55 protein-coding genes (2 of these 55 running past the window's edge) are annotated in these 57,671 nt (G+C 44.9%); 28 read left to right on the top strand and 27 right to left on the bottom strand.

The genetic code is table 11. The features are described from left to right. Nucleotides 1-1,042: the 5' portion of an ATP-dependent zinc metalloprotease FtsH gene (gene ftsH, locus HNP76_RS07405; protein ID WP_184659064.1), read on the bottom strand. It extends 1,031 nt beyond the left edge of the window; only the first 1,042 of its 2,073 coding nucleotides appear in the window; the start codon lies at nt 1,040-1,042; its stop codon lies off the left edge, out of view. A gap of 133 nt (nt 1,043-1,175) precedes the next feature. On the opposite strand from ftsH, the gene fliS reads away from it, so the two are divergent. Then, nucleotides 1,176-1,616, top strand: coding sequence for a flagellar export chaperone FliS (gene fliS, locus HNP76_RS07400; protein ID WP_184659062.1), 441 nt, complete (start codon nt 1,176-1,178; stop codon nt 1,614-1,616). Between the two features lie 21 nt (nt 1,617-1,637). Next, nucleotides 1,638-2,126, top strand: a complete 489-nt coding sequence (locus tag HNP76_RS07395; protein WP_184659061.1) for a flagellar biosynthesis protein FlgN — start codon at nt 1,638-1,640, stop codon at nt 2,124-2,126. Here HNP76_RS07395 and HNP76_RS07390 read toward each other — a convergent pair. Genes HNP76_RS07390 through HNP76_RS07380 form a run of 3 tightly spaced genes read right to left on the bottom strand, consistent with a single transcriptional unit; the run spans nt 2,123 to nt 7,110 of the window. Then, on the bottom strand, nt 2,123-2,905 hold the full coding sequence (locus tag HNP76_RS07390) for a TIGR02757 family protein (protein WP_184659059.1): 783 nt from the start codon (nt 2,903-2,905) through the stop codon (nt 2,123-2,125). The genes HNP76_RS07395 and HNP76_RS07390 overlap by 4 nt on opposite strands. Further along, complete coding sequence (locus HNP76_RS07385) at nt 2,862-6,002, bottom strand: FlgD immunoglobulin-like domain containing protein (RefSeq protein WP_184659057.1); 3,141 nt, start codon at nt 6,000-6,002, stop codon at nt 2,862-2,864. The genes HNP76_RS07390 and HNP76_RS07385 overlap by 44 nt, the downstream gene beginning before the upstream one ends. Before the next feature lies 1 nt (nt 6,003). Further along, complete coding sequence (locus HNP76_RS07380; RefSeq protein ID WP_184659055.1) at nt 6,004-7,110, bottom strand: hypothetical protein; 1,107 nt, start codon at nt 7,108-7,110, stop codon at nt 6,004-6,006. A gap of 168 nt (nt 7,111-7,278) precedes the next feature. Between HNP76_RS07380 and HNP76_RS07375 the strand changes: the two genes are divergently transcribed. After that, entirely contained in the window at nt 7,279-8,814 is a 1,536-nt protein-coding gene (locus HNP76_RS07375; RefSeq protein ID WP_184659053.1) for a DUF5312 family protein, read from the top strand. A 2-nt stretch (nt 8,815-8,816) separates the two neighbouring features. Here HNP76_RS07375 and HNP76_RS07370 read toward each other — a convergent pair whose 3' ends face one another. Further along, a complete protein-coding gene (locus HNP76_RS07370; protein WP_184659051.1) occupies nt 8,817-9,299 on the bottom strand; it encodes an A24 family peptidase in 483 nt (160 codons plus the stop codon). Nucleotides 9,300-9,308: 9 nt separating this feature from the next. Then, a complete protein-coding gene (locus tag HNP76_RS07365) occupies nt 9,309-12,836 on the bottom strand; it encodes a hypothetical protein (protein ID WP_184659049.1) in 3,528 nt (1,175 codons plus the stop codon). Between the two features lie 120 nt (nt 12,837-12,956). Here HNP76_RS07365 and hflX point away from each other — a divergent pair, with 120 nt between their 5' ends. The 5 genes from hflX to HNP76_RS07340 are packed head-to-tail and all read left to right on the top strand — an operon-like array spanning nt 12,957 to nt 16,208. Beyond that, nucleotides 12,957-14,330 (top strand): GTPase HflX, encoded by a 1,374-nt coding sequence (gene hflX, locus HNP76_RS07360; RefSeq protein WP_246462633.1) that lies wholly within the window; start codon nt 12,957-12,959, stop codon nt 14,328-14,330. Nucleotides 14,331-14,389: 59 nt separating this feature from the next. Continuing rightward, nucleotides 14,390-14,857 (top strand): flagellar basal body-associated FliL family protein, encoded by a 468-nt coding sequence (locus tag HNP76_RS07355; RefSeq protein WP_184659047.1) that lies wholly within the window; start codon nt 14,390-14,392, stop codon nt 14,855-14,857. 50 nt (nt 14,858-14,907) lie between these two features. Continuing rightward, on the top strand, nt 14,908-15,264 hold the full coding sequence (locus tag HNP76_RS07350) for a hypothetical protein (RefSeq protein WP_184659045.1): 357 nt from the start codon (nt 14,908-14,910) through the stop codon (nt 15,262-15,264). Beyond that, a complete protein-coding gene (locus tag HNP76_RS07345; RefSeq protein WP_184659043.1) occupies nt 15,239-15,802 on the top strand; it encodes an RNA polymerase sigma factor in 564 nt (187 codons plus the stop codon). The genes HNP76_RS07350 and HNP76_RS07345 overlap by 26 nt, the downstream gene beginning before the upstream one ends. Next, nucleotides 15,792-16,208, top strand: a complete 417-nt coding sequence (locus tag HNP76_RS07340; RefSeq protein ID WP_184659041.1) for a hypothetical protein — start codon at nt 15,792-15,794, stop codon at nt 16,206-16,208. Before HNP76_RS07345 ends, HNP76_RS07340 begins: the two co-directional genes overlap by 11 nt. A 134-nt stretch (nt 16,209-16,342) precedes the next feature. On the opposite strand, the gene HNP76_RS07335 is transcribed toward HNP76_RS07340, so the two are convergent. Together HNP76_RS07335 and HNP76_RS07330 are read right to left on the bottom strand one after the other, a co-directional pair. Next, entirely contained in the window at nt 16,343-17,353 is a 1,011-nt protein-coding gene (locus tag HNP76_RS07335; protein ID WP_246462634.1) for a M23 family metallopeptidase, read from the bottom strand. Beyond that, a complete protein-coding gene (locus HNP76_RS07330) occupies nt 17,350-17,943 on the bottom strand; it encodes an SAM-dependent methyltransferase (protein ID WP_184659039.1) in 594 nt (197 codons plus the stop codon). Before HNP76_RS07330 ends, HNP76_RS07335 begins: the two co-directional genes overlap by 4 nt. A 251-nt stretch (nt 17,944-18,194) precedes the next feature. Between HNP76_RS07330 and rny the strand changes: the two genes are divergently transcribed. Then, nucleotides 18,195-19,730, top strand: coding sequence for a ribonuclease Y (gene rny / locus HNP76_RS07325; protein WP_184659037.1), 1,536 nt, complete (start codon nt 18,195-18,197; stop codon nt 19,728-19,730). Nucleotides 19,731-19,872: 142 nt separating this feature from the next. Here the strand turns inward: rny and lptB are convergent, their stop codons facing one another. The 3 genes from lptB to lptC all read right to left on the bottom strand — a co-directional run bounded on the left by lptB (nt 19,873) and on the right by lptC (nt 22,182). After that, on the bottom strand, nt 19,873-20,748 hold the full coding sequence (gene lptB / locus HNP76_RS07320; RefSeq protein WP_184659035.1) for an LPS export ABC transporter ATP-binding protein: 876 nt from the start codon (nt 20,746-20,748) through the stop codon (nt 19,873-19,875). Further along, a complete protein-coding gene (locus tag HNP76_RS07315; RefSeq protein ID WP_184659034.1) occupies nt 20,745-21,491 on the bottom strand; it encodes an LptA/OstA family protein in 747 nt (248 codons plus the stop codon). The genes lptB and HNP76_RS07315 overlap by 4 nt, the downstream gene beginning before the upstream one ends. 91 nt (nt 21,492-21,582) lie before the next feature. Next, nucleotides 21,583-22,182, bottom strand: coding sequence for an LPS export ABC transporter periplasmic protein LptC (gene lptC / locus HNP76_RS07310; RefSeq protein WP_184659032.1), 600 nt, complete (start codon nt 22,180-22,182; stop codon nt 21,583-21,585). 124 nt (nt 22,183-22,306) lie between these two features. Between lptC and HNP76_RS07305 the strand changes: the two genes are divergently transcribed. Together HNP76_RS07305 and HNP76_RS07300 are read left to right on the top strand one after the other, a co-directional pair. After that, nucleotides 22,307-23,122 (top strand): CheR family methyltransferase, encoded by an 816-nt coding sequence (locus HNP76_RS07305; protein WP_184659030.1) that lies wholly within the window; start codon nt 22,307-22,309, stop codon nt 23,120-23,122. Between the two features lie 75 nt (nt 23,123-23,197). Further along, entirely contained in the window at nt 23,198-24,406 is a 1,209-nt protein-coding gene (locus tag HNP76_RS07300; RefSeq protein ID WP_184659028.1) for a protein-glutamate methylesterase/protein-glutamine glutaminase, read from the top strand. Nucleotides 24,407-24,460: 54 nt separating this feature from the next. Here HNP76_RS07300 and HNP76_RS07295 read toward each other — a convergent pair whose 3' ends face one another. The 5 genes from HNP76_RS07295 to HNP76_RS07275 all read right to left on the bottom strand — a co-directional run bounded on the left by HNP76_RS07295 (nt 24,461) and on the right by HNP76_RS07275 (nt 30,194). Beyond that, entirely contained in the window at nt 24,461-25,723 is a 1,263-nt protein-coding gene (locus tag HNP76_RS07295) for a CobW family GTP-binding protein (RefSeq protein ID WP_184659026.1), read from the bottom strand. 101 nt (nt 25,724-25,824) lie between these two features. Beyond that, entirely contained in the window at nt 25,825-26,409 is a 585-nt protein-coding gene (locus HNP76_RS07290) for a DUF4340 domain-containing protein (RefSeq protein ID WP_184659024.1), read from the bottom strand. Nucleotides 26,410-26,411: 2 nt separating this feature from the next. Beyond that, nucleotides 26,412-28,511, bottom strand: a complete 2,100-nt coding sequence (locus HNP76_RS07285) for a GldG family protein (protein WP_184659022.1) — start codon at nt 28,509-28,511, stop codon at nt 26,412-26,414. 5 nt (nt 28,512-28,516) lie between these two features. After that, nucleotides 28,517-29,242, bottom strand: a complete 726-nt coding sequence (locus HNP76_RS07280) for an ABC transporter permease subunit (protein WP_184659021.1) — start codon at nt 29,240-29,242, stop codon at nt 28,517-28,519. A 10-nt stretch (nt 29,243-29,252) separates the two neighbouring features. Then, the gene (locus tag HNP76_RS07275) at nt 29,253-30,194 is read right to left on the bottom strand and encodes an ABC transporter ATP-binding protein (RefSeq protein WP_184659020.1); all 942 of its coding nucleotides are present in this window, start codon (nt 30,192-30,194) and stop codon (nt 29,253-29,255) included. A 191-nt stretch (nt 30,195-30,385) separates the two neighbouring features. Between HNP76_RS07275 and HNP76_RS07270 the strand changes: the two genes are divergently transcribed. The 3 genes from HNP76_RS07270 to HNP76_RS07260 all read left to right on the top strand — a co-directional run bounded on the left by HNP76_RS07270 (nt 30,386) and on the right by HNP76_RS07260 (nt 31,907). After that, entirely contained in the window at nt 30,386-30,694 is a 309-nt protein-coding gene (locus HNP76_RS07270; protein ID WP_184659018.1) for a type II toxin-antitoxin system Phd/YefM family antitoxin, read from the top strand. Next, nucleotides 30,694-31,143, top strand: coding sequence for a type II toxin-antitoxin system VapC family toxin (locus HNP76_RS07265; RefSeq protein ID WP_184659016.1), 450 nt, complete (start codon nt 30,694-30,696; stop codon nt 31,141-31,143). The genes HNP76_RS07270 and HNP76_RS07265 overlap by 1 nt, the downstream gene beginning before the upstream one ends. 86 nt (nt 31,144-31,229) lie before the next feature. Continuing rightward, on the top strand, nt 31,230-31,907 hold the full coding sequence (locus HNP76_RS07260; RefSeq protein WP_184659014.1) for an HAD family hydrolase: 678 nt from the start codon (nt 31,230-31,232) through the stop codon (nt 31,905-31,907). A gap of 3 nt (nt 31,908-31,910) precedes the next feature. Here HNP76_RS07260 and HNP76_RS07255 read toward each other — a convergent pair whose 3' ends face one another. After that, nucleotides 31,911-32,501 (bottom strand): hypothetical protein, encoded by a 591-nt coding sequence (locus HNP76_RS07255; protein ID WP_184659012.1) that lies wholly within the window; start codon nt 32,499-32,501, stop codon nt 31,911-31,913. Between the two features lie 130 nt (nt 32,502-32,631). On the opposite strand from HNP76_RS07255, the gene HNP76_RS07250 reads away from it, so the two are divergent. Beyond that, entirely contained in the window at nt 32,632-33,027 is a 396-nt protein-coding gene (locus HNP76_RS07250) for a BRO-N domain-containing protein (RefSeq protein WP_184659010.1), read from the top strand. Continuing rightward, nucleotides 33,027-33,341 (top strand): helix-turn-helix domain-containing protein, encoded by a 315-nt coding sequence (locus HNP76_RS07245; protein WP_184659007.1) that lies wholly within the window; start codon nt 33,027-33,029, stop codon nt 33,339-33,341. Before HNP76_RS07250 ends, HNP76_RS07245 begins: the two co-directional genes overlap by 1 nt. Nucleotides 33,342-33,360: 19 nt before the next feature. Here HNP76_RS07245 and HNP76_RS07240 read toward each other — a convergent pair whose 3' ends face one another. Next, a complete protein-coding gene (locus tag HNP76_RS07240; protein ID WP_184659005.1) occupies nt 33,361-33,855 on the bottom strand; it encodes a COG2426 family protein in 495 nt (164 codons plus the stop codon). Between the two features lie 90 nt (nt 33,856-33,945). Between HNP76_RS07240 and HNP76_RS07235 the strand changes: the two genes are divergently transcribed. The 5 genes from HNP76_RS07235 (at nt 33,946) to HNP76_RS07215 (ending at nt 40,748) form a co-directional block, all read left to right on the top strand. Further along, nucleotides 33,946-36,225: a toprim domain-containing protein gene (locus HNP76_RS07235; RefSeq protein WP_246462636.1), complete on the top strand. Its 2,280-nt coding sequence runs from the start codon at nt 33,946-33,948 to the stop codon at nt 36,223-36,225. A gap of 16 nt (nt 36,226-36,241) precedes the next feature. Continuing rightward, entirely contained in the window at nt 36,242-38,212 is a 1,971-nt protein-coding gene (locus tag HNP76_RS07230; RefSeq protein ID WP_184659003.1) for a DNA topoisomerase IV subunit A, read from the top strand. Nucleotides 38,213-38,289: 77 nt separating this feature from the next. After that, nucleotides 38,290-39,552, top strand: a complete 1,263-nt coding sequence (locus HNP76_RS07225) for a GGDEF domain-containing protein (protein WP_184659001.1) — start codon at nt 38,290-38,292, stop codon at nt 39,550-39,552. Beyond that, nucleotides 39,462-39,839: a diguanylate cyclase domain-containing protein gene (locus tag HNP76_RS07220; RefSeq protein ID WP_184658999.1), complete on the top strand. Its 378-nt coding sequence runs from the start codon at nt 39,462-39,464 to the stop codon at nt 39,837-39,839. The genes HNP76_RS07225 and HNP76_RS07220 overlap by 91 nt, the downstream gene beginning before the upstream one ends. A 3-nt stretch (nt 39,840-39,842) precedes the next feature. Beyond that, on the top strand, nt 39,843-40,748 hold the full coding sequence (locus tag HNP76_RS07215; protein ID WP_184658997.1) for a hypothetical protein: 906 nt from the start codon (nt 39,843-39,845) through the stop codon (nt 40,746-40,748). A gap of 85 nt (nt 40,749-40,833) precedes the next feature. On the opposite strand, the gene HNP76_RS07210 is transcribed toward HNP76_RS07215, so the two are convergent. Continuing rightward, nucleotides 40,834-41,199, bottom strand: coding sequence for a hypothetical protein (locus tag HNP76_RS07210; protein ID WP_184658995.1), 366 nt, complete (start codon nt 41,197-41,199; stop codon nt 40,834-40,836). A gap of 126 nt (nt 41,200-41,325) precedes the next feature. Between HNP76_RS07210 and HNP76_RS07205 the strand changes: the two genes are divergently transcribed. From HNP76_RS07205 to HNP76_RS07195, 3 genes are all read left to right on the top strand, one after another. After that, a complete protein-coding gene (locus HNP76_RS07205; RefSeq protein WP_184658993.1) occupies nt 41,326-41,916 on the top strand; it encodes a YigZ family protein in 591 nt (196 codons plus the stop codon). 57 nt (nt 41,917-41,973) lie between these two features. After that, nucleotides 41,974-42,537 (top strand): hypothetical protein, encoded by a 564-nt coding sequence (locus HNP76_RS07200; RefSeq protein WP_184658991.1) that lies wholly within the window; start codon nt 41,974-41,976, stop codon nt 42,535-42,537. Nucleotides 42,538-42,626: 89 nt separating this feature from the next. Continuing rightward, nucleotides 42,627-44,066 (top strand): ASKHA domain-containing protein, encoded by a 1,440-nt coding sequence (locus tag HNP76_RS07195; protein ID WP_184658989.1) that lies wholly within the window; start codon nt 42,627-42,629, stop codon nt 44,064-44,066. Here HNP76_RS07195 and HNP76_RS07190 read toward each other — a convergent pair. Both HNP76_RS07190 and HNP76_RS07185 read right to left on the bottom strand, forming a co-directional pair. Then, nucleotides 44,063-45,730 carry an AMP-binding protein gene (locus HNP76_RS07190; protein ID WP_184658987.1) on the bottom strand — a complete coding sequence of 556 codons (1,668 nt, stop codon included), beginning with the start codon at nt 45,728-45,730 and terminating at the stop codon, nt 44,063-44,065. The two genes, HNP76_RS07195 and HNP76_RS07190, sit on opposite strands and share 4 nt — an antisense overlap. Nucleotides 45,731-45,875: 145 nt before the next feature. Beyond that, the gene (locus HNP76_RS07185; protein ID WP_184658986.1) at nt 45,876-47,045 is read right to left on the bottom strand and encodes a type III PLP-dependent enzyme; all 1,170 of its coding nucleotides are present in this window, start codon (nt 47,043-47,045) and stop codon (nt 45,876-45,878) included. Between the two features lie 171 nt (nt 47,046-47,216). On the opposite strand from HNP76_RS07185, the gene HNP76_RS07180 reads away from it, so the two are divergent. Beyond that, complete coding sequence (locus HNP76_RS07180) at nt 47,217-48,245, top strand: hypothetical protein (RefSeq protein ID WP_184658984.1); 1,029 nt, start codon at nt 47,217-47,219, stop codon at nt 48,243-48,245. A gap of 45 nt (nt 48,246-48,290) precedes the next feature. After that, entirely contained in the window at nt 48,291-49,712 is a 1,422-nt protein-coding gene (locus tag HNP76_RS07175) for a lyase family protein (RefSeq protein WP_184658982.1), read from the top strand. 40 nt (nt 49,713-49,752) lie between these two features. Here the strand turns inward: HNP76_RS07175 and HNP76_RS07170 are convergent, their stop codons facing one another. Then, nucleotides 49,753-50,679: a diacylglycerol/lipid kinase family protein gene (locus HNP76_RS07170; protein ID WP_184658980.1), complete on the bottom strand. Its 927-nt coding sequence runs from the start codon at nt 50,677-50,679 to the stop codon at nt 49,753-49,755. A 103-nt stretch (nt 50,680-50,782) separates the two neighbouring features. On the opposite strand from HNP76_RS07170, the gene HNP76_RS07165 reads away from it, so the two are divergent. Both HNP76_RS07165 and HNP76_RS07160 read left to right on the top strand, forming a co-directional pair. Next, a complete protein-coding gene (locus HNP76_RS07165; RefSeq protein WP_184658978.1) occupies nt 50,783-51,697 on the top strand; it encodes a prohibitin family protein in 915 nt (304 codons plus the stop codon). After that, nucleotides 51,694-52,362 (top strand): FAD-dependent thymidylate synthase, encoded by a 669-nt coding sequence (locus HNP76_RS07160; RefSeq protein ID WP_184658976.1) that lies wholly within the window; start codon nt 51,694-51,696, stop codon nt 52,360-52,362. The genes HNP76_RS07165 and HNP76_RS07160 overlap by 4 nt, the downstream gene beginning before the upstream one ends. A gap of 54 nt (nt 52,363-52,416) precedes the next feature. Here HNP76_RS07160 and HNP76_RS07155 read toward each other — a convergent pair whose 3' ends face one another. From HNP76_RS07155 to HNP76_RS14455, 5 genes are all read right to left on the bottom strand, one after another. Next, on the bottom strand, nt 52,417-53,253 hold the full coding sequence (locus HNP76_RS07155) for a D-alanyl-D-alanine carboxypeptidase family protein (protein WP_184658974.1): 837 nt from the start codon (nt 53,251-53,253) through the stop codon (nt 52,417-52,419). Between the two features lie 7 nt (nt 53,254-53,260). Continuing rightward, complete coding sequence (locus tag HNP76_RS07150) at nt 53,261-53,587, bottom strand: STAS domain-containing protein (protein ID WP_184658972.1); 327 nt, start codon at nt 53,585-53,587, stop codon at nt 53,261-53,263. Between the two features lie 12 nt (nt 53,588-53,599). Continuing rightward, a complete protein-coding gene (locus tag HNP76_RS07145) occupies nt 53,600-55,759 on the bottom strand; it encodes a PP2C family protein-serine/threonine phosphatase (protein WP_184658970.1) in 2,160 nt (719 codons plus the stop codon). An 8-nt stretch (nt 55,760-55,767) separates the two neighbouring features. Next, nucleotides 55,768-57,180, bottom strand: a complete 1,413-nt coding sequence (locus HNP76_RS07140; protein WP_184658968.1) for a PP2C family protein-serine/threonine phosphatase — start codon at nt 57,178-57,180, stop codon at nt 55,768-55,770. Between the two features lie 125 nt (nt 57,181-57,305). Then, on the bottom strand, nt 57,306-57,671 hold the 3' portion of the coding sequence (locus HNP76_RS14455) for an RNA recognition motif domain-containing protein (protein WP_184658966.1). It continues 36 nt past the right edge of the window; only the last 366 of its 402 coding nucleotides appear in the window; its start codon lies off the right edge, out of view; its stop codon occupies nt 57,306-57,308.

Here is a 57,671-nt window from a genome sequence, read left to right as displayed (position 1 = left end):
GCTGGTTGAGGGTCTGCTCACGCTCGTCATTGCTTGAAAATCCGTTCATTCGGCTCTTACCGATTGCATCGATTTCATCAATAAAAATGATACAAGGAGCCTTTTCGCGGGCCTGCTTGAACAAATCGCGGACACGGCTGGCACCAACGCCAACGAACATCTCGACAAAATCAGAACCGGAAATGCGGAAGAATGGAACTCCGGCCTCACCGGCTACAGCCCGGGCAAGCAAAGTCTTACCTGTTCCCGGTGGTCCTACGAGAAGGACGCCTTTTGGAATCTTACCACCGATGTCAGTGTATTTTTTGGGGGATTTAAGGAAATCAACGACCTCGACAAGTTCGTCTTTTGCCTCATCAACACCGGCGACGTCGGCAAAGCGGGTTTTAACCTTGCCCTCGTCAACTGCCTTGTTGCGGTTTCCGCCGCCAAAGACTGAGCCCAGTCCGCCCATTCCACCGGTCATCTTCCGGAACATAAAGAAATAGATTGCCAGCAAGATGAGGAAAGGCAAAATGTTAATGAGAATCTGGATTAAAATGTTGGTCTGCTTGCGGACAAATTTGTATGGAATTTCCCGCTCGTCAAGAAGGCTCAAAAGATTTTCGGAAAGACCAAGATAGCCCACAGTGCGGTAATGCTTTCGGTTTGAAAGCTGGGACTGAAGCTGCTTTCGCATAAAAGGAAGGCTTCGCAAAGCAGAAGATTCAGAATCATCCGAAGCAGAAGGATAAAGTTCCGGGCCGTAGCCGATAAAATCAGACTCCTGGAAATCAACCCTGACAATCTTGCCGTCTTTAATCAGCTGAACAAATTCTGAATAATCAATAGGCTCGTCGCTCGGCTTTTGCAAAAGGAACATGTTCACGAATGCAAGGGCGAGCACAACGGCCACCATCAGCGTGAAAAAGGGGAATTTGAAGGGCTTTTTATTGCGGTTCATATCATCATCCCCGTTTTCAGGATCTAATTTGAAAAAATTGTAAGGATCTTTATCAAATTTTTTCTCGTCGTCTTTTTTTGTTTCGTTATTATCTGCCATTATATTTCTCAATTATAAAAATTCTACTATTATTAATATAACGAAAAAAGCCTGTTTAGAGAAGAGAAAAATCTAAACTCTAGGCCTCAGCATCCGAAAATAATAAAGAATATCTGTTTTTCGGGAGGGAAACATGGCATTTGGAAATCCTTATGCAGCTTATCAAACAACCGCTGTCAAAACTGCAAGTCAGGGCAAACTCGTCGTAATGCTCTATCAGGGAGCAGAGCGGGAACTTACAGCGGCACAGGGCTGCTTTGGGTCAGACGGAAAACTTCCTGCCTCAAAAATCGAAGACTTCGGTAAACACATCATGAAGGCGCAGGAAATCATCAACGAACTTCAAGTTTCTCTGGATATGGACAAAGGCGGTCAGATTTCACAAAACCTTATGTCCCTCTACGTTTTTTTCAACAAGGAACTCATGAACGTCAACATCAATCAGGACAATGAAAAGCTCGGTCAAATTCTGACAATGATTAAACAGCTTGGTTCTGCATGGGAAGCTGCGGCAGCAAATACGGCGGCAGATTCAGTTCCACAGGCACAGAGAACGCTCAACATTACGGGCTAGTGCATTTTTAAGGAAAAAATTATGGCAAAAGAGCTTTCTAAAGAAGAATTGGACGAAAGAATTGCAATTCTCAAAAGATTCCGCAAACTTCTTGAACAGCAGAGAAACAAATTTCAGGAATATCTGGCAGTTCTTGAAAGTCAGGAAGGAAGAATCGAAATGGAAGACGGTGACTCGATTGCCGCCCACGCAGAGCTTGAGAATCAGATTGTCAAAAATCTTGCAAGCCTGCAGAAAGTCATTGTCCCTATGCAGGGAATGTATCAGGCAATCATGCCGGGCGTTCCGGTGGCAGACAATGCGAGCGTAGAGCAGCTGCAGCTTGACCTGGCAAATCTCCAGAAGCAGGTTCTGGCTCAAAACGAGCGCAACCGCAACCTTTTGCAGAACCAGATGGGCAAAATCAAAAATCAACTCAACAATATGAATCTGATGAACCCATACCGCGGAAGGTCTTCAATCTACGCAGAAAAAGCCGTAGTTGGAAGCACAATCGAATTCAATGTTTAGGAATTAACGCCTAAGCCAAAAAGAGCAAAATCTGCCTTTACAGGGTCGCTGGGAAAAATCTCGGCGACTTTTTTTGTCAGCTCAATGGCTGTTTTCAGGTTTGCGGACTTTGAATTGATTAAGCCCAGCTCGTTTGACTGCTGCATCACATGAGTGTCCAGGGGCATGAGAAGGTCTTTTTTGCTGAACCAGGTCCAGAATCCCAAATCCACAGGAGAATTATCCCTCACAAGCCAGCGGAGCAGCATGTTAACCTTTTTGGCAGCAGAATCTTTTGAATGAGGTAGCAGCTTACATTCAGCAGGAAAAGCCGAAGCAATCACCTGATGAAGGAAGACTCCCTCACCTGCCTCACTCCATTTTCTTTTGAAAAAAGATCCGATCGTGTCATTTTCCTCAAGAATCGAGCGCAAGCCGTCAAAGAAAAGGCGCATGTCAGTATTGGTATACATGCGGTAGAAGGAAATTTCGTTTTCCGGAAAAAAATCTTTGTATTTTTGGCAAAGAATCCAGTCGCAGGGAGAAGGACCGGCCTCATTCAGGATTTGCTCTACATGAGCAAGAATCTGTTCACGGCGGCCAAAAGCAAGATTCGCCGCTATAAAAGCGACCGCCTCAGACTCACGCAAATCCTTGTAGCGGTGCATGAACTGAGACGGGTCTTTTTTGAGAAAATCGGCTGACTCGTATTTGCAAGCCAGCCCGATTAATTTTTCTGCAAGTTCTGCAGGAAGATTATTTTTTGAGGATGAATTCAACTCGTCTGTTCTTCCATGCATTGTCTTTGTCACCGCGGGCAGCGACCGGCTGACGGCCACCGCGACCAACAGCGCTCAAGCGACCGCCGTCAACGCCGTATTTCTTGAGTTTTTCGCGAACGAATTCTGCTCGTTCTTTAGAAAGTGGCTCAAGTGCGAGACCGTGCTTGTTAGTTGTTTCCTCTTCTTCGGTTCCAGTAACAGAGTTTGCGTGACCTTCAACAGTGACAGTGTAGTTCTTGAACTTGTTAAGAATCTGAGCAATTCGTTTGAGGATTCGCTCGTTGTTCTTAGCCTGTGCCTCTGTGATTCCAGGTTTTGTAACCTTGCCGTTACCGTCAACAACCTGAACACCGAAGTCAGCTGCATCCTGACGGAAGATAATAGAAGGAACTGCCATTTTGAGTACGTCGCCGACACGGATAACAAGAATATCAATCTCGATTTTGCCCTCGACTGTGCTTGTCATGCCAAGTGTGTCAGTTACAGTGAATGTGTAAGGATAATCCATAGCAGACTGAACCAATTCACCGTTCTTACCGCGACCGTCCCAAATGATTCGTTCTGTAATAGAAGATTTTCCGCTTGTTGACCAGAACGGCTTGTTGTTCGGGTCCTTAATCTGGAATGACCAGCTCTTGAGAGGAACTACGTCATTGCCCTTAAGCTGAATGTAGAGGTCGTCGTTCTCACCATCGTTATCAGGAGAGAAGTACTGAGGAGCAGTTTTGACTGTGAGCTGAGGTGGAGTTACAGAGCAGATGAACAATGAAGAATTAACATCAACTTCGTTACCCTTTGCATAAGTCATCTTGAGGTTTGCTACAAATGCGCCCTCTACGACTTTTCCGTCTGAACCAAGTCCGTCCCATGTGATTTCAGCAGGCATGTCTTTCTGATCTTTGTCTGACCAAGATTTAACAGTCTTGCCTTCTGGAGTTACGATTGAAACGCTCCATGATTCAACACCGTCTTTGAGTGACGGGCGGAGGGAAAGTTTCTGAGTTTCGAGGAAGCCGTCTCCGTTCGGGCTGAATGCGTCATGCTCAACAGTGAGGTAAGCCTTTGCCTCGCGGTTATCAACTGTGATGTTTGCGATTTCTGCACTACCCTTGTTGCCGGCTGCATCCTCAGAAGCGAATACGATTTTGTATGTGCCGTCTGCAACCTTGTTGCCAGAAGCATCTGTACCGTTCCATTCTACGCTTGAAGGAACCTTGCCCTGCCATGTGTATGAGCGGACAACTTCGTTCTTTGAGTCGAGGATGTTTGCAGTCCATTTTTCTTCGCTTGAAGTTTCAGCTGCAATCTTAAGAATATCCTTTTTGCCGTCACCGTCAGGAGAGAACAATGTGTACGGGCTTGAAAGCTTGACGCTCGGAGCTACAGTATCAATGATGAATGCCTGTGTAGAAGTCTTTGCCTCGCTACCGTTTGTAGATTTTGTTGCAAGGCTTGCTACGTATTTGCCGTCATCACAGCGTGAGCCGCTTGAAGCAAGGCCGTTCCATGTGATTGATGCAGGAAGTGAAGAGCCGCTCTGAGTCCATACTGTTTCACCTGAAGCATTTTTGATTTCAACTGTGTACTCGTTGATTGAGCTTCCAGCCTTTACGACAGGTGTGAGCTTTACAGAAGACTTAGACTTGTCTGCGCCAGCCGGATTGAATGCTGTCGGAGCAACTGCAAGCAGGAGTTCAGTTTTGCTTGTATCAAGAGTGATTTCATTGATAAGGGTTTCAGAAGAGTTTCCGGCCAAATCAGTTGCAGAAAGCACGTATTTGTATTTTCCGTCTGCTGCAAGTGATGAAGAAGAATCGAGACCGTCCCAAACAACTGTGTCAGGAGCAAAAGCACCGAAATCAAACTCACGGATTGTCTTTCCTTCTGAATCGATGATTTTACCAGTCCAGTTTTCTACAGGTGAGCCAGAATCAGCAGCGATGTCCTGTGTGATGACCATTGTGTCCAGGTTGCCGTCGCCATCCGGTGAGAATGTCGGGCTAGACTGCTTGATTTTTGCAACCGGTGGAGTTTTATCCAAAGTGAATTCCGGAGATTTTACTACGTCAGGTTCGAAACCGTTTGAGTATTTTGCAGTTACGACAGCCTGATAAAGGCCTTCTGGAGCGTCTGATCCAGAATCTGTTTTGCCGTCGAATGTAATGCGGTCCGGAGGATTTGATTTTCCTGCGAATGTCTTAACGGTATTTCCTTTTGCATCAGTGATTTTTACAGCCCATTCGTTGAGCTTGTTGACTGATTTTGCATCTGGAACAGGAATCTTAACATTGAAAGAAATAGTGTCGTTGATTCCGTTGCCGTTTGGTGAGAAGAATTTGCTTCCTGCGATTGAAATGTTTGTTGCAGGTTTGTCAGCAGAATAGATGATGTTTGAAATTGCTGCAGGAGCCGAAACGTTGCCGGCACGGTCAGTTGCAGAAATTTTGTATGAGTATACGCCGTCTGGAAGAGGTGCGCCCTTGTCGTCGGCACCGTTCCATTCAAAGCTCAAAGGAGCGCTTGTAGTCCATTTGTATGAGCGGACGACCTTGCCTGTTGAATCAGCAAAAACAGCGTTCCATTCGTCTTCCTCAGAACCAGTCTGCTTAACAGCGAGAACAGGTTTTGCACCCTCGCCGAAGATTTTTTCGTTGTTTGAAGGCTGAGTCAAATCAATCTCTGGCGGAGTATTATCAACTACTACTGCAAGTTTTTTTGTTGTGGCAGAGTTGCCGTTGTCATCAGTAGCAGTCATATAATAGAAGTAATTTCCATCAGGAGCTACTTCACCGTCATCCATTACACCATTCCACATGATTGAAGATGGAATTGTAACGCCTGATTTTGGAGTGAAAAGTGCTTTCCAGAAAGTCTTGAAAGTGATTCGAGTCTCGCGCTTTTCCTTGTTTCCGATTGTGCGGACAACCTGACCTTTTTCATTTTCGATGATGAGGGACCAGTCCTTTACATATCGTCTGTCCTTAATTTTTACCGGAACGTCCAGAACATCCTGTTTACCATCGTTGTTTGGAGAGATGTAGACAGTTCCCTTTTCTGCGAATGCAAAAGCAGAAACGAGGGCAAGAGCCGCCAATGTAACTAAAGATTTTTTCATCTTACTGATCCCCCCACATTGTGATTTCCGGAGCCTTTGTATCTGCAAGACCGAGGTTCAATACAGCACCAGCGCTCACGGCATTAACGTTTTTGTACATCTGCTTCCATGCGCCTGAAACAGTCATGTCGCTCTGATCCCAGCCCTTGTTAGACAGGTAAGAGCCCTGTGAAGAATTGAAAATGAATTTGAAGCTTACGCCGACTGACGGCATGATGTTCTTTGAGCCGTTGGCAAATTCCTGGGCATCAAATTCCCATGAAGAAGAAACTTTGATTGAATCCCAGAACTGAAGCTGAAGACCTAAGTCAGCAACGAAATCCTGGAAGAATGGATAAGACAAATCCAAAGAAACTCCGAGGTCCATGATGTCAGTGCGGAGCATTGTAGCTGCGAAACCTGTGCGGATTGTACAGATTCCTGGCCATGGAGTTGATTCCTCAGAAGAACTCATGTCATTGTCTCTGATTGCCTTTGCAGTTTTAATTCCCAAAGTTTTATCGCTTTTTGAATAAACTTTACCGAGGTTTGTCATTGCCACACCAAAGCGGACGTTCTGCATGAAAGCAAGGTCGCCGTGATTGTAGTAAGCGCCAAAAGCGAGGTTTGCAGTCCAGTCAGAATCAACCCAGTCGCCATAAAGAAGACCGAAATTTGCGTTCATGCCAACTGAAACCTGATCAGTGATGTCTTTTGCAAGACCGCCTGTAAAGTTGAGGGAATCGCCGATCGGCATGTCGAAAGCCTGTGTCCAAACGCCCTGGAAAAGAAGTGTTGAAACACACCAGCGTGAAGGAATAAGGAGAGCTCCCTGAAAACCTTCACCGAGGGAATGGCCGCCGTAAGGATCATCTGTATTAGAATTGATGAACAAAGTTCCGGCTACATCCAGAGTGATTCGCTGCTCCCAGGCTGTGAGAGCAGGATTGTTGACGATAGAAGCGGGTGTGACACCAAAGATACCACCACCAGCAGCAGAATGCGCGCCTGTCAAAAGCTGAGGTTCTGTAAGACGAAGAACGTTCTGGCCTCCTGCAGGCGGGTTGTAAGCAAACAAATTCGAGCCGAGCAATAAAGCTGCGAATGCTGCACCCAAAATTTTTTTCATAAAAATCCTCCAAGCCCATGAAAGCATGGGCTCCCATTTTTTAAGAATATTAAAATCATAGCAAAAAAAAATATGTTTGTCATTAAAACAGTCAAGTATCTTCTATAAAGTTGCTGAAAATCACATAAAGCATTTGACTTTATAGCGTTTATTTAGCATATTTAAAGTATGTCAAATAAGGAATCTATATTTCATAAATTGCTCGATACGCTGATTGGCGGCAAAGACGTTGACGCGGCAAAAAAGAAGCAGCTCAAGAATATTGCTAAAACACTCTCAAAAACTCATTTCAAATTTTACAAGCCGGGTTCAGATCAGGCCCTTCCGGTCATGGGTAAATTCTTTTTTGATTTATACAAGGCCCTTTCAAGCTGTCAGGTTTTATTCAACAGCCAGCCCAATCCAAACTACTACAAGGATGTCTCAATAAACTTCGGTCTGTCAGAAGCACAAAAGGCTCTGGTGGAAGAACTTTCAGAAGAGGCAATCGTTGAAAATTCAAAGAAGATGCAGTTTGCCCAGCTCAAGGAAAAAGTAAAGGCAGACATTTCAGCTTTCACAGGCGAATTCGATCAGGCAAAGATTCAAATGATTGACGGTCTTTACCAGAAGATCCTTCTTTTCAAATCATTCTGTACTTTCGACTATTACTTTATCCTCAAAAAATTTGACTCAACAATCCGCGAAAACGAATTTACCAAAACACCAAAATTCAACCCGATTGATGCCTCATACATCGCAGAAGACCTCAAGGACTTCCTTACAGTCCTCTACACTCTTCCAATCGGCGAAGACTGGACCAGCGTCCTCCAGCTGTTAAAAGCAATGAGGGGCGGCAACGAACCAATCAAGGCTGGTCAGCTGGCAAAAATCCTGGCCCGCCTCAATCAAATCCGCACTTCCCGCGTTTTTGAAATGATTATCCAGCTCAGCACAAAAAATCCGCTTTACGAAGTTAAATACGAAGAAAAACGGGAGCAGATTGTCGAAGGCTTCATCGACAAAATCAAGAATGAAGCTCAGACAACCCTCAAAAAAATCGAAAACGCACAAAAGAATTCAAAGGCCGACGGTCTTCTCAAGCAGATTTTCGGCACCACAGATATTTCTGCCCTCCAGCACTACACTGATGAGCAGAGCGCCTACTTCCTCAAAAAGAATCTGGGTGGCTTCGAATACACAAAACCACTCAATTACCTCAAAGCTTTCCTTCTTGAATATGTAAAACGAGATGTAAGGCAGTACGCAGACCTGGTTCTTGTCCGCGGAAAATGGGCAACTTCACCTCTCACGGCTGAAATGAGCGACGCATACAATGCAATTCTTGAATACTCAGAAAAAATCACCCTCTTTGACAAGGCACTTTCCGAAGAAGAAGGTGAATACGGCAAAAAGCTCAAAACTTTGCTCCCTCGCGCAGACCGAGACAAAGAGGCTGCAAACATCATCAGGACAACCTTGCGCGACAACAACGCAATCGCCCGTGAATATATTGTGAGCGCAACAAGACAGCTGATTCTCTTTGCAAAGACAACAAAGCTTCTTATCGAGGATTATCAGAAACAGCGTCCTGAATTAATGACAAACTGGAAGGAACTTGAACGATTCGCCGAAACTCCAATCAAGGAACTGGGCGTAAACGTCTACAAAAAGATTTATCTGGTAGTTCAGCTCATGCAGGGGCTGGTCGGAAACGGCGCTTAGGATTAGGCAATTACCCAAAAGAGCAGCATTGAAAGCACAGAACCGGCAGTAATAAATGGTACGAAGGGTATCGCAAAAATCGGTCTGTGCACAATCTGCTGTTTTTTAAATTTCTGGATTGCGGCCAAAAACAAATAATAAAGCACGCCAAGCAGGGCCGCAAAGACCGTGGCAATTATGTTCATATAAAAACCTGTATACAAGGCAGAAAAAATCCCAAAAAACAGATCACCGAAGCCCAGGCCCCCGGCTGTAAGCACGCGGGTCGAAAAATAAATCAAAAAAGATGTTGCCAGGGCAAAAGCCATATTCTTCAAGAGCGGAATAAAAGCCCCGGAAAAGAGGCCGAATCTCGTGCCAAGAATGCAAATTGCCCCGAAAGCAAGACTGGGCAGGGAAATACGGAATTTCCTGGCATCCATAAAAGACATGGGAATTGCAAAAACAAGATAAACCGCACTGAGAATAAGCAGATTTTTATTCATCAATAATTCCTAGTAAAGAATTGAATCAACGAGTCTTTTAAATTCCATGTTCAAAGAGATTCTTGAATCAGACTTTGGCATTTCTGTTACATGGAAAGTACCGTCAGAATCCTGTACGATAGCATCAGGGATATCTACAAGCTCTGCAAGCTGAGTATTTGAATTTGAAGCGAATTGTGTAAACATAAAAGGCATATTTTTCTCCAGTTCTTCAAGATCTTCGACATCGGAATCATCATCAAGTTCCTCAATTGCCGGGTAATCTTGATTGTCGGCATTTTCATCTGAATCATTTAGGAATTCTTCATTTATTTCGTCAATTTTTTCATTTTTCTGATCGGCGACTTCTTCCAGAGTCTCAGGCTCAAGTTCTTCGGCTTCAATTTCCTCTGGTTCAAGTTCTTCAGCTTCCAGTTCTTCCAGCTCAATTGCCTCTGCTTCAACTTCCTCAGCTTCAAGTTCGTCTGCTTCCAGCTCTTCAAGCAGCTCGGCGCTATCGTCCGCGTTTTCCTCAGCCCTCTTTTCAAGGTTCAGCAGTTCGACGTTCTCAAAGAAATGACCGCTTTCCGTTATGTCAGTCTGGGCCTCTTCCTCATACATTTTTTCATCAGAATCGTCTTCATCGAGGAAAGAATAATCAACCGGCGCCGCTACAAAATTATCCGCAACGGAATCGTCAGTTTCCTCAAAGAAAATTTCTGAAGTTGGAACGCCAAATTCAATTTTTTCAAGCAGAGACTCGTCTTTATAAATGTCATCGTCCGGATCAACGTTATTATCCATCAAGTGAGGAAGATAAAAATCAGCGTCCAGAGTTTCGGTATCATCTTTTTTCTGCGTCGGATCAAAAACTTCAAGCTCTTCAAGTTCGTTGTCCGACGCATCAATTGCCAGGGCGACTTCCTTAAGCTTTTCAATGTCGTGCATTTCAGAAGCAGACAGTTTTCGGCTCAAACCAGAAGAATCAAGCTCGACATCGTCATTATCCGTCCAGCGGGGAGCCCGTTCAGGAAGGGCGGCCAGAGTTTTCGCCATGTCGACGTCCCTCTCTTCCTTCTCAGAGACTTCAGGGAGCATTTCAAGCTCTTCCTCGAATTTATGCTTCAAGTCTTCTTCGGTTACAGTAGAGAATTTTGTCGGCGTAGAATCGTCAATCTCGGAGCGGCCGTCACCAAAGCGAAGTTCTTCGTTAAAATCAGTGATTGGCTCCAGCTCCTCGCTTATCCGGGCTTCGGTATCAGCGGCTTCGGTCTCTGGAACTTCTTCAAGGGCTTCAACTTCCTCGGCATCATCAAGCTCAGCGGGTTCGGCTTCATCTAAGTCTTCGAGTGCTTCCGCTTCTTCTATTTCTTCGACTGATTCGACATCTTCAACTTCATCAAGTGTCTCAACGTCTTCAAGTTCTTCCGGCTCGTCTGGTTCAGCATCCGCTACTTCTTCGACATCAGAAAGTTCTTCCACATCCTCTGCCTCTGGTATTTCTTCAACGCTTTCTGCGTCTTCTACTTCTTCAACGGCTTCGGCGTCTTCTATTTCTTCAACTTCATCAAGTGTCTCAACGTCTTCAAGTTCTTCCGGCTCGTCTGGTTCAGCATCCGTTACTTCTTCGACATCAGAAAGTTCTTCCACATCCTCTGCTTCTGAAACTTCTTCTACAACTTCCGCTTCCTCGATTTCTTCTACGGATTCAGCTTCTTCTGCATCATCGAGTGCTTCAACATCTTCAAGCTCTTCCGGTTCGGCAGGTTCAGCTTCCGCTACTTCTTCAACGCTTTCTGCATCTTCTATTTCTTCAACTGATTCAACATCTTCTACATCTTCAACGGCTTCGGCGTCTTCTATTTCTTCGACTGATTCGACATCTTCAACTTCATCAAGTGCCTCGACTTCATCCAGTTCTTCCGGCTCGGCTGGTTCAGCGTCCGCAACTTCTTCAACATCAGAAAGCTCTTCCACATCCTCTGCTTCCGCTACTTCTTCAACGCTTTCTGCATCTTCTATTTCTTCAACTGATTCAATTTCTTCTACATCATCGAGTGCTTCAACTTCTTCAAGTTCTTCCGGCTCCGCGGCCTCATCCTTACTGATTGCTAATTGCTCATTGCTGATATTTTTCGGCTGGCTTGCTGCTTCATGTGACGCTTCCTTGACCTGGACCGCGTTAATCTGGATTTTTCCATTTTCAAGGATGTCTTCAAGCGACGAGCGGACTATTTTTTTGAGTTCATCGGCATCAATTGCGGCGGCAGGCATGGCTCCACCGATTGCACGGAGGGGATTTTCACCAAATGAGGCCAGCATTTCCTGCCAGTAGCTTTCAAAAATCGACTTGAATTCGGCGGCGTGTTTTTCGCCTTTTTTGCCCAGGGATTTTAAAATACGCCTTTCGAGTACAGGTTTCTGCTCGGCAAGATAGGCCTCACTTTTTTCGTCGCCCATTTTCTGGTAACTGATGAAAAATTCATTCTCATAGCGGCGGATTTTGTCACGAATCACGACGATGTCATCATGCTTAAAGCTCAAAATCAGGAAAATCGCAAGATAAAGTGTGACAAAGGCCGTGGCAAGAAGCAAAATTCGAATATAGGGCGGAAATTTCAGCTCACTTTCGTCGTAAAGAAAGGTAATGAAGCCCAAATCTTCGCGGGGACTCTTATATGAGAAGGCACAGAGGGAATTATTTTTTGATTCATCAAGAATATTTGAATCAGAATTGTCGTCCGCGTTTATTTTCCAGAAGTTTTCACCGCCGGCCCGCCATTTTTTTAGGATTTCCTGGCGGATTGACGACTGACCGTAATTAGGAAGGCCGAAAACAAAGCCTCCGAAGCCGGCAAAGGTCTTTCCTGCCTGAGGAAGTTCCGTAAGAAGACTTGCAAAGCCCTTTATGTCAATGAGGTTTCGGTTATACAAAAAGTGACTGAAATTTACCGGGTCACAATAGAACAAAATACTTCCAGAATATTCATTTTCAGAGTTATAAAAAGGAAAGGAAAATATTATCTGGCTGGCATTTCCGTCTTTTATGATGCGGCATTTTTTGTCAGCCGGAGAAGAACCGTCCGCAAGCTTTCTGGAACTGACAGAATCATAATCAATTTCACCGGAAGTGTCGTAGTTGCGGTAGGAAATGCCTTTGCTACCTGAAATTTTGTCAGAAGGAAATGTTGAGTAAAATAAATTCCTGCCGTTCTCACCGATAATACGGATTCCAGTAAGTGCAGGAGTTGAAGTGACCAGCTGGGAGCGCAGGGTCTCGCGATTTTTTGCGGAAGCATCGCTTGGATGTGAATCCATATATGTTTTGACGGATGGAGCAAGGGAAAATGCGTCAAAACGCTTCATGAGAGTTTCGAAATATTCGTTTTGTGCCGCGGCAATCTCCTCGATTTTCTTTTGCTTGATTTCCTGTACTATCGGCTGATAAAAATTCACTTCGAGAATATCAAAAAGTCCCGAAAAAGCGACAACCGTAAATGCACAAAATGCAAGAACTGAAATAAGAAGACTGAAAGCGACCTTCTGGCCGGAAGACATACTTTTATATATTTTCGGCTAAATTCAATAGAAAATCAACATTAAAGAAAGGAAAACTGAAAGCTAGATTTTTTCGAGAATCTGTGTACATGAGCCGTAATCTGTGATTAAATATTGACCATGGATTTGATAAATCTCGAAGAAGAAGAGAATAAAAAGATTCGCGCCTTGCTCGTTGGTGCGCCGGACGCAGACATTTCCGAGCTTTGCGGCCTCGTAAAAACACTTGGCTATGAGATTGCGCGCTCGGTCATTTTAAACCGCATGGAGCAGAACCCGGTCTATGGATTTGGCAAGGGTAAGGCCGAGGAAATTGCAGCCCTCTCAAAAGAACTTGAATGTGATTTAATAATTTTTGACTTTGAAATTTCTCCGCGAAAGCAGCGTAACTGGGAAAAACTGGCAAAGATTCCGGTAATTGACCGACAGGAAGTGATTTTGCGCATTTTTGCACAAAGGGCACAGACAAAGGAAGCCGTTCTTCAGGTTCAGCTTGCCCAGCTCGAATACGCCCGTCCCCGCCTTGCCCACTCTTACGGCGACATGGCCCGACAGAGGGGCGGAAACTTCGGTGCAAAGGGTTCAGGCGAAACTCAGCTGGAACTCGACATCCGAAAAATCCGCGAAAAAATCCAGCAGCTTAAAAGGGAACTTGAACAGGTCGTCCGTGACCGAGAAACTCAGCGGAAACGCCGCGAGAAAATCCCCCTTCCCTGCTGCGCGCTTGCAGGCTACACGAACGCAGGAAAATCTTCGCTTTTGAACGCTCTTACAGGAGCAGACGTTTTTGTTGAGGACAAGCTATTTGCCACCCTGGACCCGACGACCCGCAAATTACAGCTCAAATCTTCCATTAAAACAAGCGAAGATGAAAAGGGCTTTGCGGCAAACATCCTTCTCACTGACACGGTAGGATTCATCTCAAACCTGCCCCACTCCCTGGTCAATGCCTTCAAATCAACTCTGGAAGAAGCTCAGAGGGCCAACCTCATTCTTCTGGTCCTTGATTCTAGTGACGAAAAGGCAGAATTCCAGTACAACACGGTCGTTAAAGTCCTTGAGGAAATCGGAGCCGAGAACACTCCGCGAATCATCGTGCTGAACAAAATCGACAAGCTGGCTGACAATCCGACTCAACTTGCAAAAATGACAAGCCTCTTCCCGGACGCAATAAAAATCAGCGCAAAAACTCACGAGGGCTTTGAGGAACTTTCGGCAAAAATCTGCGACGAGCTTTTGGGCGAGGAACTTTCTTACACAATTCCGATGGACAGGCAGAGCCTTCTGAGTGAAGCGCGTAAGACCGGCATCATTCTTGAGGAAAACTGGCTCGACGACGGAATCCACATCAAAATCAAGGGAGGCGAGCTTAAAAAGAATCCCCGCCTTTCAAATCTTCTTGCTCCCCACGCGGAAAATCCGGAGCAGGTGGCAAAAGTTCAGCCTGAGCCAGAAAAATCCGGCTTCAAAAAGAAATTCGGTGCGGACTGGTAAGCCTAAAATCGAAAGCCGAGAACGGAAAACTGTAAAAATCAGGACTTTGGAGGAAAATCATGCGTAATTTGAATAAAATTCTTCTTTTACTGGCCAGCGTCATTCTTCTTTTCATTACGGCGGTTACGGCTATTGCCGTCTGCACAAAGAATGCCCATCCCGGAGTCGGCTTAAGAAAGGAAGATCCATCGCCAAAGTCTATTTCCGCTTCAAAAACGGCTTTCAACAACATCGGGCAAATCCGGGTATTCAGCAAAGAGGACGAAAATGCTGAAAAGAGCGTAATCGTCCTGATTCCATGGTTCGAGTTCGACGGCACAGACCAGGCCTTTTACGAAGAGCTTGACCGCAAGCATCAGAGCATAAAACTGATGTTCGTAAATTTCTTCTCAAATCATACGAAGGCCGAACTTTTGAAACTGGGCGAGGACAGCATAAAAAATGAACTCAAGGCCCAGATAAACGAAAGTCTGGTTCTGGGTAAAATCAGCGGAATCTACTTCAACGACTATCTTTTTTTGGACTAGATGCAACTTAACAAAAAAGTCAGTGTCTAATTCAGTAAGGAGTCATAAAAATGGAACACATCACATCGCCTGCAGCACAAGTAATAATCTCGCTTATTCCAATCGTGGGCATTTTCATCGGCGGCACGGTTATTTTCTTTGCGCTTTTGTGGATTCACCACGAGAACAAGCAGAAAATCCAGTCCGGCGAAAAGACACAGAGGAATTTCAATTATAAGGCAGCCACCCTCCTTTCCGGGCTCTTGCTCACTGGAATCGGTGCCATGCTTTCATTTTTCTTCACTGTTTTTACAGGTCTCTCTCCTTCAATTTTGGGCGGACTGATTCCACTCACTGTCGGAATCTGTCTTCTTTTGTTCTACAGGCTTTACGACTGGAAGAATGACTCTCGATCAGCTGATAATTAAAAAACGCGACAATGCGTTGATTAAAGCTACATTATCAGGTGACTCAAAGGCATTTTCAAAGCTGCTTTCATGCTATAAAAAGCGGGTTCGGGCTTTGGGAATGAGTTTCTTTAAGAACGAGGCGGACACAGAAGATTTTGAGCAGGAAGTTTTTCTAAAGGCATACACAAATCTTGCTTCCTTCAAAGGCGATTCTTCCTTTCCGACCTGGCTCACGGCGATTGCCTACAACACGGCGGTAAACGCAAAGAGCAGGAGAAAAGAATACCTTCCGATTTCAGACGAAGAAAACATCGAGGATGCAGGACTTACGCCCGAAAAGAACCAGATTCGGAAAATCACCGTGCTGGCAGTTCGCGAGGCGGTCAAAGATTTGCCAGAAAAATTCAAAATCTGCGTGGAACTCTACTTTTTTTATGACAATTCCCATGCTGAAATCAGCAAAATCACCGGAGAAGGAATCAATACGATAAAGTCACACATTTTCCGTGCAAAAAAAATCCTGCGCGAAAAATTAAGGAGCTACTATGAAGAATGAAGCTTGTGAAAAAAACATGGACAAATTTCTCGCCCTCGACAAATACGAAAGAATTCCGCTCGGAGTGACTCTCCACTTCCTTGCCTGCAAAAAATGCCGCTCCCAGGCACGCTACCTCACTCTGGCAGAACGCTACGCAAGCGAGCCAATCCGCTCAAGGCCAATCAAGGATATGATTGAAAGCATCCCGATAAAGCCTGTCTCAATGGCAAAATGGATTATCTCCGGCATACTGATGATTTTGATGATTGTCTTTACCGGAATTTTCCTGAACAAAAGCGAAAGCTCAATTTTCGCAATAATCATGAACATAAACTTTGGCCTGATAATCACAGCCTACTGCACAATCTTCGTCGCAACAAACATGGATTTCTTTATGAAGAAATCCTCAAAGTTCTGGAAGTAAAACATATATCCGACAAATGCAAAAAGGCGTGCGGAATCGGGGTTCTGACACAATCCCGCCTGAGCTTCGCTCACTGCGAGGGTTGGGGCAGGTTCCCGATGGGAGCACGCCTTTTTGTATAAGCCAATAAAGTTTTAGTTCCAGAGATTTTCTGGATTAACCTGTTTATTATTCTTGAATACCGTGAAATGCAGGTGAGGGCCTGTACTCATGCCCGTGCTTCCGACTCGGCCGATTCTTGTATCCTGAGTGACGTAATTTCCTTTGTGACAAAGAATTGCGCTCATGTGACCGTAAAGTGTCTTGTAGCCTGAGTGATGGGCGATGATAACGTAGTTTCCGTAAGTTGAGTTGTAGCCGGTTGCAGTAACCTTTCCAGGAAGGGCTGCGTAAATACTTGTGCCTGTAGGACAAGCCATGTCAACGCCTGAGTGATAAGAACGGGCACCAGTGAAAGGACTTGCACGCCAGCCGAAGCTTGAAGATTTGTACCAGCGGGCACGGATTGGCTTTCGGAAGAGGTCGCCGTTGATTTCCTGGCGTGTAACCCAGTCGAGCTCAGCATCAGGAACGAAAATAGTAGAGCCGGCAGAAATTGCACTGTCGATTTCGATATGATTTACGGCTGAGCATTTTACCGCGTCAACCTTGTATTTCTGGGCGATAGAATCAATCGTCTCGCCGTCTTTTTTTACATTGTAAAGGATTCCCGGCATGGTCGGGATTTTGAGGTAATCGCCAATCTGCAAGAGCCTTGAATTCCGGATATTGTTTACTGAAATAATTGTATCAGAAGTGATGTCAAACTGTTCTGCAATGCGGCCGATCATGTCGCCTGAACGAACCCGATATGCAAAGTATGAAAGTTTATAAGTATCTTCAAAAGCAGCGTTAATTGCGCCTGATTCACCGCCCTGGGCCTCAGCTTCGGCGATTCCGTCCAGGACTTCTTCCGTAACAGGGATAGTCGGGCTTTCAAAACCGCCCTGACCGTTATTCTCAGATTTTGAAGTATGATTTGCAAAAACCATAGTTCCGGTCAAAACAAGGGTGCAGACACCAAAGGTGACAAAAAAACACTGGGCCGCGTTTCTGACCGACATTTTTTTGATTGTATTCCTGACTCCCCAAAAAACTTTTTTCATTTTTTACCCAACCCAATCAAGTATGTTTCAAAAGACTCTGAGCGACATGCCTGAGGCTTGAAGCCCTTTGCACTCGTGAAAACTTCACGCATTTTTTTAAGCAAAGCCTGCTGATCCCCATTCTGGAAAATCTTGACGGCAAAATTACCACCAGTTTTGAGCATCGTCTCCGCATACCAGATTGCCATTTTTACAAGACCCTGGGAGCGGGCTGTATCAACGACACGGTTTCCTGTTGTGAGCGGGGCTGCGTCACAAACCACAAGGTCAAAAGGACCTTCCGCCTTGATCTGGTCAAAAATTTCTTTTTGCTGCAAGTCGCCCTGAATGAAGACAAGATTATCGCCCTTTACGCTCTTGGAAAGAGGATTCAAATCGCAAGAAACGACCTTACCACTGCCTTCCATTTCACGGAGCAAAAAAGTTGTCCAGCTTCCCGGAGCCGCACCCAAATCAAGAACCTTGTAATTTTTCTTAATCATGCCGAATTTCTGGTCAATTTCCTGCAGTTTATACACGGATCGGGCCGGATAGCCCTCCGAAAATGCCTTGCGAGACCAGAAATCAGGTTTTTCATAAGAATTTGCCATAATAAAACTCACCGGAACCACAGAGTGAATTCCGCATACTAGATTGTCGGTCTAAATTAAATCAGATTTTAGGGAAAAAGTGAAGTATAAAATCAGTAGGGGGAAGTCTCCCCCTGGCTACAAACGCTCTGCGTTTTCCGCCACCCCCTCTACGGGGACACCCCGTAACGCCCCCAAAAACTATATTTGACAACTACGATTTGATGTAGTATTATAGAAGAACTGATTTCATAAACTAGGGGAAGTCTAAAATGGACAAGAATTTGATTATGTTCATTGGTCTCCCGGTTGCAGGAATCGTTCTTGGATGGATTATTCGATGGTGTTATGCCAGATTTCAACTATCTGCGTCAGAACAAAAAGCTGAACGCTTAAGACAGGATGCAATAAAGGAAGCAGAAGCACAGAAAAAAGAAATTTTGCTTGAAGCAAAAGATCAAATCATTCGTGAACGAAAACAGCAGGAACGGGAAGATCGTGAACGACGCGCTGAGGTTCAGCGATACGAAGCGCGTGTAAGTAAAAAAGAAGAGCTGATTGACAAGCGTGCCGAAGAATTTGACAAAAAAGAGCTCGAATTCGCAGACCGTGCCAATGCTATGAAAAAACGTGAAGAGCAGCTTCGCACCCAGGAAGAGCAGTACCGCAAGGAATTAGAGCGGATTTCAGGTCTTTCTGCCCAGGAAGCCAAAGATTTAATAATCAAAAATCTAGAAAACGATGCTCGCCACGACGCACAGGCTCTCTTAAACAAAATTGAGCAGGATGCCCAGCTTTCAGCCGAAAAGAAAGCTCAGGAAATTCTTATTTCCACAATCCAGCGAATCGCAACAGAAACAACAGGAGATTTAACAGTCACCACAGTTTCTTTACCGGGCGATGAAATGAAAGGCCGAATCATCGGTCGTGAGGGCCGCAACATCCGTGCCCTTGAAACACTTACTGGTGTCGACATCATTATCGACGACACACCAGAGGCTGTTGTAATCAGCTGCTTTGACCCTGTTCGCAAGGAAATTGCCAAACAGTCACTTGAACGCCTTGTTACGGACGGTCGCATCCATCCGGCCCGCATCGAGGAAATCGTTCAAAAGGTCACTCGTGAGATTCAGCAGAAGATTTACGAAGAGGGCGAAAAGGTTCTCTTCGACCTGGGAATCCACAACATGAGTCAGGACGGAGTCCGGGCTTTGGGAAGGCTCTACTTCCGCACAAGCTACGGTCAGAACGTACTCACTCACTCAAAGGAAGTTGCAGAAATCGCTTCTTTGCTTGCAGCCGAAATCGGAGCAAACAAGGAGCTTGCTAAACGTGCTGCCCTTCTCCACGATATCGGTAAGGGAGCGGAAAACGATTCAGACCAGAACCACGCAGAGGTTGGTGCTGAAATGGCCCGCAAAATGGGCGAAGACGCAAAAGTCATCAATGCGATTGCCGCACACCACAACGATGTTGAGGCAACAACAATTGAGGCTGTCATCGTTCAGATTGCAGACGCAATTTCCGCAGCCCGACCGGGTGCACGCCGCGAGACTGTTGACAACTACGTCAAGCGTCTTGAGAACCTCGAGGAAACAGCCGAGAAGTTCAACGGTGTTGAAAAGGCCTATGCAATTCAGGCAGGCCGCGAGCTTCGAATCCTCGTTAACAACGAAAAGATTCCGGACAACGAAGTCAAAGAGCTTGCACAAAAAATTGCAAAGCAGATCGAAACGGATATCCGCTATCCGGGCCGCATAAAGCTGACAATGATTCGCGAAACACGAATTATAGAATACGCTCGCTAAATGATAAAAAAATGCCCCGCATCCATGCGAGGCATTTTTTTTGCGCACAGTAATCGCTCCTTTACGCGGAAAAATCACAGATTTTTCCGAGACTCGCTCAAAACTCACCTTGTGAGTTTTGCCGGCTTTCAGCCGTCGCTCCCTACATATGAAATGACTCTCCCAGGTAGATTTCGCGGGCTACAGGGCTGTCGATGATTTCCTGGCGGGTGCCTTGGATTAAGATCTGGCCGGTGCTTACTATGATTGCACGGTCGGTGATTTCAAGGGTGTCGCGGACGTTGTGGTCTGTGATTAAAACGCCGATTCCACGGTTTGCCAGAAGTTTTATCATGCCCTTGATGTCGGCTACGGCAATCGGGTCGATTCCGGCGAAGGGCTCGTCCAGCAAAAGGAATTTCGGCTCAATGGCAAGAGAGCGGGCAATTTCCGTTCTTCGGCGCTCGCCGCCTGAAAGGGTGTAAGCCAGCTGCTTTCGTATGCGGCCGATTGCGAATTCTTCTATTAATTCTTCAAGTTTTTGTTTTTTTTCGGCCCTGGTTAAGTCCGGACGGGTCTCCAGGATTGACCAGATGTTTTCTTCGACAGTCAGTTTTTTGAAAACGCTCGGCTCCTGGGGAAGATAAGAAATTCCCAGCTGAGCCCGCTTGTACATTGGAAGCGGTGTGATTCGCTTGCTGTCCAAAAAGATTTCACCGGAAGTCGGCTTGTAAAAGCCGACAATCATATAGAAACTTGTCGTTTTTCCGGCTCCGTTTGGTCCAAGCAGGCCCAAAACCTCACCCGTGTGCATCTGAAAATCAACGCCCTGCACGACCTTTTTTTTGCCGAATGATTTATAAAGAGAACTGACCCGAAGCGTATGGAGCGAAGAAGAATCATCTGCTGATGGGGGTACGGGGGTGTCCCCTGTAGAGGGGGTAGCGGAAAACGCTTCAGCGTTTGGAGCGAGGGGGCGGCTGCCCCCTTCTGTATTCTCACTTTCTAATTCGCCATTTTCAATTTCAATATCGCTCATGACTTTTCTCCATCAGACTTTTCAGTCTTTTCTGATTTTACAGGCTCTTCCTTCTTTTCGGCCTTTTCTTCGTCATCCTTCTGGCTTTCCTTTTCGGCGGCATCACTGTTGAGGATATCCGTAATTGCCGGAAGTTCAGGCTTTCCTTCAAGATCTGACTTTTCATCACCGCTTTCGTCAGGGTCTTTTTGACTTTCAGGCTTCTTTTCTTCTTTCTTTGAATCGGTTACGGTTCCGCTTACACGACCGGACAAGGTGATTTCCTGAGAATCAAGGTTAAGAATAATCTCCTGGGCACGGAAAGTATCCGCCCCCTGAACGATTTTTGGATTTCCGCTCATTTCAAGCATCTGGGCCGTCTTTCGGTAAATTGCAAAAGCCGCCGTACAGGTGTTGTCCTTCTGCTTGATGGTGACGCCAATCTGCATGGTTGCGAGCTCTTTATCCTGATTGTACTCAATAATCTGGGCATCGATGCTGACTTCGTTTTCAATATCCAGCATGTGGACTGAATCCTCAAGGCGGGCAAGCTTGGTCTGGCGGTCATAGCGCAGGCGGCCGCAGGTAAAGTCCATTTTTGTTTCGGTATTTTTACCTTCGACGCTTCCTTCGGCGGTTATGTAGCGGAAATCCTCACCGTCAAGGGAGATTGAATCAGCTTTTATTTCCATTACGGATGTTTTTACGAAGGCATGGCCGACAAGTTTCGTTTCATCAGTCTTGCTGCCGGAAACTCCGGTCATGGAATCAGCCTGAAATTTTATTTCCTCACTAAAGGCATGAGCGCCAAAAGAAAAAAGAAAGAGGCTTACAATGAATCTAAAAAAATTGGAATTACCCTTCACTTTCAGCCTCGTTTTCTAAAGGAGTGTCTTCGGTTTTTGCGGCAGGCTCATCATCCCCGGTAATTATCGTGCCGGAAACGGTATCGACAAATGAAAAAGACTTGCTGACTCCGCTGGCGCTGAAACCATAGCCCTGCATTGTCATATCATTTTTTTTGAGGCGGACTTCACTGCTCTTGCCGCTGGTAATCTGCTCAGTTTTTTTGTTGAAATTGAGGGAATCGGCTTCAATCTCCATGTCCTGCTTGGGAAGACGGAGCTGAATGTCACCGTAGAGGGTGTAAATTTCCTTTTTGGTGTTGGCCGCAATCAGCTGACAGGAACCGCCGGTATCTTCCTTTCCTTCCGAGTCATAAGTTTCGAAAACTGCATTTTTGGCAAAGACCGCATTGTCACTTTTGTACTGCTCCAGCTGCTCTGCCTTTAAGGAAACGTTTTTTTTGCTGGCCTCATATTTTGTATAACTTGCGTTCTTAAAGCAGAATTCCGGAATTGATGCTTCGGAATTTTCGCTGTTCAAGTAATTTAGTGAGCATGAAGCGGAGAAAAAAATTGCAGCTATTAATAGAAAGGAATAAGACTTTTTCATTACCTGTAATAAGATTCTACCATATAATATTTGTTTGTTTCAACGGAAAGAATTTTACAAGTTCTTTTTCAATATAAATTTAATTTTATTTACAATTCAAAAACAAGGGTGTATAATATAGATTATGGCAGACTTATTAACAGATGCAGAATTTGATATGTTCCGAAAAGTCATTTATGACGAAAGCGGAATCACCTTCTCGGCTACGAACCGTTCAATCCTCGACAGCCGCTTGAAGGAAAAACTACGCGAAAAGCAGCTGGACTCTATCGAAGAATACTATCGACTCGTCATGTCTAACAAAGAAGAGATGAAAATCATGCTCGACTCTGTTACGACCAACCTTACCCGATTCTTCCGTAACCAGCCACATTTCGATGCGCTTGTAAATTATGTAATTCCACATGTAATCGAGAATAAAAAGAAAACCGGCGATACTACAATCAAAATTTGGAGTGCTGGCTGTTCAACAGGTGAGGAACCCTACACAATCGCCATGATTCTTGCGGATGTTCTTCCTCCACCCTACAAATTCCAGATTACTGCTTCGGACATTTCACTCAAGTGTCTCATGACTGGTCAGGCAGGCTTCTATCCGGAAGCTCGAATCACTGGTATTCCGCAAAAATATCTGGACCGCTTCTTCATCAAGAATGACCGTGGTTATCAGGTAAAACCTGAGCTTATGCAGACTATCAAATTCGACTACCATAACCTGCGCAACGATTCAGGTGCAAGAAACCTTGATGTCGTTTTCTGCCGGAACGTTCTTATCTATTTTGACGAGCCGGCTCAAAAGAACGTAATAGACCGCTTCTGGAATTCTATGGCTCCAAATTCATATTTGTTCATCGGACACTCGGAAAGTCTGTTCGGCATGGACACGAAATTTGAGTTCCTGAAAACTGATTGGGCTTGTTTGTATCAAAAACACTCATAACCAGCGGTCTATATCAATTTTCAGAGTCTGCATTGCTTTCTTTGCAGACTGTTTTTTTATTAGGGAGGATTTAACATGGAAGATATTTCTGTTGCAATTTGTGATGACTCAGCGCTCATGCGCAATCTTATTTCCAGAGTAATCGATGAAACGGAAGGTTTAACTGTAGCCGGCAAGGCAATGAACGGCAAATTTCTCGTCGACAAGCTGGCCCTTTTCAAGCCGGATGTAATCGTCCTCGATATTGAAATGCCAGAAATGACCGGCGTAGAATTCTTGCGCTGGCGTAAACAGAATAAAGTCGATATCCCTGTCATCATCCTTTCCAGCATCGCTGAAAAGGGTGCCGCAGTTACTATCGAATGTCTCGAACTTGGAGCTGCGGACTTCATTACAAAGCCAAACGGCTCTATTTCTGCAGACATCAGCTCTGTTTCTGACAGGCTCATCGAGCTTATTTCTTCTTACGGTGGCTCTTATGCCCGCCGTCACGGCAAGCAGGTAAGGACAAGCGAATTCTTCTCAAACCTCGGCTCAGACCGTCTTGTAGAACGCAAGCTTGCTACTGCAATGGGCAAGGAAAAGGCTCAGGAATTCCTTTCAAGCAGCAAGGACAAGGCTTCCCAGAATGCAGCCTCTGCTTTTGCTTCTTCAACAACGCCAAAAGCTCCTGCCGTAATCGAAGCCCTGCGAAAGCCTGGCAAAATCGAAGTCATTGCAATCGGTATTTCTACCGGCGGACCTAACGCCCTCCGTGATGTATTCAAGATGATTGACCCTCACTTAAAGCAGCCGGTTCTCGTCGTTCAGCACATGCCAGCGGGCTTCACAAAGGAATTTGCAAACTCGCTCAATAAAATCTGCGCCCTCAATGTAAAAGAGGCCGAAGACAACGAACCGATCGAAGGCGGTACAATTTACATCGCTCCGGGCAACTATCATATTTATGTCGAGCAGACAAATTTCGGCAAAAAAATGCTCCGACTTTCTCAGGAGCCTCAGAGAAACGGCCACAGACCTTCTGCCGACGTTCTCTTTGAGTCAGTCGCAAAAGTCTATCAGAACCACGCTCTCGGCGTAATCATGACGGGCATGGGTAAAGACGGTGCTGTTGAGCTTGCAGAAATGCGCAAGCAGGGTGCTTGGACTCTCGGCCAGGACGAAGCTACAGCAATCGTTTACGGCATGCCAAAAGTCGCATACGAGCTCGGCGGTGTTCAGAAGCAGGTTCCGCTTGATAAAATGGCAGACGAGATTTCAAAGTTAGCAAGAGAAAATGCATAATAGTAAAATCTATTAGCTTATACAAGAAAAATCCCCGCGGTTGCGGGGATTTTTTTATGCCAGGCAGGCATCAAGTTCTGCTGAAATTGCTTTTTTGTCAAGGTTCTGACCGATGATGCAGAGTTTTACCATGCGGTCGCCAACCTTTTCGTCCCATTCCTTTTTGATTTCAGGATTTGAGGCGAGAATTGCTTCCTGCTCTTTTTTAGGAGCACATGCAATCCACTGGCCTGAGTATCCGGCCTGAATCTGGCGGCCTGAAGTCTCAAAGACGTATGCCATTTCTTCCTCATCACTGAACCAGAGCAAGCCCTTGCAGCGGATGATGTTGCGTGGCCATTTGTTTGCATATTCATCGAGCTTCTGGCGGTCAAAAGGCTTTCGGCGGTAGTAGATGAATGTTCCGATTCCGTATTCATCCTCGCTCTCGCCCTCGTGACGGTGCTCGTGGTGATGGTGATGATGATGTTCGTGCTCATCATGATCGTCGTCATGGTCATGATGGTGTTCACAGTGCTCGTCACAAACATGACCTTCCTCACCGTGCTCTGGATGATCGTGATCATGGTGATGATGCTCGTGTTCATCTTCATCATCATCGTCGTCGTCAATCTCGCCTTCTTCGAGTTGCTTACACCAGCCTGCGCTTGCGTAAACACCCTCAAAGTCAAAGCTGCCTGTAGCAAGGATGTCTGAAACAGGAACATCGCCGTGGCTTGTCTCGATGATTTTAACGCCTGGGTGAAGGACTTCGATTACCTTTCGGACTTTCTTGAACTGGTCTTCTGTTACCAGGTCTTTTTTGTTGATTACGAGGGTTGAGCAGAACTCAATCTGCTGAACGAGAAGAGACTCAATGTCTTCCTCGCCGATTTTATCTTTTGCAAGAAGCTTGTCGCCGCCTGCAAATTCGTCAACAAGGCGGGCTGCGTCAACAACGCCTACAACATTGTCGAGCTTGCCGTTTTTAATCAGCTCAAGTTCCTGAGCGATTGGCATTGGCTCACAAACGCCGGAAGCCTCAATCATGATGTAATCGTATTTGCCTGTCTTGATAAGGTTTTCGATATTCTGAGCAAGCTGGCTTTTGAGGGTACAACAGATACAGCCGTTTGTAAGAGGAACGATGTCGCTTGTATCAGTGATTTTTGCTCCGTCAGCAATGAGTTTGGCATCAACATTGACCTCGCCGATGTCATTTACGATGACGGCTACCTTGTAGCCTTCCTGATTGTTAAGAACTTTATTGAGCAATGTAGTTTTTCCCGCACCGAGATAACCACAAAGCAATGTCATTGGCGTAAGTTTTTTTGCCATTTTACAACTCCTAAAAGATTACCGGGCAAAAGCCCGGTAAAGACATATTTACTAATAATATAATGAATTTTTTGTTAATCGGCTATAACAAATCAAATTTTTTATACGCTTGGTGCAACTTCCGGAGCGGCTGTTTCTGCAGGAGCTTCTTCAGGCTTTGGCTCTTCGACCGGCTTTTTAAGTTCTTCGGCCTTAACAGCACACTTCTGTCTCAAAGCACCGCTGGCAAGATAGATTTCGCTCTTACCGTTTACGCGGATGTAGTTCTGCTGACCGCCAGCCGCATCTTTTCCGATTTCAAGATTCAAATATTCCTTGCTGTTGTCGCTGACTTTTACAGTGATTTTCTGTGAGTCAGTGAATCCGTATCGCTCGATTGCGTCTTCACTTGCCGACTTTGAAATCACGCTCAAAGTTTTAATTGAAATAAGGGAGTCTGAAATTGACTTTGCCTTGGCAGAATCAGCTTCCTCGTCGTTTACTTTCCAGAAATCGCCGTAACGCTTGAGGTTCACGCTGCCATTTTCAGAAGAAGAAATCTCAATCGTGTCGAAAGTCTTGTCAATCACGAAATCCTTTACGCTTGAACGGCTTCCGGCAATCAACTGCAAAATGTAGATCAAAGCCAGCAAAACGACACCGCCAGCGAGTATTGCTTTTCTAAGCATCAGTTTATTCTTAATCATTTTTATTTCTCCACTCTCGAATCATTCGGATTGTATCGCTCACGGATTGCACGCTTCTTTGCCTTGATTTTAAGGAGCACTAAAAGACCTGCAAGGGCTACGATTACGACAAGACCGATTTCGTTGAAGTATTTTGCAAATGTTGAAGCAGCCGCGCTTTTTACAGTGAGGGTGTTCAAAGACAGACCCTTTGTGCGCATCGTACACAAGTCTTCCTCGCCGTTGAGGTAATCTACGGCATTGCGGACGAACATTGATACAGGCTGTTTTCCTTCCTCGTCTAGAAGCTGGGCGTTGCTGAACAAAGGAATGCGGGCGCCACCCAGGATTGAGCTTCCGATTACGATGATTTTTGAATTCTGAAGGGATTTTGCAACGTGCTCATTTGAAGAAATTGAGTTGTCAGCTGAATCCGATTTTTTCTCATCATCCTTTTCGCTCTTTGGTTTGCCAGAGAATGCTGAAGAGAATTTTCCCTCAACCAAAACCGCAAGATTTTCGCTTGCCATTGTTGACTTGTCGCTTGGAATGGAAATGAAGCGGGGGTCAGGGCTGATGTTTGAGTCAACAGTCCAAGATTCTTTTGAAGATTTAGCAAGAACCGTGACCTTGGCGTTTGAATTGTCCTTTGCGGCCGTGATGTCAATCGGTGCATTCTGGAAGAAAATGACATAGCCCAAATTCTTTGTAATCGGGCTCTTCTGGTCGAGAGTATTTTTCTGCATCATAGGAGCGATGTAGAACTGCATTTTACCATACTGGCGGTCTGACTGGCTGAAACAGTTCAAGTCATAGACGTATTTTTTGCCTACAGAAAGACCGTATTTTTCAAGATTTTTTTCGAGACCTGTGTTAATCGGTGTGTAAGTCGGCTGAGAATAAGGATTTGCCTGCTGTTCCTCAAACGGGTCAACGAAGACCAGAAGGTTTCCGCCCTTCAAAACATACTGGTCGATTTTGTAAAGCTCCTCGTCTGTGAAAGAACTCTTCGGACCGTTGATGATTACGCTTGCATATTTCTGCGGAATATCTTCCTCTGAGAGTTTGATTTCCTTGAGAGTGTAGCGGTCTGAAACAAGTCTTGCGAAAACTGACTGTGAAGGCTGACCGTACTGAGACTCTTCGTTCAGTTCAAGCTCACCGTGACCTGTGATGTAACCGATTTCCTGAGATTTTGAAACGATTGACTTGAGGCTTTCTTCGATCTGGACAGTCAAATCGTCAAGCCCCGTAATCATATTGCGGCCGAAGAAGTCGCGGGTCATTTTTACAGGGAAGAGACTTGATTTTTCGCCGTATTCAAGAACGAGACCGATGGCACCAGTTCCGCTTCCAAGATTCGGATCATTCCAGTTGAGGCTCTGGATTCCGTATTTTTCGACGAGCTCTGGAATCTCAGCCGGGCTCGGGTCAATTGAAGCAAAAGAGATTCGGTTCTTGTTCTTTTTGTTGACTTCGTTGAAAGCTTTGCGGATTTCATCTTCCATCTGGTTGAATCCGACGATTTTGAAATCAGCGAGGCGTTTTGTCGCATAAAGAGTGAGCTTTACGTCACCGGCAAGGCCTGCGAGAGCACTTGTCGTTGAAACCATGTTTGAAATTGTTGTCGTGACGCGGTATTCAAGGCCGTCTGTTGAGGTGAGGGCATCAAGAATTTCAATTCGGTCGGCGTAAAGAAGGACGATTCCCATCCATACGCGCTTCATTCCGACTTCGTTGTTTTTAAGTTCCTGAATCTGAATCTGGTTCAAGCCGTAAGTGCGGGCAAGCTTTTCATTTTCAGGCTTTTTCATGTCCACGAATTCGTAGCTGAAATTGTCGTTGGCAGATGACTTGTACTCAACGAGAATATCCTTAATGTACTGATAGACGCTTGAGTATGGTGCGTTGAGGTTGTCAGAGAAGAATACTTTGACTGAAAGAGGCTCTTCAAGAGTCTTTACGACCTGTGCGCTTCCCTTTGAAAGTGAATATGACTTTGGAGAAGTGAGGTCGATTCGGAAATATGCGAGTGAAACGACAAGGTTTGCAAGAATCAAAAGCAGAACGAAGAGAAAGATGTCGCTTTTCGGACTTATTAAGTAATTGATGAATTTTTTCATGATGATTAACGGGCCTCCCCTGTTGACTTCAGTGACTCAACGGTCAGGACAAAGAAAAGTGCCGTGAGTGAAGCAAAATAAAGCAAATCACGCAAGTCGATGATTCCACGGGAAATTGACTCAAAGTGGCTTGATGCAGAGAAAAAATCAAAGAAAGCAACGACTGAAGCCGGCATGAAAATCAAGAAGGCAGAAATCAAAGTGAATACGATGCAGATTGCAAGAGCAATGAAAAAGGCGATAATCTGATTCTTTGTAAGGCTTGATGCAAAAAGACCGATTGCAGAGAAAGATGCAATCAAAAAGAGGGCGCCGAGATATCCGCCAATCATCGGACCGCAATCAGGCTTACCGAAGACAAAGCAAGTAACTGCATAGAAAAGAGTCGGAAGGAGAAGGACTGCACCAGAGACAAAAGCCGCAAGGAATTTGCCTGTTACAATCTCAAGCTCGGTGACAGGAAGTGTAAGCAGAGTCTCATAGGAACCGCTTCGCTTTTCTTCGGCTAGCATACGCATTGTAAGGGCCGGAATGAAGAAAGAAAGCACAATCGGCAGAAGACCGAAGAACTGTCTGAGCTCGGCACGATTATTCAGGAAGAATGTATTGAAAAACAAAAATCCCGAAGCCAAAAGGAAAAGCCCCGTAACAATGTAAGCAATAGGACTTGTAAAGTAAGCGCGGATTTCACGCTTGAATATGATAATGGAAGGATTCGATTTCTTATCCATAATTAAACTCCTAATTTTCAATCGTTAAGCCGTGGAAGATGTCTTCGAGGCTGTTCTTGCGGACTGAAAGTTCGTAGATAGTCCAGTTTTTCTCTGCGCACAGGCGGAAAAGATCCGGTCTTATTTCGCCTCCGTCTTTTGCACTGACAAGGAATGAAAGGGCGTTTGGAGCCGACTCAATTCTGTCTCCCTGAGTGAGAGTGCAGGAATCTACCGTATTAATAGAAGAAATTGATTCTTTTGCTTCTTCCTCAGCCACGCCGTCAATCTGGATGAATACAGTTTCTGCGTGACCGTATCGCTCGCGGAGTTCGGCTGTAGGGCTGTCTGCTACGACCTTGCCCTTTGAAATGATGATTACGCGGCCGCAGAGCATTTCAACTTCGCTCAAAATATGTGTCGAAATGATAACCGTGCGGGTTTTTCCGATTTCGCGGATTAAGTTTCGTACGTCTTCAATCTGGTTAGGGTCAAGACCTGAAGTTGGTTCGTCAAGAATAAGGATTTCCGGGTCATTCATGAGTGAGTGTGCAAGACCTACACGCTGCTTGTAACCGCGGGAAAGCTCGGAAATGTTTTTGTGCATGACTTCCTTGAGTCCGCATTCCTCACAGAGCTTTGGAATTTTTTCGTCCGGGTTCTGATTCTGCATGAGGGCGACATAGCGAAGGTATTCTTCGACAATCATATCGGCATAAAGCGGAGCCGATTCCGGCATGTAACCGATTTTCTGCTTTGCTTCGACAGGATTTTTTTCGATGTCGAGGCCGTCAATCAAAATCGTACCGGCACTTGGCTTAAAGAAGCCAGTAATCATACGCATGGTGGTGGACTTTCCCGCACCGTTAGGGCCCAAAAGACCTACAATCTGACCGGTTGGAATAGAAAAGCTTACGTCATCGACAGCCTTGAATTCCCCGAATCGTTTAGAGACATGAGATACTTCAATCATTTTTGTAATTTTCCTATTTAAAAAACACAAATATTTTAAATAGGTTATAATATTTTTATGAAAAATTCAATTTTTATTAAAGTTAAAAGTCAAATCTATCCTCAACTCAAAATTTCATAGCTATTTCAACTTGACTTCATAGCTATCTCACCATATAATTTACCTAGAAAGCTTTAATCAAGGAGAATGCCATGAATACAGTTCCAATTTATGAAGCAAAAAACAAACTTCCGCTTTTTATGCATCAGGCAGAAGAATCAGGTCCTGTTTTTATTTCCCGCAGGAATCAAACCGTTGGCGTTCTTCTTTCAATAAATGAATACAACAGACTTATCGCAGGCCGAAAAAAGGGCAACATTCTAGACCGTGCCGCAGAATTCCGCAGAAAAACCGCAGAGCTTTTAAGCGATGATGACATCGACAGGATTTTTGATGTTCGCGACCATTCCACCAAAGGCACGAGCTGGGAAGATGATGTTTTCAAAGGAGTTTTTGACTGATGCAAGATTATGATGAAGAAGAAGCTCATTACCTTCTGGATTCTAATATAGTTTCCGAAATAATAAAACGCAATCCAGATTTTAATGTAATAAAGAAAATTGCCGAACATAACTCTGACTGTGCAATCTGCGCTCCTGCATTGCATGAACTGCTATATGGCTATCACAAAATGGCAGATGGCATCGAAAAAACTTATCTTGGCAAATACATAGAAGATGATGTATTGGAGAATTTCAAGGTAAAAACTTACTCAGAAAAAGCCTGCAGAATTCATGCCGAAATTCGTGCGAAGGCAGAAAAAATTGGAAAGCCTGCCCCATTCTCTGACAGCATGATAGCCGCAATCGCGCTCGCAAACCACATGGTGCTTGTTACACGGAACACAAGGCACTTTACCGCAATTCAGGAAGTAAGCGAGCTGCAGATTGAAAACTGGTTCGAGGATTAGTGTTGCGGCAGGATTTTTACCAAAAAAATAACGGAATAGTGAAAGCCCTCGTGCCTTCGCAGGTGTTTTCTGCTATACTCTGCATCATGAAAAAATCAATTTTAGACGGAATCAAATGCGCCGTATTCGACATGGACGGAACAATTCTGGACTCAATGACCATGTGGCACACAATTGCAGATAAATATCTTATGAGCATCGGAAAGACACCGAGGGAAGATCTTTGGGACAATGTAAAAAGGCTCAACATGGTTGAAACGGCGGAATATTTTATTTCAGATTATGGTGTTGAAAAGACTGTTGAAGAAATCGGAATCGAAGTAGAAAAGCTGATAATGAAATTCTACGCTGAAAGCCTGCAACTCAAAGAGGGAGCGGAAGATTTTCTTAGGGAACTGAATGAAAGGAAAATTCCATGCGTTCTTGCAACTGCCACCGAGCGATCCTGCGTCCTTGCCTGCATGAAAAGACTGGACTGCGAAAAATATTTCAGTCACATAATCACATGCTTGGATTTGAACACGTCAAAATCCCAGCCCCTGATTTTTGAGGAAAGTGCAAGGCGATGCGGTGCAAAGCCGGAAGAATCTCTGGTTTTCGAGGATGCCCTTCACGCAATCCGAACGGCAAAAAAGGCAGGATTCAAAGTCTGCGCGGTCTATGATGCAAGTAATGAAGAACTGACAGAGCCGCCGCTTACGGACTGGGAAAGGATTCTTAAACTCTGTGACGTAAACTGCAAGAATTTGACGGAACTGCTGTAATTTCTAACTCAAAATCTCTGCCCAGGAACGGGAGTCGCGCTTTTTGGGGTCAACGCCCAAAGCGAGCAGGATTTTTTCGAGATTGGAGCGGACTTCGTCGGCAGGCAAGTCTTCTTTTGTGTATTCGATCTCTATATATAGAAGAGAATTTACTTTCTCAAGCTCCAGATGAGCCTCAAAACCGGAAGAATCCAGCGAACACAGTACGCCGACCGCATCCTTTTTCTTTTCGAACCACTTGATGAAGCCGCTTGCCTCAAAAAATGAGCGCAGGACATCCGCGTCTTCAATAAAAGTCTCCTTTTCGGAATTAAACTCAACGCCGTTTTCAATTGTTTTTTGCTTTATGCAGAAATATGATTTTTCCACGCCGCCGTCAGTTTTTTCGGTGCGGATACGGATTACGCGAAGTTCCTTGTTTTTAATCCGCTCTTCGTGGTTGTGATAGCGCGAAAAGTATTCGTCAGATTTGAGAATATGCTCAAAAGAATGAAAATTGAATGCCGGAAGACCCTTTTTCCCGCTGAGGATTTCTTGGATTTTTTCAAACTGTTCCTGCGTGAGCGGAACTTTTAATTCAATTTCTCGTGACATATCATAATTATATAATTTTTTGACACGCAGAATCTATAGCAAGAGGAACTTGTAAAATTATGTAGAAAATTATAAACACAATTGTATATTTTTATTGACTTATAAAACAAAGGTCCCTATAATATCAAATATGGAAGGTCAGATTACAAAGGCGTTTGAAAGCACTTCAATTCGTACCGCGTGGAATGAAGAGGAAGAAGAATGGTATTTCTCTGTTGTTGATGTTGTCGGTGTTCTTACGGAAAGTATTGACTATCAAACAGCCAGAAACTATTGGAAAGTCTTAAAAGCACGCTTAAAATCCGAGGGGTTTGAACCGGTTACAAATTGTAACCAGTTGAAAATGAAATCTGCTGACGGCAAAATGCGTCTTACGGATGTAGCAAATACAGAACAGCTTTTACGAATAATCCAATCAGTTCCCTCAAAAAAAGCAGAGCCTTTCAAAATGTGGCTTGCTCAGGTTGGTCGCGAACGGATAGAAAATATTGCCGGCAATCAGAAAGAAACTTCGGAGAAAAATTAATGGAATCAGTTATCAAGAAACTTCGCGAGCAAAACAGATATACTCAGGTAAAACTTGCAGAAGAACTTGGAATATCAAGACAGGCACTCATAAAATATGAAAATATGGAGCAGGAACCTCCGCTTTCTGTAATTCGCGCAGTAGCAAAAATATTTTCCGTAAGCTATGAATGCCTTATCGACAACGAACTGCCTGTGGAATCGACAAGCGAAGATGATACCATGATTGCAGAACTTGCAAAAAACTTTGTTAAGCTCAATGAGTCTGAAAAAAAGGCTGTCTTTGAAATGGCAAGAATTATGGCAAACTGCTAAAAAAAATGCCGTAATTACATTAAACAGCTACCGTAGCAACTCCAAAGCTTAAGGTCATCATGATAATTCCTGCAAGAAGAACTCCTGCGATAACTGCAATGCAGGTCTTTTTCCAGTTCATATCGAGAAGACTTGCCGCAAGAGTGCCTGTCCAAGCTCCAGTGCCTGGCAAAGGTATTCCTACGAACAAAAAGAGTGCGAAATACAAGCCCCGGCCCGCCTTTTCCTGCAATTTTGCTCCGCCGCGATGACCTTTTTCGAGGAAGAAACGGCAGATTCCGCCGATGAGTTTTTGATTCTGTCCCCATTCAAGGAATTTTCTGGCAAAAAGGAAAATGACCGGGACAGGGAGCATGTTTCCGATCATGCAAGTTACAAAAAGAAGGACGAGCGAAAACGGAGTCATTTCGATATTCTGAGCGGCAAAAATCCCCACGCCCACGGGAATTGCGCCGCGAAGCTCAATCAAAGGAACCATCGAAACTAAAAAAGAAATCAAAAGTGCTTTAGACATAAAAAACATTATAATAGAAAAGAATTGCACAAATCAAGAAAGGTCTGAAAAAATTGACTAGTTAAAAATTCTACTATATAATTATTCCTTATGGGTGGAATTAAAAAAGAAGAGAAGGATACAACTGCAAAAAAGGCAGCTGTTAAATCATCGTCTGAAAAAAAATCTACAGCAAAAACAACTGTAAAAGCAGCAGAACCAAAAAAAGCAGCCACAAAGACGGCAGCTACTAAAACTACTGCAAAGGCAACAGAAAAGAAAACGCCGGCAGCAGGCAAAAAAGTTGCGGCAAAAGAAGAATCAAAAAAAGAAGCGGCATCAAGCACAGCAAAGAAAACTGCCGCTAAAAAGCCTGTCGCAGGAATTGACGAAACCGGAACTTTCCGTGCATGGGACAACGCAAAGACTGTCGCAAAAACAAAAAAGGTGGCGGCTCCGTCAAATGCCGTAGAAGAGCGGGCAGCAGACAAAAAAGCGACTGCCGAGGCTGAGGCAAAACTCGCGGCTGCAAAAAAGGCTGACCCGAACGCCGGTATTGAAAAAAAGGAAGTAACTGCAGCTGACTATTCTGACGACAAAATCCGTCATCTCGACGCGCTTGAGCACATCCGCTTGAGGAGCGGAATGTACATCGGACGGCTCGGCGACGGCTCAAACCAGAACGACGGCATCTACATTCTTCTCAAGGAAATAATCGACAACTCAATCGACGAATTCATCATGGGATTCGGAAGCAAAATCGACGTTGAAATCAAGGAAAACCGCGTAAAAGTCCGCGACTACGGACGAGGAATCCCGCTCGGAAAGGTAATCGACTGTGTTTCAGAGATCAACACGGGCGGTAAATACAACGACGATGTATTCCAGTTCTCAGTCGGAATGAACGGTGTCGGTACAAAGGCTGTAAACGCCCTCTCTTCATATTTCCGCGTAATCTCCATCCGTGACGGAAAATGCGTAGAGGCAATCTTCGCCGAAGGAAAGCTTCAGTCAAACAAATCGGGAGCCGTAAAGCCCGGCACAAAGAACGGCACATATTTTGAATTCGTTCCTGACGTAAAGATTTTCGGAAAATATTCCTTCAACATGGAATATGTCGAAAAGCGCATGTGGAACTATGCCTACCTCAATTCAGGCCTCACACTCCGCCTCAACGGCCAGGACTTTGCAAGCGAAAACGGACTTTTGGACCTTCTTACAAAGGAACTTGAATCCGAGACAATCTACCCGATCGGCTCTTACACAGGCGAGCACCTTCAGTTCGCCTTCACCCACACAAACGCATACGGCGAAAATTATTTTTCATTCGTAAACGGCCAGTACACATCTGACGGCGGAACGCACCTTGCGGCATTCAAGGAAGGCTTCATCAAGGGCGTAAACGACTTCTTCCAGTCATCATATAAATCAGAAGACATCCGCGAAGGAATCACGGCGGCTGTTCTCGTAAAGGTAAAGGATCCGGTTTTTGAAAGCCAGACAAAGAACAAGCTCGGAAACACTGACATCCGCGCATGGATTGTAGGCGAAGTTCAGTCAGGCCTGGACAACTGGCTCCATAAGAACCCGAAGGCAGCGGAAAGGCTCAAGGCAAAAATCGAGGCAAACGAAAAACTCCGCACAGAGCTTTCGAGCGTCAAAAAGCAGGCGAAGGAAAACGCCAAGAAAGTCAGCATCCGCATTCCAAAGCTCAAGGACTGCCGCTACTTTGTCCAGGACGGCAAGAAAGGCGAGAATTCAATGATTTTCATTACCGAGGGTGATTCTGCTTCGGGCACGATGACGCACTCACGAAACGCCGACTATCAGGCAATCTTCTCCCTTCGCGGTAAGCCGGAAAACATGTACGGCAAAAAGCAGAGCGACATCTACAAGAACGACGAGCTTTACCAGCTGATGATGGCTTTGGGAATCGAAAACAGCGTAGAAAACCTCAAATACTCAAAAATCGTAATCGCAACCGATGCCGATAACGACGGCTTCCACATCAGGAACCTCGTACTCACATTCTTTCTCGGCTACTTTGAGGAACTGGTCACAAGCGGCAGGGTCTTCATCCTCGAAACCCCGCTTTTCCGCGTACGAAATAAAAAGGAAAACATCTACTGCTACAGTGAGGCAGAACGCGACGCCGCACAGAAAAAACTCGGCAAAGGCTGTGAAGTCAACCGATTCAAAGGTCTTGGTGAAATCAACCCGGAAGAATTCGAGCAGTTCATCGCCCCGGAAACAATGCACCTCACGCCGGTAGAAGTAAGCCAGCTCAAAATCATCCCGCAGCTCCTCTCCTTCTACATGGGCAAAAACACCCCGGAACGAAGGAAGTTCATCGAGGAACATTTGCTGAGTAATGCTGAGATTGATGTGTAATGTGTAAGGAAAGAAAATGGCATTTGTAAAAAATTTATTCGACAAGAACTTTATTGAATACGCTTCGTATGTTATCCGCGACAGGGCTATTCCTGACCTTGAGGACGGACTTAAGCCTGTTCAGCGGCGAATCATTCACACGCTTTTTGAGATGGACGACGGACGCTTCCAGAAGGTTGCAAATGTCGTCGGTCAGACCATGCGCTATCATCCGCACGGTGATGCTTCAATTTACGGTGCTGTCGTCACGATGGCGAACAAGGGCCTTTTCGCGCAGAAAGAACCTAAATTCAAGTGGATAAGCATCTTCCTTGAAAAGCAGGGAAACTTCGGAAACCTGATTACTGGTGCTACGGCGGCTGCAGGGCGATACATTGAGTGTCGCATCAATCCGCTTGCAAAGGAATTTTTCGTCACAAATCCTGCAATCACTCACTATATTCCAAACTACGACGGCCGAAGCACAGAGCCGGAAGTTTACCGCACAAAGATTCCTGTAGCCCTCATCATGGGTGCAGAGGGAATTGCGGTCGGCATGAGCACTAAGATTCTTCCATATAATATCAAAGAAGTTCTGGATGCTGAAATCAAGTGCCTCAAGGGCGAAAAGTTTCAGATTTATCCTGACGCACCAACCGGCGGCTTAATCGACGTTTCAAACTACAATGACGGAAACGGCAAAATCATTTCGCGCGCAAAGTTCGACACTTCCGACGAAAAGAGGATCATCATCACCGAACTTCCGCTTGATACTGACTCAAAATCGCTTCTGGAATCAATCGACGCAGCCTACAAGGCGGGCAAAATCAAAATCAGTTCGGTCGAGGACTATTCTACCGACTACTGCGAAATCGAAATCAAGCTTCCGCGCGGAGTTTATTCAAAAGACGTAATCGATTCCCTTTACGCCTACACTGACTGTGAAAAATCAATTTCCTGCCAGATGCTCGTAATCAAGGACAACATGCCTGTCGCAATGACGGCAACCGAAATCATCAAGTATTACGCGGGAAAACTCACCGGAATCATAAAAGACGAGCTTGAATTTGAAAAAGGTCAGCTCACAGACAAGCTCCACCTGCGCACCCTCGAGCGAATCTTCATCGAAGAGCGCATTTACAAGAAAATCGAGGAAATGAAGACTCAGGAAGCAGTTGTCAAGGCTGTTGTGGACGGCTTCGTTCCGTTCAAGGACGAGCTTATCCGTCCGATTACAAAAGAAGACGTTGACCACCTGCTCACGATTCCAATCCGAAGAATCTCACTTTACGACATCAACAAAAACCGTGCCGAAGTAAAGGAAATCAACGCGAAGTTAAAGGAAATCGCAAAGAAACTCAAGAACCTTACCGGCTGCGCAATCGACTATCTTGAGGGAATGATTGCAAAATTCCCGGCAAAGGAACTTGAGCGCCACACTCAAATCAAGAAATTCAACGCAACGGACGTTCGTGAAGTCGCAAAAGCCGACCAGAGCCTTCGCTACGACGAAAAGGGCTACCTCGGAATCAATGTCTCTGGCGGAACTGAAATCAAGAAAGTCTCTCCGTACGACCGAATCATCTGCGTGCGCAAAAACGGAATGTACGCAATCACCGATGTCCCGGACAAACTCTTCATCGACAAGGGAATGTGGTTCTGCGACATTGCAGACAAGGAAAAACTCCCGAAAGTGCTTTTCACGGTCATTTTCCGCGACCCGGCCACAGGTTTTGCTTCAATCAAACGCTGCCGAATCCTGAGCTGGATTATGAACCGCGATTACTTCCTTGCCCCGGACGGAATGGAAATTCTTCACATCGACACTCGCGAAAAGTTCACATTCACGCTGAACTATGTAAAAAAGCCGCGGGTCAAAATCACTGAGGAAAAATTCAAGGCTCAGGACTTTGAAGAAAAAGGCCTCAAGACCCTGGGTGTGCGTCTTTCGGCGCATGAGGTTGAAAGCATCAAAGTTGACGGAGTTCAGCTGGAACTAGGATTGTAAAAAGCGCAAAAAAATACGTTCAGCCCTTCCTAATTCAGTTTTTGTAATTTATAATGGAGAAATAGGAGTGTGTCTTTATGGTAAAGAGGACTAAAAGCCTTATTTTTAAATTTGCTCTTATTTTTCTGCTTTTTATTATCGGAACGCTGGCACTTACGGGAGTTGCGACCTACAAAAATCAGATGAGTGTTTACCGTACTCAAAAACTTGAAAACCTTCAGCTTGTTGCTGAACACCTTGCTGATATTATGACGACGGGGAATATGGAGTTTTCTTTTCTTCAGGAATTCTACATCAAAAACAAAGATAAATTTCTGGTTCCCTATCATTTTTCATCTCTGAAAGAAACACTGGACACCTACAACAGACTTTTTGCAGAAAAGTATCCTGGTAAGATTCTTGGAACGACAATAGATTTTTCAGAACTTGATGAAGATGTTCAGCTTGCCTATGCCCTCTACAACTACGAATTCTTTCTGCTTGCCTTTGAAAACACCTGCCACACTTTTAACCTTGCCTACACATATTACCTTATTCCAGATGAAGAACCGGAGCATATTTTCTATATGTTTGACGGAATCCGAAAAAAGGAAACAAAAAACGGAAGGGACTACATTCTTTTGGGACGGAAGGCCGAGGTAAAACGCAGCGAGCATCCTGTTCTCTGGAAAGCATGGGACACAGGCAAACGCCCCGATGATTTTGGAGTCTGGGATAATGATTACGGACATGACTATTCGTGCTATTATCCTTTTTCAGTGAACGGAAAGCAGCTTGGAATTATCGGAGCAGAGGTTGAAGTCGCCGATGCAAACAGGGAAATATTCAGAAATTCCCTCAGACAGATGGGAATCATGGCAATCATTCTGTTTCTGAGCATGATTCTTCTTCTTTTCTGCATAAATAAATTCTATATTTTGAGGATTTCGACGCTGCAGAATGGTGTCAAATCTTATGCTGAAAATAAAGACCCGGAAATAGCAGAAAACATCAAGAAAGGTGTCTGGGGCGAAGATGAAATTGCCTCACTTGGAGAACAGGTTTCATCAATGATTCACGACCTTGACGTTTACATGCACAATCTCCTTAAAACGACAAGGGAACTTTATGATGCGAAGAAAAATGCTGAGGCCATGAATATTCTAGCGAACAGGGATGCACTTACTGGAATCAGAAACAAAACGGCCTATGATAATGAAGTAAAGCGACTGGAAAAAAACATTGCAAATGGCAACGCAAGATTCGGTATTTGCATGATAGACTTGAACTTTCTCAAGCATATCAACGATACCTATGGGCACGAGCAGGGAAACACCGCTATAAAAAACTCTGCAGGATAGTCTGCCTGATTTTTGCCCACTCGCCGGTTTTCCGAATCGGCGGAGATGAATTTGTCGTAATTCTGGAAAATTCTGATTTCGATAACGCTGATTCACTTTTAACCTCTTTCAAATCAGCACTTTATGAAAGCCAGAAGGCAGAAAATGAATGGGAAAGGGTTTCAGCAGCGGCAGGAATCGCAACTTACGACCCGGCAATTGATACAGGAGTTGAAAGTGTCTTCAAGCGAGCCGACATGACTATGTACGAAAATAAAAAACACATGAAAGCTGTTAGGACGGATTAATAAATGACAGACATAAAACATCTTATGCTCAAACTGAACCAGATTTCTTCCCAGTATTTGGGTAAAATCATGTATGCCCTTTTTCTAATATCAATTCTTGAAACGATTACCTCCTTTGCAATTCTGTCTCCGGTAATGCGTCTTGCGGCTAATGGAGCAAGTCCTGCCGTTGTAAAAATACAAACACTACTGTTCGCTTTTCTTGCAATCAGCGTCTGGCTCACTTTTCAGTTCGGTTTCGCCGTAATGCTTTTAAAAATGACCCGCCGTGAATACACAAACCTGGGCTTTATTTTTATCGGATTCCGCAGGCTCAATCCTGCGGGCAAAATTATCGGTGCTTTTGGTGGTTTAATTGCCATTCTTGCGCTGATTTCCAGATTCGCCACAAAATTTATTTTCCAAAAAATTAATCCGGATTTTGTCTTTTCGATGCCCGATATTTCTTCGCTTCAAGATGCAGGTCAAATTGCTGACCAGCCGGAAGTCATATCGACAATGGCAATAGACATGCTTCTTTTTGTCGCAATTTTCCTTGCCGTGCTTTTTATTCTTGGACTTTTCGTTCTGATTCGCTTTGTTTTCGTGTTCCAGCTTCATTTTGACAATCCGTCGATGAGTATTCCAAAACTTTTCAAAAAAAGCTGGCAAATGATGCACAAAAATGTGTTCAAGCTTATTCTTTTTGCGCTCCGGGCAGGCGGAAAGCAGCTTTTCATCGCGATTTTTCTGGCAATTCTAGTTAATTTTATCCCGGAAAGCAAAAATTCCGGGCTTTCGATTCTCACTTTCATCATCGATATGATTTATTTCATCAATATGTACACCGCGATGATTCGGATTTACCTGACAGTTCCTGTGATGTACGAAGAAATCAGGAATGAGAAATTAGCAATTAGCAGTGAGTGATTAGCAATTATAGGGGGAAAGCCTTCCCCTACGCGCCCACTTCGTTGGTCGCTACCCCTTCTGCGGGGACACCCCGCAACGCCCCTTAAGAATCCTCGTCCTCTTCCTCTTCATCAGAATCGTACAATTCAAACATCATATCGCTGAGAAGGGAATATTTTTCTTCATCCTCTTTTAGTTTTTGGGGATTAGTTCCGTCAATTATAAAATTGTCCTGATAGTTTTCGAGACATTCCATTATGAATGCAAATTCATCTTCTTCGAGTTCCTGATAAAGCGATTCAATTCCCTTGATTTTGGGAACAAGATATCCCAAAAGTTCCAGCACATCCTCATATTCTTCACGAATTTCCTTGCTGATTTCATCATCGCCAGTTTCGGCTGACAATTCTTCTTTTACTTGTTTTTGGATTATCACCAAAGATTCTATTAAAAGCTCGTCTTTTGTCATATTTTACCTTGTTCACTTCTATTTTACAGTTTACATTTTATAAAATCTATAGAGTTTTCAAATCTTGTAATTCTTCGCTTTTATTTTGCCCCATAATTTTGTATAATTTTCCCGAAAAGCAAACTTATGAAAATACCAAAAGACTATTTTTCCACAGAAGAAACAATTAAGGGCTCTCGTTTTCTTTCAGAACTTTTTCCAATTTCGTCTCAGGCTGAGGTACGCGAAAAGATTAAGGCTCAAAAACAGAAATATGCCGATGCCACGCATGTCTGCCACGCTTTTATCTGCGGAAAGAATGCTGAAATTATGGGAATGAGCGATGATGGGGAGCCGGGCGGAACAGCAGGCAGGCCAATGCTGGACGTGCTCAAGGGAAGCGGTGCCACAAACCTTCTGGTGACGATTACACGCTGGTTTGGCGGAACCCTTTTGGGAACAGGCGGACTCGTACACGCTTACGGAGACGGAGTAAAAAACGTCCTTGCGACCGCAGAATTTGAGGAACTGATAGAAAAATCAACTTTTTCACTTTCCTGTGATTATCAGCAGTATCAGGTCGTAAAAAAGATTTTTGAAGGCTTTACCCTCTACAAGACTGCGGAAGATTTTGGAGAAGTCATATCGATTAAGGGCGAGATTGCCGCCACAGACTTTGAAGGATTTAAGCAGAGGATTTTTGACTCAAGTAACGGAAAGGTAAATGTTACAGGCTAGATGGAAGATTCCATCCAATTCCTAAATCCAGACTGATTTTACGCCGATAATTAACTCATGAAAAAATTTTTGATTTTGCCGCTGATTCTTGCATTTTTCACTCTCCCCACCTTTGCAAACCCTGGTTTTGAGTTTGGCATCGGCACAGGCTATGTTTTTTACGGAGACTCAAGCACAAAAGAAAGGAACAGGATTCTTGGCGATACCAACCAGTCAATTCTCTGTCTGGACGCGGCTATTCTTTTTCCCATGAACGATTTTCTTATTTTCTCCCTCGGTAATGACGCGGTTTTTGACTTCAGATGGAAGGGCTCAAACCACATTTATCTGGCAGACTATTCTTTTCTCGCAGGATTCAGGGCATACCCAAATCTCGGAGGGCTGTTCTTTTCTATCGATTACGCTCTCGGACGCAGGACTGACTTTATCGAACTTGATGACTACGACGAAAAGCTCAGCACAAAATGGGGAAACGGCTTCAAATTTGTCTTCGGCTATGACTTTTCATACCACTTGAATTCTTACGGTCCCCTTCTTGCAGCCAGCCTCAAAAGCATGCCGAGGGGCGGTTCGCGTGACAACATCATCTGCGTTTCACTTAAGTTGACACGCCACAAGTAAATTTTTCCATTCAGTATAATTTTTTATTGAATATTCATAAATTTAGGTGTATTCTAATATCAGGTAAAAATATTTTCCAGGATTGATATATGCAGATTGTTACAGAAGGTCGAATGCCAGAAATTCCAGAAGAACTTGAGCCAAAAACCTCACCAGCAGAAATTGGAATCGCAGTAGACATTGGAACTACAACCATTGCCGTCAGCGTCTGGTCTCTTTTACACCGCAAGCACCTCGTAACAGTTGCAGAAAAAAACAATCAGGTTCGCTACGGCTACGACATTATCCGCCGCATCGCATTTGCAATCCGTCCGCCACTGACAGGCTCTTCAGCTGTTGTCGAAAGCGGTCCTTCAGCCCTTCACTATTGCATCATCAGCCAGCTCGAAAAAATGTTCACTCAGGCTGTAATGGAAGCGGCTGCAAAACTTCCGCGAGGTTTCCAGCCAAAAGTCACTTCAATCGTAATCACAGGAAACACGACCATGCTCTCCTTCCTGTGCAATACTTCTGTCAGCAATATGGCTGCAGCTCCTTTTACTCCTGCAAGCCTTTTTGACGTCAACACCACCTGGGAAAAGTTACGAAATGGCACAACCTATTCTCATTGCGTGAGCCTGGACAATCCCACACCGGAATTAATCAAAATATTTGAATCAAGCATAATTCCTCCTCAGACAGAAGTTTATATTCCGCCTTGTATCGGAGCCTTTATCGGTGCCGACGCCGTATGTTCCATGATTGCAGCCGGCTTCCCGATTCCGGGCACCAAGAACGATCCTTCTACGCTGAGGCCCTGGGAATCAAAAGTCAAGGCGCCTCTCCTTCTGGCCGATATCGGAACAAACAGCGAGCTCTGCCTTTACGTCCCTGATTCACCGGAAAAGGCCGGCAGAATTCTCTGTACATCCGCTGCCTCTGGTCCTGCCTTTGAGGGCGCAAACATCAGCTGCGGTATGCCATCAATCGAAGGTGCAATCGACAAAATCATTTACATCCACGATCAGCTGGAATGTCACACAATCGGAGATAAAAATGCGCGCGGCTTGTGCGGCTCGGGTTTAATCAGTGCGGCAGCCGTCATGCTCAAAAATAAATACATCGATAAAAACGGAATTATTCTTCGCGAAAAGTCAAAGCTGGGTGACGGAACTTACTGCATCGAGCTTACGCCAGCCGTCTATCTTTCCCAGCAGGACATCCGCAATCTGCAGCTGGCAAAATCTGCTGTCAAAACAGGCCTGGAATTTCTGCTTGAGCATACAAGCGAAACACCTGTATTCTGCATTGCGGGTGGATTTGGTTCAAAAATCAATCTTGATGAAGCAACTACAATCGGCCTTTTGCCGCCACAGCTTGAAAAACGCACGATTCATCTGGGGAACGCCGCCCTCTCAGGAGCAAGCGCCCTCCTCTTCTCAAACGTTCTGCGCGACAAGGCTCGTTCTCTTGCCAAAAAAGCAATCCAGATTAACCTGGCCGGAATCCCGGAATTCCAGGAACGCTTCTTAAAAGGAATAGACTTTTAATCCTTTTTTTGGTCGTTTTCCCTGATTTCTACTCTTCGGATTTTGCCGGAGATTGTCTTCGGCAGGGCGCTTACGAACTCGATGATGCGAGGATGCTTGTAGCTTGCGGTTTTTTCCTTCATCCAGTCGAGGATTGAAATGCGGAGCTGCTCGCTTGCCTCGTAGAGTTTTGTGAGTACGATTGTGGCTTTGATTGCCTGGCCTCGTCTTGGGTCTGGAACGCCTGTTACGGCACATTCAAGGACAGCCGGGTGCTGCTGCAAGATGCTTTCGATTTCAAATGGAGAAACACGGTAGCCTGAACTTTTGATTACGTCGTCGTTGCGGCCGATAAACCAGATATAGCCGTCTTCGTCGTAATATGCGGTGTCGCCTGTCAGGTATTTATTGTTCTCAAAGACTGACTTTGTTTTTTCTTCGTCGTGATAGTAGCCTGTGAAAAGACCAAAAGGACGGCCGTTTTCAAGATTTACGACGATTACGCCAGGTTCTTTTGGATCACATTTTGTTCCGTCAGGACGAACGATTGTAATGTCGTAGCCTGGAGCCGGTTTTCCCATTGAGCCCGGTTTTGGCTCCATGCCAGGGAAGTTGCCTGCCATAACGGTTGCCTCAGTCTGACCGTAAGCCTCGAACATTTTAAGGCCTGTAGCGTCGTAGACTTTTTTGTAAACCTCAGGATTGAGGGCTTCACCTGCCGTAACAAGATATTTGAGTGATGAAAGATCGTATTTGTTGATGTCAGCGCGGACAAGATAATTGTAGACAGTTGGCGGCGCACAGAAAGTCGTGACCTTGTACTGCTCGATTTTTTTGAGCATGACGCCCGGCTTGAATTGAATCATGTCGTAGGCAAAGACTGCCGAACCGCAAATCCACTGACCGTAAAGCTTGCCCCAGACTGATTTTGCCCAGCCTGTCTCAGCAACAGTAAGGTGGAGCCCGTCATCGATTACATTCTGCCAGTATTTTGCCGTAACGATGTGGCCAAGAGGATATGCAAAGTTGTGCTGAACCATCTTCGGATAGCCGGAAGTGCCCGAAGTAAAGTAAAGAAGCATTATGTCATCGTTGTGGGTGGCAAGTTCTCCCTGCGGGCGAGGAAAATCCGTGCCGAAAGAAGAAATTTCCTTTGAGTATGAAATCCAGCCTTCGCGGTCGCTCTGAACCGTTACCAGAGATTTTACGCTTGGAGAAGCCGGCATAGCCTTTTCGATTTCGTCCTGAATCGTGTCATCGTAAGAGACAATCATTTTGATCTGGGCTGCATTTGTGCGGTACTCCAAATCTTTCTGCAAGAGCTGGTTTGTTGCAGGAACGGCAACAGCTCCGATTCGGTGCAGGGCCGTAATAAAGAACCAGAATTCGTAGCGGCGGCGCAAAATAAGAAGGACTGCATCGCCTTTTTTGATTCCCTTTGAAACAAGATAGTTTGCCGTTCTGCGTGATTCGCGGGCAATGTCAGCAAAAGTGAAAACCTTTTCAGCGCCAGTATCATCACACCATACCAGAGCACGCTTGTTTGGCTCCAGTTCCTCGTATCGGTCAATAATGTCATAAGAAAAATTGAAATTCTCAGGAACTTTGATTTTAAAATTCTTTTTTAAGTCCTCGTAATTTGTGTAAACTTTACCGCCTTCGACATAGTCTGCATAAAAATTCATTTTTCAAAAACCTCATAAATAGCCCTGGCTGGGCATTAGCTTCATTTAATTTGACACGTTTTATTGAAGAAAGTTGCATCAATTTTATCATAATAAGTCAAAATATGCAAAAAAAAAACGCCCGCACAAGCAGGCAGTTTAGATTTTACATAAAGTAGGTTTTTATCGGTGGGAAGCCGTTGAACTCTACGCTGGCGTAGGTGCTGGTGTAGGCTCCGGTTGTGAGCCAGTAGAGCTTGTCGCCGGCTTTAAGCGAGAGAGGCAGCTTGTACTTGAAATCTTCGTACATGATGTCCGCACTGTCACAGGTCGGGCCTGCAAGAATTACCTCGCCTTTTTTAACTCCAGGACCGTCTTTTGATGAGATGACAGGATATTTCATTGCTTCGTCGAGAGTTTCGATAAGGCCATTGAATTTTCCTGAGTCCTGATAGACCCAGCGCTGCAAGGCTGTATTGTTCTTGCGGCTTACGAGGATTACTTCGCTTGTGAGGATACCGCAGTCGCCTACGAGGGAACGGCCCGGCTCCAGGATAATCATCGGAATTTCATCGCCAAAGTCATCGTGGAGATAGCGTGTGATTTCCGAAGCATAAGTTTCAAGTTCGTTTGTCGGCTGAATGTAGTGGGCTGGGAAACCGCCGCCCATGTTAATCATTGAAAGACGGATGCCCTCTTCTTCTTCGAGAGATGAGAACAAATAAGAAGCCTTTGCAATTGCGTCGTTCCAGGCACCAATATCGCGCTGCTGGCTGCCGACATGGAATGAAACACCGTAAGGAGTGAGACCCAAATCGCGGGCCATAACCAGCAAATCGTAAGCCATGTCAGGATGACAGCCGAATTTGCGGCTCAAAGGCCAGTCAGCACTCTGAGTATTTTCCATTAACATGCGGACATAAATACGGCTTCCAGGAGCGTTCTCGGCGATTGCCTTGAGGTCGTCCTTTGAATCAGTGGCGAACATACGGACACCGTTGTCATAAAAATACTTAATGTCCCGTGCTTTTTTGATTGTGTTTCCGTAAGAAAGTCTGTCGCCCGTTACTCCAAGAGCAAGGATTTTGTCCAGCTCATATCGTGAAGCAATGTCGAAATTTGAACCAAGCTCTGCAAGCATTTTGAGCACTGGCTCCCCCGGATTCGACTTGACTGCATAATAGATGTGTGCATAAGGGAAAGAATCGCGGAGTTTGATGAAATTGTATTTAATCTGTTTGAGATTAATTACAACATTGGGAGTCTCCAAATCTTTTGAAAACTCTAAGAACCGATTCCATTCTGAATCAGAAATGTAGTCCTCACGATTGAACATGAAATACCACCTAAATCAATGTTTCACCAAAAAATACTAATGATGTAAAAGTGAATATAAAACAAATACGCAGTATGGTCTATATGTTTTTAAAAATTTTTTCAAAAAAATTAATCCGGATTATTTAATTTTATTCTGTTGCGCAATAAAAAAATGTGATAGAATGTTTTCATGCTTCTTCATTATGTAAAAATATTTTTCATTACTTTACTGACCTTTTTTCTCACTCTCTTTCCAATTTTTTCAGAAGAAGCAAAAGCCCCAGGCGAAGCACAATCCGAGCAAAAGAGCGAAGAAATCCTTGTCCCCAAAAATCCGACTTTTAATGCAATAACCTTCCTTAAAGACGTGCTTGACGACAAATATCCCCTCAGAATCGATTTCGGCGCAGAGCCCCACAGGCACGGAAGTCTTGTCTTCGGTTCAGTATGGTACGACTGGAACTACATTCTTTCATCAAGCGTCCGGGGAGAATACGACCACTACATGACCTTCGTAAACAACGGCGAAACGGTCAGCACAAGCGAAGTCCGATCAGTGTCCTTTACCCCTTTTCCTGTCGTCCTCTTTTTCGGAAATCCTGACATAAGGGCAAAATCAGTCTTCACAGAAGTCGACATAGGCTTTTATCTTTCCCAGTCACATTCAAACACCAACGGCGGCTCATATCAGAACTATACCGAAAACGGCTTCCAGCTTTCAGAAAACAACACAAGATATTTTATGGTTGGTCCGGCCTTCAACATCGTCGTCAAAGTTCCAATCATCAAATACATAGACTCAATAACAGAATTCTTCTTCGTTCCGGCATATTTTCTTTCCTATAATTCAAATTCGCAGATTCATGACAGCCAGCACACTTCAAGTTCATCGGTCACGGGTTTCGACTTATCAAGTCCCTACCTTAAATACAGCCTTTGCCTGGACTTTTTCAGATACATACGCATAAAATCCCAGGTAACCTACCAGCACATCAACATGAGGCAGACAATTTACGGCGAAGACAACGACGTCCGCTACTCAAACCACAAGCTCATTGTCCGCTACGGTGGCGAACTTCTGACCCCTTCAAAGACACGCAAAAAATCCGCTCACCTGTGGGCCGGTTTATACTATGAAATGACCTGGGAAAAACTCTATCTTGGCACAAGTTCATCGAACGATTACACCGGAAAGTGGGTCCTTTGCTTCGGTACATAAAAATTCATCTTTCAACTTTCCCTTCATTTCGCTATAATTCTATACATGGAAACACGTAACATTTTTGAGAATCTCTCTTGTATCGACCACCGCTATTCCCTTTCTGAGAAAGCGGCTTTTGACGGACTTTCACAGTACATTTCTGAGCAGGCTTCAATCCGCTCTTGTGCACGCTGTGAGGCGGCTCTTGTTAAGGCACATCTTAAGGTTCGCGGCAAATTGACTGACGAACTTGCAAAAACTTTGGACGATGTTGCAGCAAACATTGACCCGGAAGAAGTTTATGCCGAAGAAGAAAAGACAAAGCACAACATCCGCGCTCTCGTTAATGTCATGAAAACAAAAGTAAATGCCGAAATCGGACCTCTCATTCACCTGGGAGCAACTTCGGTCGATATTTTGGACACAGCCTTGAGCTGCCGAATGAGAGATGTCACAAAAAATGTCGTTCTTCCAGAACTCAAACAACTCGAAAAATATCTTTGTGAAATCGCAGAGCGTGAATGCGCAACTCCACAGGTTGGCCGAACACACGGTCAGCACGCAGTTCCAATCACTTTCGGCTGGAGCATCGCAGAATTCGTAGCCCGCCTGGGAAAATCAATCCTCCGCATCGAAGAACTTTCAAATGATCTGGTTGGAAAACTGGCCGGTCCTGTAGGTTCTTACAACGGTCCTTCAATGATTGTAAAGGATCCTGAGGAACTCGAGCGAATCTACACAGAATTCCTGGGTCTCAAGCCTTCTGAATATTCAAACCAGCTCGTTGAGCCAGAGCACGTCCTCCGCCTCCTTTTGGAGATGAACGTCGCATTCGGAATCATCGCAAACCTCGCAGACGACCTCCGCAACTTGCAGAGAAGCGAAATCGGTGAGGTATTCGAATACTTCGCTTCAACACAGGTTGGTTCTTCAACAATGCCACAGAAGCGAAATCCATGGAACAGCGAGCACGTAAAATCTTTGTGGAAGGCAATGTGTCCTCGCGTAATCACTTTCTACATGGACCAGATTTCAGAGCACCAGCGAGACCTCACAAACTCAGCAAGCCAGCGCTTCATTTCTGACTATGTTTCAGGCTTTACAATGGCAGTTGCCCGCATGAACTCAGTCGTTAAGGGATTGCAGGCAGACAAGGAAGGAATGGCAAAGAACCTGCAGGGTGCAGGCGGAAAGGTCAAGGGCGGCGTTCTTGCAGAACCGGCATACATCTTGCTCGGCGAGGCTGGCGTAAACGACGGTCACGAAGTTATCCGCAAAATCACTCTTGAAGCCGAAAAAACAGGCAAGACATTCTTTGAAGTCCTCAAGACTCACGAAGAAGCATTTGCAAAAATCACAGCCCAGCTAGAAAAGCTCGGAATCGAAAATCCGGCAACATTCTTCGAAAATCCGGCAAACTACTGCGGTCTGGCAGCCGTTAAGTCAAAGAGACTTGCTCAGAAGTACGCAGAATTAATGAAATAAAATAGCATGAAAAAGCCGCACGAAACCGTGCGGCTTTCTTTTATATCAGCATAGTCAGTTTTTGTGGCAGGACTTCAAACTGAACCCTGTCCACGTTACCTACAAGTTCACCGTCCGTGTGAAGGATGCTTTTTGAATCCGATTCAAGAACCAGCTTTTTGCAGTTACGCAGGTAAAAGCCCTTTGACCGGCCGTGAAGCCCCATACACAAAAGGGGGAACAAGAGGAAGGTAAGGACTTTCGGAACGCCCGCAGCCATGCAGATTGAAAGCAGTCCGTCATCACCCTTGGCCTTGGGACACATTGGAACCCCGCCGCCCTCAGCCTTAAAATTCATTGCCGCCAGGAAAATCAGTTTGTTGAAAGAAAGGGGCTCATCGTCATCAAATTTGAGGGAGACTGAATAAGTCTTCATCGTAAAAAGAGTTTGCACCGTCAAAACCACATAGCCCAAAGCTCCGAGATGCATCCAGTTCAGAATCTTCTTGATTTTTGCCTGGTTGAGGCCTGTTCCAACGATTGCGTCCAGACCAAAGCCGGAACTGATGGCAAAAATTCTGGAATCGCCGGTCGAAAGAACTGAGCTTCGTCCCAAATCGATTTTTTTGTCAGCCTTTGATTTCAAAATAATGTCGAGGGCCTTTTTCTGATTGTGTCGGGGAATCTTTACGCCCCGGGCAAAGTCATTTCCAGAGCCGGTCGGAATCAGGCCCAGCTTTATCCGTGAAAAATCCGTGATGCCGTTCAAAACCTCGTTAATCGTTCCGTCACCGCCAACAACGACGATTTTAATGTCATCTTCCGCAAGCGAGGAAACTTCTTTTGCAATCTGCATTGCGTGCCCCACCCTCTGGGGAACATGAACTTTGAATTCAACCTTTTTCTTTTTTAAAAGCTCGCGAATTTTATTCCATTTGAGAAAAGCCTTTCCGCTGCCACCGTGAATATTAACAATGAAGTGATACATGCAATAATTTTAGCACATAAAAAGGGGCACGTCTCCTATTTTTTTTCTTCCAAATTCCAGCAATCTTCATTATATTTATATCATCACTTTTTCGGAGTTTAATATGAAAAAAATTGCAACCAAATCAATCATTTCACTCATTGTGCTTGCAGTGATTGCTGCCGCAGCTTACGAATCAGTTTCTGTCGTCGCCCCAAATGAACGCGGCGTTCAGGTAATGCTTGGAGAAGTTACAGGCGATGTTTTGGAGCCGGGAATGCACTTTCATCCGCCATTTGTCAGCATCATCAAAAAATACTCAATCGTTCCAAAAGGAATGAACGTCACTTTCTCAGTCGGAAAGGACGGAGCCATCACAAAGGACATGCAGACAGTCGGCTCACAGGTCACTGTTTTCTACCGCTACGACGGAGCCAAAATCATGGACGCCGTCAAAAAATACAACGAGAATATCCTTGAAAACGCAATCACACGCAGCCTTGTTGCAAGCGTAAAGGAATCAGTCGGAAAATACTCAATCTACGAGCTGGTCGAAAATCAGGATAAAATCACTTCTGACGTAACATCAGCCCTCAATGCAAAACTTGCCGAATATCCAATCGAAGTCACCCAGCTCACAATTTCAAACTGGGACTGGAGCGACGACTTTGACAAGAACATCAAGGAAACAATGAACCGCACCCAGCAGGTCCGCCAGGCAGAGCAGGATTTAAAGCTGGCCGAGACAAACGCCCAGAAGCAGGTTGCAGAAGCTGAGGCCCAGAAAAAGGCCGCCGAGCAGACTGCTGAAGGAGAGCTCATCAAGGCTCAGAAAGCAGCCGAGGCAAAACGCGTTGAAGCAGACGCCCTCGCCTACTACAACTCAAAGGTCGCACAGAACTATCAGGTTGAAATCAAGCTCAAGGAACTCGAAATCGAACTTGAAAAGGCAAAAAAATGGGACGGACGCCAGGTTCCGGAGTATGTTCCACTCACAGCAAGCGGCGCAATCGTAAATCTTCCAGAGGCTAAAAAATGATTCAGATTTTCGACACTACTGACAAATATCCACTCCAGAAAATCGGCAAAATGGCAGGCGTATGCTGGAACAGCCCTATTGACGACGCAGAAAAGAACATCAAGCGGGCCAAAGACTGCATCACAAGCGGTCACGGCCGGGTTCTTGAATATGTTGACATCGAGCTCTGCATTGCAGGCTATTCTGCCCGCGCCATCCGCGAATACTACACCCACATTGGCGGAGGCCCAACAAGACTGCAGGAAAGCACCCGCTATGTAAACTGCGAAAAATTCGACTACTATCTGCCGCCCACAGCCGCAAAGTCAGAGGAAGCAAAAAAGGCTTATGAAGACTGCATGGAAAACATCCGTAAAAGCTATGCCAAGCTCATGGAAGCCGGAGTTTCAAAAGAAGACGCCGCAAACATCCTTCCCCTGGGCATGATGACAAAAATCGTAGACAAGCGCAATCTTCGCAACATGATTAACCTCATGAACCAGCGTCTTTGCACAAGGGCCTACGTTGAAATCCGTGCCCTGGCAAATGAAATCAAAAAAGAATTGAGCGAGTATTCTGAAGAATGGAAGTGGATTTGCGAGAATCTCTTCGTTCCGAAGTGCGATGTGACCGGCTTCTGCACCGAAGCTAAATGCTGCGGCCGAAAGCCCAAAAAAGAAGCATAAAAATAAGCAAAACTTCCTTTCCAGGAAGTCTGCTTCCAGGCCTTTTAGCGGAATCTAATCTATTTGCTTCCATGCCGCGACAAATTCCAGCATAAACTGCTGGACGTCGCTGAACCATTTTTTCTGGAAGCGGCAGGCTTCCTTTCCAATATAGCGGAAGTGCCAGCATTCCCACATGTAGCCGGTTACGTCCTCGTAATCGCGGGGGAAAGAAAGGCTCCAGCCGTAATCAGATGCATGGTTATAAACCCATTTCCCCATTTTTGTATCACCCCAGTCCTCGGTGATTGAACCGAAGTCAACGGCCGTTCCAAGCTGATGCTGGCTGGTACCAGGCCGGGCAGAATAACGCTCTGCTTCGGCAAGTCCGTCCTGCTTTACATAGCGGTTAAAAAGTCCTTCCTGATATTTATATGAGCGGTAAGTTGAAGAAACCATGAGCTTGATTCCGTCCCTCAAGGCAGCCCGCGAAAGTTCTTCAAGGGCAGCGTAGCTTTCCGGGCGGAGGGAGAGGTCGTTACGGCTGGCGTTCCAGAAATCATTGTTTTTAACAGGCTTTAAATCACGCGGAACATAGTCAGAGCCGATATTGTGTTTTTTGTCGATAAGATAAAGCAAATCAAGGTCGTCATTTCTGTGAGCCGACTTTTCTTCTGCAAGAACCTTGTGCAAGTCAGCCAGAAATTCTTCCGGGTCGCCGTTTGGAATTGCAGTCTTGCAGCGCTCAGTCATTTTTGCAAAAACCCGGCGGAGCTTTTCAACTTCAGGATTTGCAGACTGGACTGTTTCGCCAGCTTTCTTTTGATTAGACGAAGTCTCAGCAAAGGCGACTTTTTCCTTGCAGGAAGAAAGGACAAAAAGACAAAAAAGAGCAAAAATAATTTTTTTCATTTTAAGTTTACTGGACTTCCGTTACGGCGTGAATAATTGAGAAGACATCGTAAAATCCTGTTTCTTCGAGGGCTACACGAGCCGACGGAGAAGGATTCATCATATAGAATTTGTGGCCGTTGTCTTCACCGTCGTTAAAAGTTGCCATCATGAGGCCGACACCAACGGAATCAATCGTCTCAACCCGCTCCAAATCAACTACGATGTTTGACTTTTTTATGGTTTCATCAAGTTTTTCAGCGAGCTCGGTGATTGTATATGTGTTCATTACGCCAGAAACTTCGTAAAGGATGTAGTTTGCACCCTCTTTTTCGGTAATTGAAAGCTGCTCCATTTAATTCTCCTTTTACTGAATCTTTTTCAAGATGAAAACGCTTACATCGTCATCAAGCTCTTTTGACAGGAATTCAAGCAAAGTATTGTAAGAAGTAGAAATCATTGTTTGAGCTGCCAGGCCTGTATTTTCGATGATTGTTTTTTGCAGGCGGTCTTTTCCGAATGCCTCGCCACGAAGTGACTTTGAGTCAAGCAAACCGTCAGTACAAGCAACAAGAATGTCACCAGGATTGAGCTTAACCTTTTTGACCTTTATATACGGAGAAATGTCCTTTACGAAGCCCAAAACGTGACCTTCACCCTGAATTTCCATGACGTTGTTGTAAGCACGGTTATAGAGGAAGAAAGCCGGAACCGCACAGTTGATGTAATAGACCGTATCATCCTTGAAATCAATAAGGGCGAAGACACCCTCAAAGAAGGTTCCCCGGGGAAGATTGAAGCGGATGAAGTGATTGACCTTTTCAACCAGGAGCTTGAAGTCCTTTGTTTCCTGAAGGAAGGTTCGGATTACAGACTTAACGATAACCATGCTCATTGAAGCCGCAATACCCTTGCCTGAAAGGTCGCCCATTACGAAAATGTGACGGTCTTCTGAAAGCTTGATAAGGTCGATGAACTCACCACCGATGTTGTGGGCGTGAACCATCATTGTAGACGAGTCAAAGCGCTTGTTCTTGATTGGATCCATGTTGCCCTGAATAGATTCGATAATCTGCTCAGACATTCGGATTTCTCGGTTGACGGTACCGACGATGGACTCGTTACCAATGTTCTTCATGTAGTAACCGAATACGAAGAAGTATGAGTAAAGCTTCTGGAAAACGGCATGGTCGTAGTTGTTGTAGACGTTTCCACCGGCCTTCTGACCAAGAATGATTACCGCAAGAATATGGCGGCCTTCGTTCAGGATGATGAAAGCTTCTGACTCAGTCTCCTTGAAGAATTTCAGGATGTCTGCACGGACATCAGAATAGAAGAAACCGTTTTCAATTGAACTTTTGAAGATTACCCGCCTGTTCTGGTTGAGCAGAGAGTCGAACATCTTTCCTTTTGTGGAAATTGTGAGCCTCTTTTCGCCCTCAAGGTCATATACTGACTGAATTTCTTCGGAACCGTTGTCAACGAGGATGCGCATGAAAGACATACCGATGTTCTTGGTAAAAATCTGCTGCATGTTGCGGACGATGTTTTCCGGGTCATCAGAGAAGTCGAAGTTTGAAAGGTCTTCCTCAAAGAGGGTCGCATACTGCATTGAACGGAAGCCCGACCGTCTGTTGAAGAATTTCATGAGCTGGTATGAAGCCGCAATAAGAGCAGTCATCAAGGCAAGGAGATAGAAATAGAACAAAACTCCGTGCGATGAAGTTCGTGACCAGAAGAAAGCAAATCCAATACCAGAAATTAAAGCCGGGAAAATATAGCACAAAAGAGCCTTTGCGCCAAAACCGACCATTGAAAGGAAGTCATAAAGGAAATCTACGAGGGTTGAGCGAACCAAAATCCACTGGGCAAGAACATAAGGAATGAGAATCAAGCCTGAGAACATTGGAACACGTTTTGTAGCCCTGTAAATCAAAGCTAACATTATCCATGCAGAAATCAGGGAAAGAGCATTCATAATTGACTTCTGATGATCGAGCCTGCCTTCGCGGTTCTCTGAGCGCAAAAGCAAAATGAGCATAGAGAAGAAAGGCATGACGAAAATGATTATCGTACAATAGAAAGTAAACCAGTTATAAGGGAATAAGGCCGCAAGATTTCCTTTGAACAAAGAAACTGAATCGACACGGACACCGACGAAACTGGTAACAGTAACATTTGTAACATGGAAGAAGACTGCCCATGCACACCAGATGGCACCTGCAATCGAAAGAATCTGAGCGATGAACTTTTTTTCTGTTGTTGGATAGAAGATACAATATACAGAAAAATAGAGGGAATAAAGGCCTAAGAGGAACAAAGTCAATTCAGCGAAGAAGACTACAAGCCTGGCCGGAGCACCGTGGGCAGCGAAAATAGTGAGTCCCATGGCACCACAGGCAAGGGCGAGGAAGACGTTCAAGGAAATGACCGGGTTTTTACCTTCGTTTCCAGTTTTTGAATCAAGGAAGACAGCAAGCCAAGTCATGAACATGGCAAGCGCAAAGTTAATCAACGCAAAAATCATAAAATCACCTACCTCTGAACCTTTGCAACAAGCATCGTCAAGTCATCATGAAGCCTTGTGTCGGCATTATAATCCAATACAAGATTTACGATGTCAGCTACAAATTCCTGCGGATCTTTTGATGCGCTGGCTTTGATTGTATTTGTAAAGAGCTCAGTATCACCAAGCTCGACTTTATCTTCGTTCATAACCTCAGAAACACCGTCCGAAGCCATCATGATAAGGTCACCAGAGAAGAGCCTCTGCTCGGAAACCTGAACATCGCCCGGCTCAATAGGAATGATTCCGACGACCGAACAGTTTGAAGAAAGAGACTTGATTCGGTAACCTTCAGGAGAACGGGTTACGATGATAGGGTCTGACATTGAAGCGTTTACATAAGTGATTTTCATCTTTTCAGTATCAACGATACCAATGAAAAGAACCGTGTACTTATCCTGAAGATGCATGCCCTTGATAGCCGCATCGACAGAAATAATCATGCCGACCAAATCTTCTTTATTTTCTTTGATTTTTACGGTGTTCATTACCAAGCCCATGACCAGAGCCGCGGCAAGACCTTTACCGGAAACGTCACCGAGCATGAGCAGGGTTTTGTTTTCATCAATAGGAAGAACTGAATAATAGTCACCTGAAACGTTAATCAATGGACGGAAATATGCGCCCAGCTTGAGGTTTTTGATTTCAGGCATTTTCTTTGGAAGGAAGGAAACCTGTGCATCAGCCAGCTGCTGCCATTCAGTCGTAAGCTCAGAAATTTCGGCAAGGCTGGAAATGATTCGGGAACGGTTTTGGAAGCGGACGAATTCCTCGTAGAGTTTTTCGTAAATCTCTGTATCAAAAAGATATGTGTATCGGTTGAAGATATAAAGATGCTCACCGTCACTTGCGAAGAAGAAGCCTCGGGCCTTTTTACGGCTTGTAACAAGACCAAGGTTTTCGCCGAGGAAGTTAATCGGGTCGTGCCAGGTTACGCTATAGTTCTGCTCAAGTTTTGTGAAGACGGCAGGATCATTTGTAATCTTATTGGGGCTATTATATAGAATATAATTTGCATTTCGATCGATGTAGAGGACAGAACAGTCAGCCTCGATTTCGAGAATGTCAGCAACTGCAGCATAAAAATCTTCGAGAGAGTAGCAGAATCGCAATCGTTCGATAAATTTTGTAAAATAAGCCGTTGCGCCTGTTTCCATGGAACGCCTTTCGATACGAATTCGAGCGTTCTCAAAGATCGTGATACTTGTAAAAAGCATGACAACAAAAAGAACAGCCGTAACAGCAATAGGGAATATGTTCGAATATGTTCGATAATCAGTCAACTTTGTTTGCGGCGCAAGATTAACAGCCACGAAAAGGAATGATGCAACTGCAACAAGGTTTATGACAATCAGCGCGATACGCCTTTGAGTCTTATACATAAAGCCCCCTGACTTTTAGAAATTTATGACTTATCTCTTTTTTATCGGCAAAAAACTTAATAATAATTAGTAAGCACTCGCAGAGTTTTAGAAAAAGGCTGTCCAATCAAAAACAGCCTCATCAATTAATACTCTTCGGCAGTGCTCTTACGCTCGCTGCGGTCGCCACGGAAAGGCTTTCTTTCTCTTCCACCGCGTTCGCCAAAATCTCTTTTCTCTCCGAAATTACGTCTTGGGCGCTCTCCATCGTCCTTAAAGAATCTTTTTGCACCGCCATTTCTAGCAGGTTTTTCTACAGCCTCGCTAACACGGATTCTTCGTCCGTCAATATCTTTTCCGTTCATGCCGCCGATGGCACGCTCGCCCATTACATCTGAGCCCATTTCAACAAAGCCGAATCCCTTTGACTGTTCAGTGAATTTATCCTTCATTACTTGAACTGAAACAACATCTCCGTAATTAGAAAATGACTCGCGGAGTTTATCCTCGGT

It is taken from the genome of Treponema ruminis, assembly GCF_014201975.1.
Taxonomy (GTDB): domain Bacteria; phylum Spirochaetota; class Spirochaetia; order Treponematales; family Treponemataceae; genus Treponema_D; species Treponema_D ruminis.
This window is presented reverse-complemented; position numbering and strand designations above follow the sequence as displayed.

Coding starts and splice junctions, on each gene's coding strand:
- HNP76_RS07370 (WP_184659051.1), bottom strand. CDS start 9,299: ATGAATAAAAATCTGCTTATTCTCAGTGCGGTTTATCTTGTTTTTGCA.
- HNP76_RS07285 (WP_184659022.1), bottom strand. CDS start 28,511: ATGAAAAAATTCATCAATTACTTAATAAGTCCGAAAAGCGACATCTTT.
- HNP76_RS07190 (WP_184658987.1), bottom strand. CDS start 45,730: ATGAATTTTTATGCAGACTATGTCGAAGGCGGTAAAGTTTACACAAAT.
- HNP76_RS07355 (WP_184659047.1), top strand. CDS start 14,390: ATGCGTAATTTGAATAAAATTCTTCTTTTACTGGCCAGCGTCATTCTT.
- HNP76_RS07175 (WP_184658982.1), top strand. CDS start 48,291: ATGGAAACACGTAACATTTTTGAGAATCTCTCTTGTATCGACCACCGC.
- HNP76_RS07250 (WP_184659010.1), top strand. CDS start 32,632: ATGGAAGGTCAGATTACAAAGGCGTTTGAAAGCACTTCAATTCGTACC.
- HNP76_RS07350 (WP_184659045.1), top strand. CDS start 14,908: ATGGAACACATCACATCGCCTGCAGCACAAGTAATAATCTCGCTTATT.
- HNP76_RS07240 (WP_184659005.1), bottom strand. CDS start 33,855: ATGTCTAAAGCACTTTTGATTTCTTTTTTAGTTTCGATGGTTCCTTTG.
- lptB (WP_184659035.1), bottom strand. CDS start 20,748: ATGAGCGATATTGAAATTGAAAATGGCGAATTAGAAAGTGAGAATACA.
- HNP76_RS07195 (WP_184658989.1), top strand. CDS start 42,627: ATGCAGATTGTTACAGAAGGTCGAATGCCAGAAATTCCAGAAGAACTT.
- HNP76_RS07375 (WP_184659053.1), top strand. CDS start 7,279: ATGTCAAATAAGGAATCTATATTTCATAAATTGCTCGATACGCTGATT.
- rny (WP_184659037.1), top strand. CDS start 18,195: ATGGACAAGAATTTGATTATGTTCATTGGTCTCCCGGTTGCAGGAATC.
- HNP76_RS07365 (WP_184659049.1), bottom strand. CDS start 12,836: ATGTCTTCCGGCCAGAAGGTCGCTTTCAGTCTTCTTATTTCAGTTCTT.
- HNP76_RS07180 (WP_184658984.1), top strand. CDS start 47,217: ATGCTTCTTCATTATGTAAAAATATTTTTCATTACTTTACTGACCTTT.
- lptC (WP_184659032.1), bottom strand. CDS start 22,182: ATGAAAAAGTCTTATTCCTTTCTATTAATAGCTGCAATTTTTTTCTCC.
- HNP76_RS07335 (WP_246462634.1), bottom strand. CDS start 17,353: ATGAAAAAAGTTTTTTGGGGAGTCAGGAATACAATCAAAAAAATGTCG.
- HNP76_RS07185 (WP_184658986.1), bottom strand. CDS start 47,045: ATGTTCAATCGTGAGGACTACATTTCTGATTCAGAATGGAATCGGTTC.
- HNP76_RS07225 (WP_184659001.1), top strand. CDS start 38,290: ATGGTAAAGAGGACTAAAAGCCTTATTTTTAAATTTGCTCTTATTTTT.
- HNP76_RS07230 (WP_184659003.1), top strand. CDS start 36,242: ATGGCATTTGTAAAAAATTTATTCGACAAGAACTTTATTGAATACGCT.
- HNP76_RS07270 (WP_184659018.1), top strand. CDS start 30,386: ATGAATACAGTTCCAATTTATGAAGCAAAAAACAAACTTCCGCTTTTT.
- HNP76_RS07200 (WP_184658991.1), top strand. CDS start 41,974: ATGAAAAAATTTTTGATTTTGCCGCTGATTCTTGCATTTTTCACTCTC.
- HNP76_RS07275 (WP_184659020.1), bottom strand. CDS start 30,194: ATGATTGAAGTATCTCATGTCTCTAAACGATTCGGGGAATTCAAGGCT.
- HNP76_RS07330 (WP_184659039.1), bottom strand. CDS start 17,943: ATGGCAAATTCTTATGAAAAACCTGATTTCTGGTCTCGCAAGGCATTT.
- HNP76_RS07305 (WP_184659030.1), top strand. CDS start 22,307: ATGGCAGACTTATTAACAGATGCAGAATTTGATATGTTCCGAAAAGTC.
- HNP76_RS07255 (WP_184659012.1), bottom strand. CDS start 32,501: ATGTCACGAGAAATTGAATTAAAAGTTCCGCTCACGCAGGAACAGTTT.
- HNP76_RS07290 (WP_184659024.1), bottom strand. CDS start 26,409: ATGATTAAGAATAAACTGATGCTTAGAAAAGCAATACTCGCTGGCGGT.
- HNP76_RS07295 (WP_184659026.1), bottom strand. CDS start 25,723: ATGGCAAAAAAACTTACGCCAATGACATTGCTTTGTGGTTATCTCGGT.
- HNP76_RS07390 (WP_184659059.1), bottom strand. CDS start 2,905: ATGCATGGAAGAACAGACGAGTTGAATTCATCCTCAAAAAATAATCTT.
- HNP76_RS07265 (WP_184659016.1), top strand. CDS start 30,694: ATGCAAGATTATGATGAAGAAGAAGCTCATTACCTTCTGGATTCTAAT.
- HNP76_RS07380 (WP_184659055.1), bottom strand. CDS start 7,110: ATGAAAAAAATTTTGGGTGCAGCATTCGCAGCTTTATTGCTCGGCTCG.
- HNP76_RS07245 (WP_184659007.1), top strand. CDS start 33,027: ATGGAATCAGTTATCAAGAAACTTCGCGAGCAAAACAGATATACTCAG.
- HNP76_RS07235 (WP_246462636.1), top strand. CDS start 33,946: ATGGGTGGAATTAAAAAAGAAGAGAAGGATACAACTGCAAAAAAGGCA.
- HNP76_RS07280 (WP_184659021.1), bottom strand. CDS start 29,242: ATGGATAAGAAATCGAATCCTTCCATTATCATATTCAAGCGTGAAATC.
- HNP76_RS07165 (WP_184658978.1), top strand. CDS start 50,783: ATGAAAAAAATTGCAACCAAATCAATCATTTCACTCATTGTGCTTGCA.
- HNP76_RS07205 (WP_184658993.1), top strand. CDS start 41,326: ATGAAAATACCAAAAGACTATTTTTCCACAGAAGAAACAATTAAGGGC.
- HNP76_RS07145 (WP_184658970.1), bottom strand. CDS start 55,759: ATGATTTTTGCGTTGATTAACTTTGCGCTTGCCATGTTCATGACTTGG.
- hflX (WP_246462633.1), top strand. CDS start 12,957: ATGGATTTGATAAATCTCGAAGAAGAAGAGAATAAAAAGATTCGCGCC.
- HNP76_RS07345 (WP_184659043.1), top strand. CDS start 15,239: ATGACTCTCGATCAGCTGATAATTAAAAAACGCGACAATGCGTTGATT.
- HNP76_RS07170 (WP_184658980.1), bottom strand. CDS start 50,679: ATGTATCACTTCATTGTTAATATTCACGGTGGCAGCGGAAAGGCTTTT.
- HNP76_RS07395 (WP_184659061.1), top strand. CDS start 1,638: ATGGCAAAAGAGCTTTCTAAAGAAGAATTGGACGAAAGAATTGCAATT.
- HNP76_RS07385 (WP_184659057.1), bottom strand. CDS start 6,002: ATGAAAAAATCTTTAGTTACATTGGCGGCTCTTGCCCTCGTTTCTGCT.
- HNP76_RS07140 (WP_184658968.1), bottom strand. CDS start 57,180: ATGTATAAGACTCAAAGGCGTATCGCGCTGATTGTCATAAACCTTGTT.
- HNP76_RS07315 (WP_184659034.1), bottom strand. CDS start 21,491: ATGACCGGAGTTTCCGGCAGCAAGACTGATGAAACGAAACTTGTCGGC.
- fliS (WP_184659062.1), top strand. CDS start 1,176: ATGGCATTTGGAAATCCTTATGCAGCTTATCAAACAACCGCTGTCAAA.
- HNP76_RS07160 (WP_184658976.1), top strand. CDS start 51,694: ATGATTCAGATTTTCGACACTACTGACAAATATCCACTCCAGAAAATC.
- HNP76_RS07300 (WP_184659028.1), top strand. CDS start 23,198: ATGGAAGATATTTCTGTTGCAATTTGTGATGACTCAGCGCTCATGCGC.
- HNP76_RS07210 (WP_184658995.1), bottom strand. CDS start 41,199: ATGACAAAAGACGAGCTTTTAATAGAATCTTTGGTGATAATCCAAAAA.
- HNP76_RS07150 (WP_184658972.1), bottom strand. CDS start 53,587: ATGGAGCAGCTTTCAATTACCGAAAAAGAGGGTGCAAACTACATCCTT.
- HNP76_RS07260 (WP_184659014.1), top strand. CDS start 31,230: ATGAAAAAATCAATTTTAGACGGAATCAAATGCGCCGTATTCGACATG.
- HNP76_RS07215 (WP_184658997.1), top strand. CDS start 39,843: ATGACAGACATAAAACATCTTATGCTCAAACTGAACCAGATTTCTTCC.
- HNP76_RS07155 (WP_184658974.1), bottom strand. CDS start 53,253: ATGAAAAAAATTATTTTTGCTCTTTTTTGTCTTTTTGTCCTTTCTTCC.
- HNP76_RS07340 (WP_184659041.1), top strand. CDS start 15,792: ATGAAGAATGAAGCTTGTGAAAAAAACATGGACAAATTTCTCGCCCTC.